Source organism: Pseudomonas sp. B111 (assembly GCF_026428275.1).
Lineage (GTDB): Bacteria > Pseudomonadota > Gammaproteobacteria > Pseudomonadales > Pseudomonadaceae > Pseudomonas > Pseudomonas aeruginosa.
The window spans coordinates 4050793-4108463 of the sequence record NZ_CP097857.1; the positions used below are offsets into that span (position 1 = coordinate 4050793).

At 63.8% G+C, this 57671-nt stretch carries 51 protein-coding genes and 1 pseudogene (2 of these 52 only partly in view); 26 read left to right on the plus strand and 26 right to left on the minus strand.

Annotated elements, in window-relative coordinates:
- Both M6E97_RS18870 and pbpG read left to right on the plus strand, forming a co-directional pair.
- Positions 1-1176, plus strand: the 3' portion of a protein-coding gene (locus tag M6E97_RS18870) for an amino acid aminotransferase (RefSeq protein WP_003117127.1). The gene continues 24 nt to the left of window position 1, outside the view; the window shows 1176 of its 1200 coding nt (coding positions 25-1200); its start codon lies beyond the left edge, outside the window; the stop codon is at positions 1174-1176.
- Positions 1177-1489: 313 nt separating this feature from the next.
- A complete protein-coding gene (gene pbpG / locus M6E97_RS18875; protein WP_003105974.1) occupies positions 1490-2422 on the plus strand; it encodes a D-alanyl-D-alanine endopeptidase in 933 nt (310 codons plus the stop codon).
- Between the two features lie 22 nt (positions 2423-2444).
- Here the strand turns inward: pbpG and arfB are convergent, their stop codons facing one another.
- From arfB to hppD, 4 genes are all read right to left on the minus strand, one after another.
- Positions 2445-2858 carry an alternative ribosome rescue aminoacyl-tRNA hydrolase ArfB gene (gene arfB / locus M6E97_RS18880; RefSeq protein WP_003105972.1) on the minus strand — a complete coding sequence of 138 codons (414 nt, stop codon included), beginning with the start codon at positions 2856-2858 and terminating at the stop codon, positions 2445-2447.
- A gap of 120 nt (positions 2859-2978) precedes the next feature.
- The gene (locus tag M6E97_RS18885; RefSeq protein ID WP_003085889.1) at positions 2979-3362 is read right to left on the minus strand and encodes a lysozyme inhibitor; all 384 of its coding nucleotides are present in this window, start codon (positions 3360-3362) and stop codon (positions 2979-2981) included.
- 152 nt (positions 3363-3514) lie between these two features.
- Positions 3515-4933 (minus strand): amino acid permease, encoded by a 1419-nt coding sequence (locus M6E97_RS18890; RefSeq protein WP_003085884.1) that lies wholly within the window; start codon positions 4931-4933, stop codon positions 3515-3517.
- 297 nt (positions 4934-5230) lie between these two features.
- Entirely contained in the window at positions 5231-6304 is a 1074-nt protein-coding gene (gene hppD / locus M6E97_RS18895; protein ID WP_003085882.1) for a 4-hydroxyphenylpyruvate dioxygenase, read from the minus strand.
- A 321-nt stretch (positions 6305-6625) separates the two neighbouring features.
- Here hppD and M6E97_RS18900 point away from each other — a divergent pair, with 321 nt between their 5' ends.
- From M6E97_RS18900 to M6E97_RS18910, 3 genes are all read left to right on the plus strand, one after another.
- The gene (locus M6E97_RS18900; protein WP_023107175.1) at positions 6626-7414 is read left to right on the plus strand and encodes an AraC family transcriptional regulator; all 789 of its coding nucleotides are present in this window, start codon (positions 6626-6628) and stop codon (positions 7412-7414) included.
- A gap of 83 nt (positions 7415-7497) precedes the next feature.
- On the plus strand, positions 7498-7671 hold the full coding sequence (locus M6E97_RS18905; RefSeq protein ID WP_003109411.1) for a DUF1427 family protein: 174 nt from the start codon (positions 7498-7500) through the stop codon (positions 7669-7671).
- Between the two features lie 25 nt (positions 7672-7696).
- Positions 7697-8656 carry a quinone oxidoreductase family protein gene (locus tag M6E97_RS18910; RefSeq protein WP_003140841.1) on the plus strand — a complete coding sequence of 320 codons (960 nt, stop codon included), beginning with the start codon at positions 7697-7699 and terminating at the stop codon, positions 8654-8656.
- Positions 8657-8706: 50 nt separating this feature from the next.
- Here M6E97_RS18910 and M6E97_RS18915 read toward each other — a convergent pair whose 3' ends face one another.
- From M6E97_RS18915 to M6E97_RS18945, 7 genes and pseudogenes are all read right to left on the minus strand, one after another.
- Positions 8707-9489 (minus strand): TenA family transcriptional regulator, encoded by a 783-nt coding sequence (locus M6E97_RS18915; protein ID WP_003085869.1) that lies wholly within the window; start codon positions 9487-9489, stop codon positions 8707-8709.
- A gap of 74 nt (positions 9490-9563) precedes the next feature.
- A pseudogene (locus M6E97_RS18920) lies at positions 9564-12019 on the minus strand (EAL domain-containing protein).
- Between the two features lie 294 nt (positions 12020-12313).
- Entirely contained in the window at positions 12314-14104 is a 1791-nt protein-coding gene (locus tag M6E97_RS18925; protein ID WP_003106581.1) for an ABC transporter ATP-binding protein, read from the minus strand.
- The gene (locus M6E97_RS18930; RefSeq protein ID WP_003140842.1) at positions 14097-14699 is read right to left on the minus strand and encodes a DsbA family protein; all 603 of its coding nucleotides are present in this window, start codon (positions 14697-14699) and stop codon (positions 14097-14099) included. The genes M6E97_RS18925 and M6E97_RS18930 overlap by 8 nt, the downstream gene beginning before the upstream one ends.
- Before the next feature lie 39 nt (positions 14700-14738).
- Positions 14739-15677, minus strand: a complete 939-nt coding sequence (locus M6E97_RS18935; protein WP_003109414.1) for a rhodanese-related sulfurtransferase — start codon at positions 15675-15677, stop codon at positions 14739-14741.
- Positions 15678-15841: 164 nt separating this feature from the next.
- The gene (locus M6E97_RS18940) at positions 15842-16147 is read right to left on the minus strand and encodes a BolA family protein (RefSeq protein ID WP_003109415.1); all 306 of its coding nucleotides are present in this window, start codon (positions 16145-16147) and stop codon (positions 15842-15844) included.
- 13 nt (positions 16148-16160) lie between these two features.
- Positions 16161-16709 (minus strand): DUF2059 domain-containing protein, encoded by a 549-nt coding sequence (locus tag M6E97_RS18945; protein ID WP_003120754.1) that lies wholly within the window; start codon positions 16707-16709, stop codon positions 16161-16163.
- A gap of 167 nt (positions 16710-16876) precedes the next feature.
- Between M6E97_RS18945 and M6E97_RS18950 the strand changes: the two genes are divergently transcribed.
- The 5 genes from M6E97_RS18950 to M6E97_RS18970 all read left to right on the plus strand — a co-directional run bounded on the left by M6E97_RS18950 (position 16877) and on the right by M6E97_RS18970 (position 22623).
- A complete protein-coding gene (locus tag M6E97_RS18950; protein ID WP_003109416.1) occupies positions 16877-17896 on the plus strand; it encodes a DUF2804 domain-containing protein in 1020 nt (339 codons plus the stop codon).
- A gap of 128 nt (positions 17897-18024) precedes the next feature.
- A complete protein-coding gene (locus tag M6E97_RS18955; protein WP_003085854.1) occupies positions 18025-19419 on the plus strand; it encodes a class II fumarate hydratase in 1395 nt (464 codons plus the stop codon).
- Positions 19412-20035, plus strand: a complete 624-nt coding sequence (locus M6E97_RS18960; RefSeq protein WP_003134308.1) for an NAD(P)H-dependent oxidoreductase — start codon at positions 19412-19414, stop codon at positions 20033-20035. Before M6E97_RS18955 ends, M6E97_RS18960 begins: the two co-directional genes overlap by 8 nt.
- Before the next feature lie 279 nt (positions 20036-20314).
- Positions 20315-21484, plus strand: coding sequence for a chitin-binding protein CbpD (cbpD, locus tag M6E97_RS18965; RefSeq protein WP_003109418.1), 1170 nt, complete (start codon positions 20315-20317; stop codon positions 21482-21484).
- 176 nt (positions 21485-21660) lie between these two features.
- A complete protein-coding gene (locus M6E97_RS18970) occupies positions 21661-22623 on the plus strand; it encodes a threonine dehydratase (protein ID WP_003134311.1) in 963 nt (320 codons plus the stop codon).
- 10 nt (positions 22624-22633) lie between these two features.
- On the opposite strand, the gene M6E97_RS18975 is transcribed toward M6E97_RS18970, so the two are convergent.
- The 3 genes from M6E97_RS18975 to M6E97_RS18985 all read right to left on the minus strand — a co-directional run bounded on the left by M6E97_RS18975 (position 22634) and on the right by M6E97_RS18985 (position 24990).
- The gene (locus M6E97_RS18975) at positions 22634-23053 is read right to left on the minus strand and encodes an MAPEG family protein (protein WP_003085846.1); all 420 of its coding nucleotides are present in this window, start codon (positions 23051-23053) and stop codon (positions 22634-22636) included.
- Positions 23054-23306: 253 nt separating this feature from the next.
- On the minus strand, positions 23307-24257 hold the full coding sequence (gene trxB / locus M6E97_RS18980) for a thioredoxin-disulfide reductase (RefSeq protein WP_003134313.1): 951 nt from the start codon (positions 24255-24257) through the stop codon (positions 23307-23309).
- A 133-nt stretch (positions 24258-24390) separates the two neighbouring features.
- Positions 24391-24990 (minus strand): peroxiredoxin, encoded by a 600-nt coding sequence (locus tag M6E97_RS18985; protein ID WP_003085842.1) that lies wholly within the window; start codon positions 24988-24990, stop codon positions 24391-24393.
- 185 nt (positions 24991-25175) lie between these two features.
- Here M6E97_RS18985 and M6E97_RS18990 point away from each other — a divergent pair, with 185 nt between their 5' ends.
- The 6 genes from M6E97_RS18990 (at position 25176) to M6E97_RS19015 (ending at position 34830) form a co-directional block, all read left to right on the plus strand.
- A complete protein-coding gene (locus tag M6E97_RS18990; RefSeq protein ID WP_023980572.1) occupies positions 25176-27131 on the plus strand; it encodes a diguanylate cyclase domain-containing protein in 1956 nt (651 codons plus the stop codon).
- Positions 27132-27215: 84 nt separating this feature from the next.
- Positions 27216-27956 (plus strand): sulfate transporter CysZ, encoded by a 741-nt coding sequence (cysZ, locus tag M6E97_RS18995; protein WP_003085838.1) that lies wholly within the window; start codon positions 27216-27218, stop codon positions 27954-27956.
- Between the two features lie 378 nt (positions 27957-28334).
- Positions 28335-30347, plus strand: coding sequence for a ceramidase CerN (gene cerN, locus M6E97_RS19000; protein WP_009315291.1), 2013 nt, complete (start codon positions 28335-28337; stop codon positions 30345-30347).
- 341 nt (positions 30348-30688) lie between these two features.
- Complete coding sequence (locus tag M6E97_RS19005) at positions 30689-32881, plus strand: phosphocholine-specific phospholipase C (protein ID WP_033939117.1); 2193 nt, start codon at positions 30689-30691, stop codon at positions 32879-32881.
- A gap of 17 nt (positions 32882-32898) precedes the next feature.
- Positions 32899-33522, plus strand: coding sequence for a phospholipase C accessory protein PlcR (plcR, locus tag M6E97_RS19010; RefSeq protein WP_034005566.1), 624 nt, complete (start codon positions 32899-32901; stop codon positions 33520-33522).
- A gap of 87 nt (positions 33523-33609) precedes the next feature.
- Positions 33610-34830 (plus strand): glycosyltransferase family 4 protein, encoded by a 1221-nt coding sequence (locus M6E97_RS19015; protein WP_003085828.1) that lies wholly within the window; start codon positions 33610-33612, stop codon positions 34828-34830.
- A gap of 3 nt (positions 34831-34833) precedes the next feature.
- On the opposite strand, the gene M6E97_RS19020 is transcribed toward M6E97_RS19015, so the two are convergent.
- The 5 genes from M6E97_RS19020 to M6E97_RS19040 form a co-directional block, all read right to left on the minus strand.
- Entirely contained in the window at positions 34834-35793 is a 960-nt protein-coding gene (locus M6E97_RS19020) for a DegV family protein (protein ID WP_033939115.1), read from the minus strand.
- Positions 35794-35983: 190 nt separating this feature from the next.
- Positions 35984-37096, minus strand: coding sequence for an NADH:flavin oxidoreductase (locus tag M6E97_RS19025; protein WP_003085824.1), 1113 nt, complete (start codon positions 37094-37096; stop codon positions 35984-35986).
- 40 nt (positions 37097-37136) lie between these two features.
- On the minus strand, positions 37137-37727 hold the full coding sequence (locus M6E97_RS19030) for a TetR/AcrR family transcriptional regulator (protein ID WP_003085819.1): 591 nt from the start codon (positions 37725-37727) through the stop codon (positions 37137-37139).
- A gap of 152 nt (positions 37728-37879) precedes the next feature.
- Positions 37880-38362 (minus strand): glutathione peroxidase, encoded by a 483-nt coding sequence (locus M6E97_RS19035; protein WP_003109429.1) that lies wholly within the window; start codon positions 38360-38362, stop codon positions 37880-37882.
- 205 nt (positions 38363-38567) lie between these two features.
- Positions 38568-39053, minus strand: a complete 486-nt coding sequence (locus tag M6E97_RS19040) for an FKBP-type peptidyl-prolyl cis-trans isomerase (RefSeq protein WP_003085816.1) — start codon at positions 39051-39053, stop codon at positions 38568-38570.
- On the opposite strand from M6E97_RS19040, the gene M6E97_RS19045 reads away from it, so the two are divergent.
- The 4 genes from M6E97_RS19045 (at position 39022) to M6E97_RS19060 (ending at position 43762) form a co-directional block, all read left to right on the plus strand.
- Complete coding sequence (locus M6E97_RS19045; protein WP_003109430.1) at positions 39022-39360, plus strand: DUF3565 domain-containing protein; 339 nt, start codon at positions 39022-39024, stop codon at positions 39358-39360. The genes M6E97_RS19040 and M6E97_RS19045 overlap by 32 nt on opposite strands.
- Positions 39360-40544, plus strand: a complete 1185-nt coding sequence (locus tag M6E97_RS19050; RefSeq protein ID WP_003085814.1) for an acetate kinase — start codon at positions 39360-39362, stop codon at positions 40542-40544. Before M6E97_RS19045 ends, M6E97_RS19050 begins: the two co-directional genes overlap by 1 nt.
- A 62-nt stretch (positions 40545-40606) precedes the next feature.
- Complete coding sequence (pta, locus tag M6E97_RS19055; protein ID WP_003085813.1) at positions 40607-42721, plus strand: phosphate acetyltransferase; 2115 nt, start codon at positions 40607-40609, stop codon at positions 42719-42721.
- A gap of 126 nt (positions 42722-42847) precedes the next feature.
- Positions 42848-43762 (plus strand): acyltransferase, encoded by a 915-nt coding sequence (locus M6E97_RS19060; protein WP_003085811.1) that lies wholly within the window; start codon positions 42848-42850, stop codon positions 43760-43762.
- Positions 43763-43831: 69 nt separating this feature from the next.
- Here the strand turns inward: M6E97_RS19060 and M6E97_RS19065 are convergent, their stop codons facing one another.
- Positions 43832-44545 carry an OmpA family protein gene (locus M6E97_RS19065; RefSeq protein WP_003085808.1) on the minus strand — a complete coding sequence of 238 codons (714 nt, stop codon included), beginning with the start codon at positions 44543-44545 and terminating at the stop codon, positions 43832-43834.
- 105 nt (positions 44546-44650) lie between these two features.
- Positions 44651-45295 carry an MBL fold metallo-hydrolase gene (locus M6E97_RS19070; RefSeq protein WP_174217649.1) on the minus strand — a complete coding sequence of 215 codons (645 nt, stop codon included), beginning with the start codon at positions 45293-45295 and terminating at the stop codon, positions 44651-44653.
- A 167-nt stretch (positions 45296-45462) separates the two neighbouring features.
- Between M6E97_RS19070 and M6E97_RS19075 the strand changes: the two genes are divergently transcribed.
- The 6 genes from M6E97_RS19075 (at position 45463) to M6E97_RS19100 (ending at position 51702) form a co-directional block, all read left to right on the plus strand.
- Complete coding sequence (locus M6E97_RS19075) at positions 45463-46458, plus strand: tyrosine-type recombinase/integrase (protein WP_254611638.1); 996 nt, start codon at positions 45463-45465, stop codon at positions 46456-46458.
- Between the two features lie 96 nt (positions 46459-46554).
- Complete coding sequence (locus tag M6E97_RS19080) at positions 46555-48255, plus strand: ATP-dependent nuclease (RefSeq protein WP_174217651.1); 1701 nt, start codon at positions 46555-46557, stop codon at positions 48253-48255.
- Positions 48252-49163: a DNA adenine methylase gene (locus M6E97_RS19085; protein ID WP_254611639.1), complete on the plus strand. Its 912-nt coding sequence runs from the start codon at positions 48252-48254 to the stop codon at positions 49161-49163. The genes M6E97_RS19080 and M6E97_RS19085 overlap by 4 nt, the downstream gene beginning before the upstream one ends.
- Positions 49164-49793 (plus strand): hypothetical protein, encoded by a 630-nt coding sequence (locus tag M6E97_RS19090; protein ID WP_174217652.1) that lies wholly within the window; start codon positions 49164-49166, stop codon positions 49791-49793. It begins immediately after the preceding gene.
- 45 nt (positions 49794-49838) lie between these two features.
- Positions 49839-50861 carry a hypothetical protein gene (locus M6E97_RS19095; RefSeq protein WP_217434988.1) on the plus strand — a complete coding sequence of 341 codons (1023 nt, stop codon included), beginning with the start codon at positions 49839-49841 and terminating at the stop codon, positions 50859-50861.
- Positions 50862-51111: 250 nt separating this feature from the next.
- A complete protein-coding gene (locus M6E97_RS19100; RefSeq protein WP_174217653.1) occupies positions 51112-51702 on the plus strand; it encodes a hypothetical protein in 591 nt (196 codons plus the stop codon).
- A 70-nt stretch (positions 51703-51772) separates the two neighbouring features.
- Here the strand turns inward: M6E97_RS19100 and M6E97_RS19105 are convergent, their stop codons facing one another.
- From M6E97_RS19105 to mobF, 5 genes are all read right to left on the minus strand, one after another.
- Positions 51773-52231 carry a 3'-5' exoribonuclease gene (locus M6E97_RS19105; RefSeq protein WP_174217654.1) on the minus strand — a complete coding sequence of 153 codons (459 nt, stop codon included), beginning with the start codon at positions 52229-52231 and terminating at the stop codon, positions 51773-51775.
- A 97-nt stretch (positions 52232-52328) separates the two neighbouring features.
- A complete protein-coding gene (locus tag M6E97_RS19110; RefSeq protein ID WP_174217655.1) occupies positions 52329-54095 on the minus strand; it encodes a hypothetical protein in 1767 nt (588 codons plus the stop codon).
- Between the two features lie 271 nt (positions 54096-54366).
- Positions 54367-54633 carry a hypothetical protein gene (locus tag M6E97_RS19115; protein ID WP_174217656.1) on the minus strand — a complete coding sequence of 89 codons (267 nt, stop codon included), beginning with the start codon at positions 54631-54633 and terminating at the stop codon, positions 54367-54369.
- Positions 54630-55043: a hypothetical protein gene (locus M6E97_RS19120; protein ID WP_174217657.1), complete on the minus strand. Its 414-nt coding sequence runs from the start codon at positions 55041-55043 to the stop codon at positions 54630-54632. The genes M6E97_RS19115 and M6E97_RS19120 overlap by 4 nt, the downstream gene beginning before the upstream one ends.
- Before the next feature lie 429 nt (positions 55044-55472).
- Positions 55473-57671, minus strand: partial view of a MobF family relaxase gene (gene mobF / locus M6E97_RS19125; RefSeq protein ID WP_174217658.1) — the 3' portion only. It continues 1929 nt past the right edge of the window; 2199 of the gene's 4128 nt are visible here — the last part of the coding sequence; the start codon falls outside the window, past its right edge; the stop codon is at positions 55473-55475.

The following is a 57671-nucleotide window of genomic DNA, read 5'->3' on the forward strand; positions in this document are numbered from 1 at the left end:
CGCGTACCGGGCGACCCGATCCTGGGCCTGCTCGACGCCTACCGCAACGATCCGCGCGCGGACAAGCTGGACCTCGGCGTCGGTGTCTACAAGGATGCCCAGGGCCTGACCCCGATCCTGCGCTCGGTGAAACTCGCCGAGCAGCGCCTGGTCGAGCAGGAAACCACCAAGAGCTACGTCGGCGGCCACGGCGATGCGCTGTTCGCCGCGCGCCTGGCGGAACTGGCGCTCGGCGCCGCCTCGCCGCTGTTGCTGGAGCAACGCGCCGACGCCACCCAGACGCCCGGCGGCACCGGCGCCTTGCGCCTGGCCGGCGACTTCATCGCCCATTGCCTGCCCGGCCGCGGCATCTGGCTGAGCGACCCGACCTGGCCGATCCACGAGACGCTGTTCGCCGCCGCCGGCCTGAAGGTTTCCCACTACCCCTACGTCAGCGCCGACAACCGCCTGGATGTCGAGGCGATGCTTGCTGGCCTGGAGCGCATTCCCCAGGGAGACGTGGTGCTGCTGCATGCCTGCTGCCACAACCCGACCGGTTTCGACCTGAGCCACGACGACTGGCGCAGGGTGCTCGACGTGGTACGTCGCCGCGAGCTGCTGCCGCTGATCGACTTCGCCTACCAGGGCTTCGGCGACGGTCTCGAGGAAGACGCCTGGGCGGTACGCCTGTTCGCCGGCGAACTGCCGGAGGTGCTGGTCACCAGTTCCTGCTCGAAGAACTTCGGCCTGTACCGCGACCGCGTCGGCGCGCTGATCGTCTGCGCGCAGAACGCCGAGAAGCTCACCGACGTGCGTAGCCAACTGGCCTTCCTCGCCCGCAACCTCTGGTCGACCCCGCCGGCGCATGGCGCCGAGGTGGTCGCGGCGATCCTCGGCGACAGCGAGTTGAAGGGACTCTGGCAGGAAGAGGTCGAAGGCATGCGCTCGCGCATCGCCAGCCTGCGCATCGGCCTGGTCGAAGCCCTGGCGCCGCACGGCCTGGCCGAGCGCTTCGCCCATGTCGGCGCGCAACGCGGGATGTTTTCCTATACCGGACTGAGCCCGCAGCAGGTCGCTCGGCTGCGCGACGAGCACGCCGTTTACCTGGTCTCCAGCGGCCGGGCCAACGTCGCCGGTCTCGACGCGCGCCGCCTCGACCGCCTGGCGCAAGCCATCGCCCAGGTCTGCGCGGACTGAACCCTCACGGTTACCCTGAGCCGGCTGTGATGGCCGGCTTTTTTTCGCCCCAGCGAATGCCGCGCACTCCCGCCGAGGCGGCGGATAACCGCGTTGCGGTTATTCGCCCTACCGCACCACGACCTTGTGGGCGTAGGGCGAATACCGCCACAGGCGTTATCCGCCGAACCTCTCCGAACCGGGCCAACCATAAGTCAGCACTTTCAAAGCCCTACGTGCTTTTCCTACAAAAGAGCATAAAATGCTCAATTATGGGCACCAGTTCACACTGCGCCCCACGGCCCCCACTTTCTCGTCTTAGTGAGCAACGCACGTGAGAAACCGTCTCCTGTCACTGGTCACCCTGTTCCTGTCCCTCAGCGTTGCCACCGCGGTATCCGCTTCCCCGCCGCCCAAGGCCGGGCTGCCGCTGCAACAGGAGCTGGCGTCGGGCAGCGCGCTGGTTACCGACCAGAACACCGGCAAGGTGCTCTACTCGCGCAACCCCGACCTGGTGGTGCCGATCGCCTCGATCACCAAGCTGATGACCGCCATGGTCGTGCTCGACTCGAAACTGCCGCTGGACGAGGTACTGCCGATCGCCATCAGCGAGACCAGCGAAATGCGCGGGGTGTTTTCCCGGGTGCGGGTCGGTAGCCAAATCAGCCGCCGGGACATGCTCCTGCTCGCCCTGATGTCCTCGGAGAACCGCGCCGCCGCCAGCCTCGCGCAGAACTATCCGGGCGGCAAGAACGCCTTCGTCAAGGCGATGAACGCCAAGGCCCACGCCCTCGGAATGAAGAACACCCGCTACGTCGAGCCGACCGGGCTGTCGCTGCACAACGTCTCCACCGCTCGCGACCTCACCCGCCTGCTGGTGGCCAGCCGGCAATACCCGCTGCTCAGCCAGTGGAGCACCACTCCGGAGAAGACCGTGGCCTTCCGCCACCCCAACTACACCCTGGGCTTCCGCAACACCAATCACCTGATCAACAACAAGACCTGGAACATCCAGTTGACCAAGACCGGCTTCACCAACGAAGCAGGTCACTGCCTGGTGATGCGCACCACGATCAACCGCAATCCGGTCAACCTGGTGGTGCTGGACGCCTTCGGCAAGTACACCCACTTCGCCGACGCCACCCGCCTGCGACGCTGGCTGGAAACCGGCCAGGTCACTGCGATCCCGGCCGCGGCCAAGGCCTATCGCCTGCAACGCGACCGCGAGCGCGGCCTGGGCCAGCCGGTGGCCCAGGCCGTACGCTGATCCGTCGCGAAGACCGGCCGGATCAGAAATCCACCTTGCCGCGCCCGGCCTTCACCGCGCCGCGCTTGGCCTTGCCGTCCAGCCGGCGCTTCTGCGAGCCGCGCGTAGGCTTGGTCGGGCGGCGCGCCTTCTGCACCTTGGCCACGCTGCGGATCAACTCCGCCAGGCGCTCCAGGGCATCCTCGCGGTTCTGCTCCTGGGTCCGGTACTGCTGGGCCTTGATCACCACCACGCCGTCGCCGCTGATGCGCTGGTCGTTCAGTGCCAGCAGACGCTCCTTGTAGAACGGCGGCAACGACGAGGCCTGGATGTCGAAGCGCAGGTGCACCGCGCTGGAGACCTTGTTGACGTTCTGCCCGCCGGCGCCCTGGGCGCGAATGGCATTCAGCTCGATCTCATGGTCGGGCAGGTGGACGGCATTGGAGATGATCAGCATGGGGCGGCACGGTGGACCAACGGGCTGCCAGCATACCCCCTTTGCCGAGCGGAAAAGCAGGCCAAAAGAAACCCGGCCGCGGCCGGGTTCCTTCATTTCGGCTAAGGCGCCAGGTCGAACTCAACGCTCCTTGCAGGCGACCCCGTCGGTGGGCTCGCCGCCCTTCCAGTCGCCGTAGAGGGTGGCTTCCTCGCCCTTGGTCCACCAGATGTACTGGCCGGCGGCGTACTTGGCGCCAGAGGCGGAAATCACATTGCTGAAGACCAGCGTCGAGTTGTCGCTGACCGGCACCACGGCGAGGCTGTTGTCGCCCTTGTTCAGGTACTGCACGGTGAACTTGCGACCGTTCTCGCACTTGTAGTCGACGCTGCGGGTATCCAGCTTGGCATCCCCCGGCAGGGCCAGGTAATCGACCTGGGCGGTCTGCTTGTCGTCGTCGCTGCCGCCGCAGGCGACCAGGACCACGGGAACGGCAGCCAGAAGCAGCCAGAGCGCTTTTTTCATGGAAATCCCTCTAACGAGAAAAAATGGCGCTGCCACTGTAGGAATTCGGCACCTGCCGCGTCAACGACAGGCGCCCCTAGAAAAAGTCTTGTGGGCCGCCGGGACGCGCAAAGGAGCGCTCCCCTCTCCTCTGCGCGCCGGCGCCCCATCGATCACTCGGTGACCGGCTTCACCCGCAGGCCCGGCATCGGCCGCGGGGCTCCCTTGAGTCGGTAGCAGGCCCACATCACCAGCAGCCAGACCGGGATGGCATAGACCGAGACCTGGATGCCGGGGATCAGCAACATGACGCCGAGGATGAACACCACGAAGGCCATGCACAGGTAGTTGCCGTACGGATACCAGAACGCGCGGAAGTGCGTGCGGGTGCCCTGGCGGTCCATCTGCGCGCGGAACTTCAGGTGCGCCATGCTGATCATCGCCCAGTTGATCACCAGCGCCGCCACCACCAGCGACATCAGCAGCTCCAGCGCCTGGTGCGGGATCACATAGTTCACCACCACCGCGAGGAAGGTCACCAGCGCCGATACCACCAGGGCGCGTACCGGTACGCCGCGCTTGTCGACCCTGGCCAGCGCGCGCGGGGCATCGCCCTGCTCGGCCAGGCCGAGAAGCATGCGGCCGTTGCAATAGGTGCCGCTGTTGTACACCGACAGTGCGGCGGTGAGCACCACGAAGTTCAGCAGGTGCGCGGCAGTGCCGCTGCCGATCATCGAGAAGATCTGCACGAACGGGCTGCCGCTGTAGGCATCGCCGGAAGCGTTGAGGGTCTGCAGCAGGCTGTCCCAGGGCGTCAGCGAGAGCAGCACGACCAGGGCGCCGATGTAGAAGATCAGGATGCGATAGATCACCTGGTTGATCGCCTTCGGGATCACCGTCCTCGGCTTGTCCGCCTCGGCCGCGGTGAAGCCGAGCATTTCCAGGCCACCGAAGGAGAACATGATGATCGCCATGGCCATCACCAGGCCGCTCACTCCGTTGGGGAAGAAACCGCCGTGTGCCCAGAGGTTGCTCACCGAAGCCTGCGGACCGCCGCTGCCGCTGAACAGCAGGTAGCAGCCGAGCAGGATCATGCCGATGATCGCCACCACCTTGATGATCGCGAACCAGAACTCGGCTTCGCCGAAGGCCTTGACGTTGGCCAGGTTGATCGCGTTGACGACGACGAAGAACAACGCCGCCGTGGCCCAGGTCGGCACCTCCGGCCACCAGTAGTGGATGTACTTGCCGACCGCGGTCAGTTCCGACATCCCGACCAGGATGTACAGCACCCAACAGTTCCAGCCGGAGAGGAAGCCGGCGAAGCCGCCCCAGTACTTGTGCGCGAAGTGGCTGAAGGAGCCGGCAACCGGCTCCTCGACGATCATCTCGCCGAGCTGGCGCATGATCATGAAAGCGATGAAACCGGCGATGGCGTAGCCGAGGATCATCGACGGGCCCGCCGACTTGAGCACCCCGGCCGAGCCGAGGAACAGGCCGGTGCCGATGGCGCCGCCGAGGGCGATCAACTGGATGTGACGATTCTTCAGGCCGCGCTTGAGCTCGCCCGAATGCGGATGTTGGCCGTCCATTGAGTTATCTCACGCAAGTGGAAATTTATTGTTGTCGGAGGCGAAACGGGGCCGTGCGGCTCAGGCGGCAGGAGCACGGCGGGCGCCATGCGGGGCGCGTGGCGGCGGGCGGTCGGCTGGGCGAAGGAAGGACTCACGGATCATGCGTCACCTGTTTGTTGTTGTACGTGACGTGAATGGGCCGCCAGGCTCGTGGCTCGGCGGTGCGGGCAAGGCTGGCGCGATCGGCGCCGCTGGAACGGAAACGCGGAGCGCAAGGAAAACCGCCAGCCCCGGAAGAGGCTGGCGGCAGCGGGATCAGATCACGCCGCGGCGAATCTGATCTTCCTCGATGGACTCGAACAGGGCCTTGAAATTGCCCTCGCCGAAACCCTGGTTGCCCTTGCGTTGGATGATCTCGAAGAAGATCGGGCCGATCACCGTGTCGGTGAAGATCTGCAGCAGGATGCCGTCGTCGCCCGGGGCGCCGTCGATCAGCAGGTTCAGTTCGCGCAGTTGCTCGAGCGGCTCGCCATGCCCGGCGACGCGGGTGTCGACCTTCTCGTAGTAGGTGTCCGGGGTCGACATGAACTTCACGCCGTTGGCGCGCAGCTTGCGCACCGTGGCATAGATGTCGTCGGTGGTCAGGGCGATGTGCTGGATGCCTTCGCCATGGTATTCGCGGATGAATTCCTCGATCTGCGAGGTATCGTCGGCCGACTCGTTGATCGGGATGCGGATCTTCCCGCAAGGCGCGGTCATGGCGCGGGAGAACAGGCCGGTGAGCTTGCCTTCGATATCGAAGTAGCGAATCTCGCGGAAGTTGGCGATGCGCTCGTAGAAACCGGACCAGACGTCCATCTGGCCGCGCTTGACGTTGTGGGTCAGGTGGTCGATGTAGGTCAGGCCGACCGAGTTGTCGTTGGCGCTGCGGCCTTCGATGAACTCGAAGTCGACGTCATAGATGCTGCGGTCGCCGTAGCGGTCGACGAGATACAGCAGCGAACCGCCGATGCCTTCCAGGCAGGGGATGTTCAGCTCGCCGAAGTTGGCGTGGCTGCCCACCAGCTTGGCACCCTGGGATTCGGCGTAGGCGGCGGCCTGGGAAGCGTTCTTCACCCGGAAGGCCATGGCGCAGGCGCTCGGGCCGTGCTTGAGGGCGAATTCGTGGACATGCCCGGTCGGGCTGCCGTTGAGCACGATGTTGATATCGTTCTGCTGGAACAGGAAGACTTCCTTGGAACGATGCTTGGCGGTTTCGGTGAAGCCCATCATGTTGAACAGCTGGCGCAGCTGCTCGATGCCCTTGGCGTCGGGGGCGGTGAACTCGACGAATTCGAATCCGTCGGTACCGATGGGATTGTGCTGTTCGATCTTGGCCACGGCGTTCATCCGGCCTCCTCGTTGTTCTTGTTGAATGGACCGCCGCCGGTCCAGGCGGCCGGCGACATGGGAGATGCCTTCATCTCACCCCGTGGCGGCGCGGCGGACAAGCCGTCGGCAGGGCCCGGCGCAGGGCCTGGCGCAGGGTTTCTGGCAACTATTCCTTACGCGCCGGCGGCATGCATGGCGAACGCCCGGTCTTCGTAAAATTATCTTTACAGGGCGGAGCGAAAAGCTGCCAGCAGCGCTGTCACGGCTGCGCTGAAAGCCGGCGCTGCATGATCGGCGTCAAGCGGTTAACCTGCGTCTTTACTCCGCGACGGCATTCCCATGGCACGACCCGCCCCACCCGACCTGAGCGACAGCCGCCGGCCCCTGCGCGGCGTCGCCCGCAGCTATCCTGCCGGGCACCGCGTCGATGCCCACGAGCACGCCTGGGGCCAGGTGCTCTATGCGGTGTCCGGGATGATGTGGCTGGAGACGCCCGACGAGGCCCTGCCGGTCCCGCCGCAACGGGCGGTCTGGTTGCCGCCGGGCCTGCGCCATGCGGTGCGGGTCGCCTCCGAGTTGCAGATGCGCAACATCTACCTGAGCCCGGAACTCTCCCGCGGCCTGGAGGACCGCACCCTGGTGCTGGTGGTCGGCCCGCTGCTGCGCGAGCTGATCGTCAGCCTGGTGGAGCAGGAACGACAGAGCGACCCCTACTACTATCGGGCGCTGGCCGATCTCGCCGTGCTCGAACTCGGCCGCGCGCGCCGTTCCAGCCTCCGCGTACCGCTGCCGGACGCCTCCGACAGGCGCCTGCTCGCGCTGTGCCAGGCAGTGATGGCCAATCCCTCCCTGGACATCGGCCTGGAGCGCCTGGCCGAAGACGCCGGGGCCAGCGTGCGGACCCTCTCGCGCCTGTTCCAGCGCAGCCTGGGCATGGGCTTCGCCGACTGGCGGCGGCAGGTGCAGCTGGCGACCGCCGCCGCCGCGCTCATCGATGGCCGTCCGGTGGCAGGCATCGCCCATGCCCTGGGATATACGCCGAGCGCCTTCAGCGACATGTTCCGCCGCGAGCTGGGCGTCTCTCCCACCGAGTACAGGGCCGAGCATCACCAGCCGTTCCAGCCTTGACCGGTATTCGATAGCGATTGGCCGATAGATGTTTTTTCGGCCAACTAGACTGGCACCATCGTTCACCGTCCCTGTCAGCCGCCATGAACTACCTGATCTCCCTCGGCATCGGCCTGCTGGTCGGCCTGCTCTACGCCGTACTCGACTTCCGCTCGCCGGCGCCACCCGCCATCGCCCTGGTCGGCCTGCTTGGCATGCAGCTCGGCGAACAGCTTTTCCCCCTTGGCCGCGACCTGCTGCAGCAGTGGCTGCACTGATCGCCGCGACGACACGGAGCCCCCGATGAAAGCACTGCAATTCGACCGTACCGGCGACCTCGCCGCCCTCAAGCTGGTGGACATGCCCGACCCGCTTCCCGCCGCCGATGAGGTGCGGGTGGAAATCCGCGCCGCCGGGCTGAATCCGAGCGACGTGAAGAACGTCCTCGGCCGCTTCCCCTATACCACCCTGCCCCGGGTACCGGGCCGCGACTTCGCCGGGGTGGTGGTGGAGGGACCGAAGGCCCTGCTCGGCCAGGCGGTCTGGGGCACCGGGCGGGAGCCAGGATTCTTCCGCGACGGCAGCCACGCGCAGTTCCTGACCCTGCCGGCCGCCGGCGTCGCGCTCAAGCCGGAAAGCCTGAGCTTCGCCCAGGCCGCCAGTTGCGGGGTGCCCTACAGCACCGCCTGGGACGCCCTGCAACGCAGCCAGGTCAAGGCCGGCACCCGGCTCCTGGTAATCGGCGCCAACGGCGCGGTCGGCAAGGCCGCGCTGGCGCTGGCCAAGGCCCTGGGGGCCGAAGCGATCGGCGCGGTGCGGCGCGAGGAGCAACGCCAGGCGCTGGAAGCGCAGGGCATCGCCGCGCTGCTGCTGGGCGAGCCGGCCGAACTGGCGGCACAGGTGGAAGGGATCTTCCCCGGCGGTGCCGAGGTGATCTTCGATACGACCGGTTTCTGGCTCGAGGCGGCGGTCCCGGCGCTGGCCGCCTTCGGTCGCCTGGCGATCATCGCCGCACCAGCCGACGGCCATGTGCGCCTGCCGGCGTTGAACCTGTACCGTCGCGGTGGCTCGGTGGTGGGGATCAACTCGCTGCTCTATGGCGTGGAAGCCTGCGCAGGCTTCCTCGACGCCTTCGGCAAACTGTTCGACCAGGGCCGCCTGCCGCTGCCGGACGGGCTGCGGGAAGTCCCGCTGGAGCAGGGCGTTGAGCAGTACCGGGCAGTGAACGAAGGCACCTGCGAGAAGATCATCCTGGTGCCTTGAGGACCAGCGGAATCCCGGCAGAACACGCCGGGATTCCGCTGCGCGCAAGACTACTCCGCGCCGACCGCGAGCTTGCGGGCGCTGCGCGCCTCCTCCAGCTGCATGCAGCGCTCGAGGAACAGGTACATGTAGTCGTAGCTCTTGCAGATCGCGTCGCGCAGTTGCCGGCGCAGCTCGGCGCTGGGATTGGTGCCGGCCAGGGTGCAGATGATCTCCAGCGCCTCCCAGGGGTGGGCATCGTCGTACTGGGCGTGGAGCTTGAGCCACTTCATGGCGCGCTTGCGGCCTTCCTTGGGGAAGGCGTTTTCGTAGACGCCGTTCGAACAGACCAGCGCCGACCACTCGCCAGTGACGCCTTCGATGGCGTAGTTGGTGGCGGCCATGGCCACCGGCAGTGAGTCGCTGGCGCAGGTGTGCCAGCACCAGTGGCTGAGCGCGTGCAGTTCGGCCGGCACGTCTTGCGCCTGGATCTCGGCCAGGCTCACGCCGTGGGCCTCGGCCCAGTGCAGCCAGTAGTCGGCGTGGTTGAGTTCGACCCGAATATTGCGCATCAGCCAGCGGCGCGCCATGTCTTCGCCGGGATGGCGGGCGAAACGGGTCTTCAGCAGGTTCTGCGACATGTACAAGGGGAACTGCTCGACCACCGGCCAGCCGCCGATCAGGTACAGGCGCATCAGCGCCGGGCTCAGCTCGGCGTCGCGCATGCGCCGGTACAGCTCGTGGCCGGAAACCCGGTCCTTGCTCGCCTGGCAGTCGACGATCAGTTGCTGCGCCCACTGCGGATAGCTTCCCGCCTCCTGCAAGGGGCCCGTACGGTCAAAGAACTCGCTCACACCCGTCTCCCTTCTCTTCTTCTCGGCAACGGCCTCATAGCAGCGAAACTACTCTTTCTTCGCTCCGCGGTCACCTACCGGAGGTTCTGTCCGAGGCTCGGCCACAGGCCCTGGGCATCCAGCCCTGCGCCCGGAGGCTGGCGACTGAACGGCAGGGGCGCGCCGATGGCCAGGCCCTGGGCATAGTCGATGCCGATCTCGCGCAGCGCCTCCATCACTTCGACGGTCTCGACGAACTCGGCGATGGTACGTTTGCCCATCACGTGGCCGATATGGTTGATCACCTGGACCATGGCGCGATCGATGGGATCCTCGAGCATGTCCTTGACGAAGCTGCCATCGATCTTCAGGTAATCCACCGGCAGGTGCTTGAGGTAGATGAAGGACGACATGCCGGCGCAGAAATCGTCCAGGGAGAAACGACAACCGGTGTCCTTGAGCTCGTTGATGAAGCGGATGGCGCTGGCCAGGTTGGCAACCGCCACGGTTTCGGTGACCTCGAAGCAGATCGTCTGCGGCGGAATGCGGTAACGGGCGAACAGCTCGGTGAGGAACTGCAGGAACGACTCGTCGCCGATGGTCGCGCCGGAGAGGTTGATGGCGCAGGTGCCGATCGGCTCGGCGCGAGGGTCCTGGGCGCGCTCGACGAGGGTGCGGAAGGCATTCTCCACCACCCAGCGGTCGATCAGCGTCATCAGGCCATAGCGCTCGGCGGCGGGTATGAAGCTCAGCGGCGGCACCAGGCGCCCGCCCTCGTCGCGCAGGCGCAGCAGCAGTTCGACGTGCAAGCCCTCCTCCGCGCCTTCGCCCAGCGGCACGATGGGCTGGGCATAGAGGCTGAAGCGGTCTTCCTCCAGCGCCAGGTGGATGCGCTGGACCCAGGTCATCTCGCCGAAGCGCATCGACAGTTCGACGTCGTCCTGATGGAACACCTGGACCCGATTGCGCCCCTTTTCCTTGGCCATGTAGCAGGCCATGTCGGCGGAGCGCAGTGCCTCCTCGAGGGTCGAGATACCCGGCAGCAGGTGCACCAGGCCGACGCTGACGGTGCAGTTGAACGGCTGCCCGCTCCAGGTGAAGTGCAGGTCCTGGACCGTCTTGCGCAGATGGTCGGCGATCTCCACGGCTTTTTCCGCCGGGCAGTTCTCCAGCAGGATGCCGAACTCGTCGCCGCCCAGCCGCGCCAGCGTGTCGCCCTCGCGCAAGCCTTGTTGCAGCAGGGTGCAGACCTGGCGCAGCAGTTCGTCGCCGGCGGCGTGGCCGCAGGTGTCGTTGACCAGCTTGAACTGGTCCAGGTCGAGGAACATCAGGGCGTGCCGCCCGCTGTTGCGCTCCAGGCGTTCCAGCGCTATCTGCAGGCGATACTCGAACTCGCGGCGGTTGGTCAGCCCGGTCAACGCATCGTGGGTCGCCTGCCAGGACAGGCGCGCCATATACTGGCGCTCGCGGGTCATGTCGTGAAGCACCAGGACCACCCCGGTGATCTCGCCGCCGCGATGGATCGGCGCGCCCACCAGGGTCACCGGCACGCTGCTGCCGTCGTGGCGCAGGACCAGCTTGGAATGCTCGCGGCCGCCGTCGATCTCGCCGCTGAGGATCTGCTCGATCAGCAGCATGCCCTCCTCCCGCGAGCTTTCGTCGACGATCCGGAACAGCGACGCCAGGGGCAGGCCGCGGGCCTTGTCCAGCGTCCAGTTGGTCATCTGCTCGGCGGCCGGGTTGAGGTAGGAAATGCCCCCCTGGGTGTCGGCGGTGATCACTCCGTCGCCGATCGAGGCCAGGGTGATCTGGGCCCGTTCGCGCTCGGCATCGAGGGCGTTCTCCACTTCCTGGCGCTGCATCAGTTGTTGCCGGGTACGCAGGAACGCCAGGAGGATGAGCACGCTGGCGGTGGTCAGGTTGGCCACCAGCAGCAGCCTGAGCAAGGCCCGCGAGCCCTCGCCGAGGGCGTCGCTGAAGGCCTTGGCCGCCGGCGTGACCTTCTCGTTGATCGCGTGGATCTCGGTCTTCCACTGTTGCACCTGCTCGGCACTGGCCTGCCCGGTGCCGATGCCCGCGCGCATCTTGCCGGCGACGTCGATCAGTTCCATGACGTACTTGTCGCCCACCAGCCACAGCTCGATGGCGCGCTCGAAGTAACTGAAGTCGTGGAAGTTGCGGTACAGCCAGATGATCGCGGTAACGTCGTCGGCATGGTTGCCGCCCTTGAGGATGCCCTGGCGGGCCGCCTCGATGTCCGGGTCGGGCTGGTCCAGGGCAAGGCGCATCTCGCGGTCGCCGAGGGGGATCGCGATGGCCTCCTCGTAGCGGCGGAAGTCTTCGTCGGCGCGTGAGTCGGCATAGAGGGTGGATAGTAGATGGCATCCTTCTGGCCCTTCGACCAGAGGCTTTCGCCGCCGACATAGCTGCGCACCGCGGAGAGGACGTAGAGACTGCCGCCCGCCAGCATGGCCTGCAACAGCACCACGACGATGAAGGGCCATACCAGGCCGAGCAGGCGGGGCTTGTCGAGAGTCCGGTTCTGCCTCATTCCATCTACCATTCAAACTGGCGCTAAGCGATCGGGTGCCGTCTCCGTCACCCCTGACTGCATCACCTGTCGGCCGCTCAAGATCCCGTCGCAGAACTCCCGAGGCCTTGCCTGCCGGCAGCCACGACGCTGGAGGAGGCGGACACCCGGCAAACAGTAGGAGTCTAGTGGCTGTTTGCCGAACCTGCCCTGCACCTGGCGGAACAGACAGCGTTTTTTATTGCCGCAGCCAATAAAAACCGGATGTCTTATATGGAATATACGAGAAAAACCGCCAGGCGACAGCCTGGCGCCTCACATCTGTTGCAGATGTCCGTAGAGCCGGGCGTAGAGGCCGCCTTCGGCGATCAGTTGCTGGTGGTCGCCGTCTTCGGCGATATGCCCGCCATCGAAGACCAGGACCCGGTCGGCCTGCTTCACCGCCGACAGCCGATGAGCCACGATCAATGTGGTGCGGCCTTCGAGGAAGTCGCCGAGCGCCTGGTGCAGGGCGTACTCGGTAGCGGCGTCGAGGGCCGAGGTGGCCTCGTCGAGGATCACCACCTTGGGCTCGGCGAGGATCATCCGGGCGATCGCCAGGCGCTGCCGCTGACCGCCCGACAGGCGCACCCCGGAACGCCCGACCACGGTGTCCAGCCCCTGCGGCAGGCGCCGCACGCCGTCGGCCAACTGGGCGATCTCCAAAGCCCGCCAGCAGGCCTGGTCGCTGCGTTCGCGGCCCATGGTCAGGTTGGCCCGCACGCTGTCGTTGAACAGCGCCGGATGCTGGAGGACCACCGCGACATGTTCGCGCACGCAGTCCAGGCCGATTTCCTCCAGGGGCACCCCGCCGTAGCGGATGCTGCCGCGCTGCGCACTGTAGAGGCCGAGTAGCAGTTGCACCAGCGTGCTCTTGCCGCCGCCGCTGGCGCCGACCAGGGCAACCTTCTCGCCGGCGCCGATGTTCAGGTCCAACTGCTCCAGGACCTTGTCCTCGCCGTAGGCGAAATCCAGCCCGCGCACCTCGATGCCAACGGTCGTGCGGCCGGCGAACGGATCGCGCAGCGGCGGGTAGCGCGGCTCGTCGGCCCGCGCCAGCAACTCGTTGATCCGCTGCAACGCGCCGCCAGCGGCGTAGTAGGCGTATTGCAGGCCGAGCAGCTGTTCGACTGGCCCGATCATGAACCAGAGGTAGCTGAACACCGCGAGCATCTGGCCGATCGACAGGTCCGAGAGCAGCACGGTGAGCATCGCCGCGGCGCGGAACACATCGATGCCGAACTGGAACAGCAGGCCGCTGGCGCGCCCGGCGGCGTCGCTTTTCCATTGCGAGGCCACGGCGTAGTCGCGGACTTCCTGGGCGCGATGGCCGAGACGGCCGAGGAAATAGCCCTGGCGATTGCCAGCGCGGACTTCCTGGATCGCCTCGAGGGTCTCGGTGAGCGCCTGGGTGAAGCGCGCGGTGCTGTCGTTCTCGAGCTTCTTGAGGTGCTTGACGCGCTTGCCCAGTTGTACCGTGGACCAGATCACCAGCGGGTTGAACAGCAGGATCAGCAAGGCCAGCTGCCAGTGCATCCAGACCAGGATCGCGGCGGTGCCGAGCAGCGTCAGCAAGGCGACCAGGAAGCGGCTGAGGGTTTCCCCGACGAACTTGTCCAGGGTGTCCAGGTCGGTCACCAAGTGGGCGCTGATCGAACCGCCGCCGAGGGTTTCGTATTCGCCCAGGGCGATATGCCGGAGGCGCTCGATCAGACGCAGGCGGATGCGGTAGACGATGTCCTTGGACAGCCGCGCGAACAGCTTCGCCTGGAGCACGTTGAACACCAGCGCCGCCCCCCGCAACAGGAGGGTCGCCGCCAGCATCAGGCCGATGTAGCCGAACGCCACCTGCCAGTCGGCGGGCAACAGGCGGTCCATGAAACGCAGCGCGCCGTCGCCCTTGCCGAGCAGCACTTCGTCCACCAGCAACGGCAGCAGCAAGGGGATCGGCACGGTGCAGAGGGTGGCCAGCACCGCCACCAGGTTGGCGAGCAACAGGGCTTTCTTGTGGCGCAGTGCGAGTCGACGAATCTCCGCCCAGCTCAGGCGGTCTCCGCGCTCACTCATGCCGGCCCCGTTCCAGCCAGCGGCCGAGCAAGGGTGAAAGTTCGGCAAGCGGCTGGTAGCCGTTGGTGAGCAACGCCAGTTGGCCGTTGCGCTCGGCCAGCAGGGTCGGGAACCCGGCGATGCCAAGATCCTGGACCCAGGCGAAATCGGCGGCGGTGGCGTCACGCGCCTCGCCGCTGTCGAAGGCCGCGGCGAACTCGATGCGTGGAATTCCCACCGCTTCCGCCAGGTCGGCGAGCACCGCCGCCTGGGTGACATCGCGACCCTCGGCGTAGAACGCCCGCTGGATCGCCCTCACCAGCGGCCAGGCGCTTTCCTCGTCGAGGCTGCGCGCCGCCACCAGGGCCCGGCAGGCCGGCTCGGTGTCATAGACGAAGCCTTCGGGCAACGCGTCGTCGAAGCGGAACGGCTGGCCGGTGGTCTGCTGCACGGTCTGCCAGTGGCCGAGGATGTAGCCGCGGGTATTCGGGTCGAGCGCCGCGCCGTGGCCGGCGCGCAGGCCACCGGCTACCAGGTGGAAAGCGACGCCGTCGGCGGCCGCCTGCCGGGACAGCGCCTCGGCGACCGGGGCGAAGCCCCAGCACCAGGAACACATGGGGTCCATCACGTACAGCAGGCGGGCCTTGGCCAAGGTTCAGTTCTCCAGCGTGGACTGGCGCGGATCGCGACCGAGCGGGTGCGGCTGGTTGCGCTGCCGCGCCAGTTCGATCTGTTTCTGCCGCTCGCGAGCGCCGGCGCGGGTCTTCTCGCTCAGCGAGTCCCAGCAGTGCGGACAGCTGATGCCGGGCACGTAGTGCTCGGACTGGCGGTCTTCCAGCGAAACCGGGTTGCGGCAGGCGTGGCACTGATCGTACTCGCCCTCGCTAAGATCGTGGCGCACGGTCACGCGGTTGTCGAATACGAAGCAGTCGCCGCGCCACAGGCTCTGTTCCTGCGGCACCTCTTCGAGGTACTTGAGGATGCCGCCCCTGAGGTGGAAGACCTCCTCGAAACCGGCGCCGAGCATGTAGCTGGAAGCCTTCTCGCAGCGGATGCCGCCGGTGCAGAACATCGCCACCTTCTTGTGCCGCGCCGGGTCGTAGTGGGCCTTGATGTACTCGGGGAACTCGCGGAACGACCTGGTCTTCGGATCGACCGCGCCCTCGAAGGTGCCGATCGCCACCTCGTAGTCGTTGCGGGTATCGATCAGCAGGACTTCCGGATCGCTGATCAGGGCATTCCAGTCCTTCGCCTCGACATACTGGCCGACCTGCTTGTTCGGATCGACGCCAGGCACGCCGAGGGTGACGATTTCCTTCTTCAGCTTGACCTTGGTGCGGTAGAACGGCTGTTCGTCGCAGTAGGATTCCTTGTGCTCGATATCGGCCAGCCGGGGATCGCTGCGCAGCCAGGCGAACAGCGCATCGATGCCTTCGCGGCTACCGGAGACGGTGCCGTTGATGCCTTCCTCGGCCAGCAGCAAGGTGCCTTTCACACCGTTGTCGAGCAGGGTTTGCAGCAGGGGTTCACGCAGCGCCACGTAATCGTCGAGAGTCACGAACTTGTACAGCGCCGCCACGACGATGGATGTCATGGGGATATAGCCTCCAGGTGGTCGCCCGCGTAAAGGGCGGACCGGAACGAAAAGCGCCAGCCGCTGGCGCCATGGAAACGACAACGCCGGCGGAAGGCCGGCGCTGGGTGCGTAGTCTAGCGCAGCAGGGGCAGGCTCTGCACCCCGCCGCGACGGACGCCGTCTCAGGGTATGTCGTGCTTGCTCCCGCCGCGGCAGGTCGGCGAGGACGGCACCGCAGCCTGGCTCCACTCCTCAGGGGTGAAGGTATGCAGCGCCAGGGCGTGGAACTCGCCCATCAACCCACCGAGGGTGGCATATACCTTCTGGTGCCGCTTCACCGCGTTCAACCCGGCGAACTGCGGGCTGACCAGCACCACCTTGAAGTGGGTCTCCAGCCCGCGGCTGTGCATGTGGCTCTCGTCGAGCACCTCGACGTGTTGCGGATCGAGGGGCTGCAGGGCGGTCTGGATACGGTCACGCATGCTCATCGCGAATCACGACTCACTTTTTCTTCTGGGCCGGCGCGGCGACGCCGAGTTCCTTGTCCATGTCGGCCATCAGCTTGTTCACCGGCTCGACGGCGCCTTGCAGCTTGGCCTGGGTCAGTTGGGCGGATTCGGCGGTCAGGCGCGGCATCTTCTCCAGCACCTTCTTGCCCAGCGGCGACTGGTAGAAGGCATTCAGGTCCTTCAGCTCGGACTCGGTGAAGTTGGTGGTGTAGAGCTTGATCAGCTCGGGCTTGATCTTGTCCCAGCCGATGGCGCGGTCCAGTTCGGCATTGGCCTTGGCCTGGTAACGCTCGAGAACCGCCTTCTTGCTCTCCGGCGCCTTGGCCTGGGCGAAGCGCTGGGCCAGCATCTGCTGCACCTGGGCATAGACCGGGACCGTCAGCTTGTCGGCATGGACCAGCTTGAGGAATTGCTCGGCCTGGCTGGCGGAATCGGCCATGGCCATGGAGCTGAGGCTGAGCAGCACGGCGCTGCCGATGAGGCGAAGACGGGTCATGGAAAATCCTTGAGGTTGGGTAGATGTGTCCGTGGGACCCGACATTCTGCGCCTAAGTTCGAAATCCGCTCAAGCGCGGCGCCGAATATCGGGAGAATCCTATCCGGCGCCCGCCCGCTCCATGCCGTCTACTATCAGTTCTGTAGTGGGTACTTGCCGCCTTCCTTCCGCAGCCGGCATGCTTGCGTCAGCCTGTCACATGGATGTGTTAGATGAACGGAACCGCCGCCGATACCCTCGCCGTATCGCCCCCGCCCCTGCGCAACCTCTGCGACAGCCATGGCCGGCTCGATCCCCGGGCGGTCGGCTGGTCCGCCCGGCCGCGGGTGCTCTGCCACATCCCCGGCCACTTCGGCCGGCGCAAGCGCTGGAACCACTGGTGCATCGTCAGCCCCGGCTGGATGCTCTCGCTGACCATCGCCGACCTCGACTACCTGACCTACGGCGCCGCCTATTTCCTCGACCTGGACAGCGGCCAGGCGGTAGCGCACACGCAGATCCGCTTCTTCGGCCTCGGCTGCCAGTTGCCCGACGAGCCGCAGGCCAGCCATGCCTTCGAGCATCCCCGCCTGCAATTGCGCTTCGACGAACAGCCCGGGCGCCTGCGCGTCACCGGCCAGGCCCCGGACCTCGGCGGCCTGCCGCTGGAGCTGGCGCTGGAAGTGCGACGACCGTCGCACCTGGAGTCGGTGAACCTGGTGGTGCCGATGGGCGAACACACCTTCCATGCCTGTAGCCGCCAGCTCGGCCTGCCGATCAGCGGCTGCCTGCAACTCGGCCGCCGGCGCTACGACTGCCAGGCGGGCCAGAGCTTCGCCGCGCTGGACTTCGGCCGCGGCGTCTGGCCGCTGCATACCTACTGGACCCGCGCCGCCTTCGCCGCCCCCGGCGGCATCGCCGGCAACTTCGGCACCGGCTGGACCGAAGCCAGCGACCTGCGCGAGAACGCCCTGTGGTTCGGCGGCAAGCTCAGCCGCGTGCTCGACGACGTGCACATCCGCGAGCCTCGCGACCCGCTGGCCGAATGGCGCCTGGACAGCGCCTGCGGTCGCGTCGAGCTGCTCTTCCGTCCCGAACAGCTGCACCAGGCGCGGCCCAGCGTCGGCCTGTTCTATGCCAATACCCGCCAGTGGTTCGGCCGTTTCAACGGCACCCTGCGCCACGACGACGGCGACTGCGTGCCGGTGGACGGCGCCCTCGGCTGGATCGGTTCGACCCGCGCGCGCTGGTGACGCCGGCGGCGGGCAATCTATTTCCGACCCGCAGCGCGGCGAAAAATGCCCACGAGGAAGCGACGGCAGCGGAACCCAAGGCGGGAGCGAAGGCCTAAACTGCCGGATACGCACCCTGGAGAACACTCATGAGCCGGACCGAAACCGATAGCCTGGGCACCATCGAGGTGCCCGACGACGCCTACTGGGGCGCCCAGACCCAGCGCTCGCTGGAGAACTTCGCCATCGGCGGCCAGCGCATGCCGCTCGCCGTGATCCACGCCCTGGCGCTGATCAAGAAAGCCGCCGCGCGGGTCAACGACCACCTCGGCGAACTGCCGCCGGAAGTCGCCCGGTTGATCGAACAGGCCGCCGACGAGGTCCTCGCAGGCCGCCACGACGAACACTTCCCGCTGGTGGTCTGGCAGACCGGCAGCGGCACCCAGACCAACATGAACGTCAACGAGGTGATCGCCGGCCGCGCCAACGAACTGGCCGGCAATCCGCGCGGCGGCAAGTCGCCGGTGCATCCCAACGACCACGTCAACCGCGCGCAGAGTTCCAACGACAGCTTCCCCACCGCCATGCACATCGCCGCCGCCAAGGCCGTGCACGAACAATTGCTGCCGGCCATCGCCGAGCTTTCCGGCGGTCTCGCCGAACAGTCGGCGCGGCACGCCAGCCTGGTCAAGACCGGGCGCACCCACCTGATGGACGCCACGCCGATCACCTTCGGCCAGGAACTCTCGGCCTTCGTCGCCCAGCTCGACTACGCCGAGCGCGCCATCCGCGCGGCGCTGCCGGCGGTCTACCAGTTGGCCCAGGGCGGCACCGCGGTGGGCACCGGGCTCAACGCGCCGAAGGGCTTCGCCGACGCCATCGCCGCGGAAATCGCCGCCGAATCGGGCCTGCCCTTCGTCGCCGCGCCGAACAAGTTCGCCGCCCTGGCCGGCCACGAGCCGCTGGTCATCCTCTCCGGCGCCCTGAAGAGCCTGGCGGTGGCCCTGATGAAGATCGCCAACGACCTGCGCCTGCTCGGCTCAGGCCCACGCGCCGGCTTCGCCGAGGTGAAGCTGCCGGCCAACGAGCCGGGCAGCTCGATCATGCCCGGCAAGGTCAACCCGACCCAGTGCGAGGCGCTGTCGATGCTGGCCTGCCAGGTCATGGGCAACGACAGCACGATTTCCTTCGCCGCCAGCCAGGGCCATCTGCAACTCAACGTGTTCAAGCCGGTGATCGTCTACAACCTGCTGGAGTCCATCCGCCTGCTCGCCGACGGCTGCCGCAACTTCAACAAGCATTGCGTCGCCGGCCTGGAGCCGGACGCCCAGCGCATGGCCGACCTGCTGGAGCGCGGCCTGATGCTGGTCACCGCACTGAACCCGCACATCGGCTACGACAAGGCCGCCGAAATCGCCAAGAAGGCCTACGCCGAAGGCACCACCCTGCGCGCCGCGGCGCTGCAGCTGGGCTACCTGGACGAAGCGCAGTTCGACGAATGGGTACGGCCGGAGCAGATGCTGGAGGCCGGCCACCATGGTTGAAACCGCCAAGACCGGCGCCACCCCGCTGGAAGGCGACGGCAAGCGCATCCTGCTGCTCGTCGGCTCGCCCAAGCGCAAGAGCTTCTGCCACCTGCTCGCCGAATGCTACGCCCAGGGCGCGCGCAGCAAGGATCACGTGGTGCGCGAACTGAAGCTGGGCGAACTGGCCTTCGACCCGATCCTCCACGAAGGCTACGAACAGAGCCAGGTGCTCGAACCCGACCTGCTGGAAGCGCAGCGGCAGATCCACTGGGCCGAGCACCTGGTGTTCGTCTACCCGGTCTGGTGGGGCGGCCTGCCGGCGCTGCTGCAGGGCTTCTTCGACCGCGCCCTGCAGCCGGGCTTCGCCTTCCGCTACCGCGGCACCCAGGACAAGGACTGGGAGCAACTGCTGGGCGGGCGCAGCGCCGACCTGCTGGTCTGCCACGACCAGCCGCTGTCGCGGCTGCGCTTCCTCAAGGGCCCGCCGGCGCACCGGCAGATGGTGCGCAGCGTGCTCGGCGCCTGTGGCATCGCCACCCGCCGCCTGGAAGAGTTCGCGCCGATGCGCAGTTCCAGCGAGGAACAGCGCCAGGGCTGGCTGCGTCGCGCCGAACAGCTCGGCAGCCAGGTCTAGTTCCCTTCCCGCCCGGCTGCGGCCGGGCGCGGACACTGATCGTTCTGACAGGTCCGCCACCTTCCCGCCGGCTTCCCTTCCCCGCCCCCATGGCGGCCCTTTGCCTGCCTCTACCGGCTCACAGTGCGGGTGCCGACCGCTTTGCATTCCGCGACATCCATCAGGAATGGGTAGCGAATCTGACCGGCCCGTCACATTTGGTAGGGACCTCAAACCGGCACCGAGGGCTAGGATCAGCCCGCTTCGAAATGAATCCGGTTCTGGAAAAAAGGACTTGTCATGAAACACTACTCAGCCACCCTGGCACTCCTGCCACTCACCCTCGCCCTGTTCCTGCCCCAGGCAGCCCATGCCCACGGCTCGATGGAAACGCCGCCCAGTCGGGTCTACGGCTGCTTCCTCGAAGGTCCGGAGAATCCCAAGTCGGCCGCCTGCAAGGCCGCCGTCGCCGCCGGCGGCACCCAGGCGCTGTACGACTGGAATGGCGTCAACCAGGGCAACGCCAACGGCAACCACCAGGCGGTGGTCCCCGACGGCCAGCTCTGCGGCGCCGGCAAGGCACTGTTCAAGGGCCTGAACCTGGCTCGCAGCGACTGGCCCAGCACTGCCATTGCGCCGGACGCCAGCGGCAACTTCCAGTTCGTCTACAAGGCCAGCGCGCCGCACGCGACCCGCTACTTCGACTTCTACATCACCAAGGACGGCTACAACCCCGAGAAGCCGCTGGCCTGGAGCGACCTGGAACCCGCGCCGTTCTGCTCGATCACCAGCGTCAAGCTGGAGAACGGCACCTACCGGATGAACTGCCCGCTGCCCCAGGGCAAGACCGGCAAGCATGTGATCTATAACGTCTGGCAGCGCTCGGACAGCCCGGAAGCCTTCTACGCCTGCATCGACGTGAGCTTCAGCGGCGCCGTCGCCAACCCCTGGCAAGCGCTGGGCAACCTGCGCGCGCAGCAGGACCTGCCGGCCGGTGCTACCGTCACCCTGCGTCTGTTCGATGCCCAGGGCCGCGACGCCCAGCGTCACAGCCTGACCCTGGCCCAGGGCAACAACGGTGCCAAGCAATGGCCGCTGGCGCTGGCGCAGAAGGTCAACCAGGACTCCACCCTGGTCAACGTCGGCGTGCTGGATGCCTACGGGGCGGTCAGCCCGGTGGCCAGCTCGCAGGACAACCAGGTCTACGTGCGCCAGGCCGGCTACCGCTTCCAGGTCGACATCGAACTGCCGGTCGAGGGCGGCGGCGAGCAGCCGGGCGGCGACGGCAAGGTCGACTTCGACTATCCGCAAGGCCTGCAGCAATACGACGCCGGGACCGTAGTGCGCGGTGCCGATGGCAAGCGCTACCAGTGCAAGCCCTACCCGAACTCCGGCTGGTGCAAGGGCTGGGACCTCTACTACGCCCCGGGCAAGGGCATGGCCTGGCAGGACGCCTGGACCCTGCTGTAACGCCCTCGACTGCCGCCCGCTCCGGGCGGCAGTCGTTTTCGCCGCCAGGCACCCGCCGCGAGACGGCGAATCCGCGCAACGGTACAGTCCCCCGGCGAAACCCTGGCTACGTGTGCCTGTTCAATCTGCCGTGCGCTCCCTAGGCTGGTCCGACCACCAGCACGGGGAAACCACGCATGCCTTTTTCTCTCGCCTCCCTCCAACAAGCCGCCGCCATCGTCCACCAGAGCCTGCCGCCGACGCCGCAGATACGCTGGCCACTGCTATGCGAGGCACTGGGTTGCGAAGTGTGGATGAAGCACGAGAACCACCTGCCGGTGGGGGCCTTCAAGCTGCGCGGCGGCCTGGTGTATTTCCACCACCTGGCGCACCAGGATGAGCGGCCGGCCGGCGTGATCAGCGCCACCCGCGGCAACCACGGCCAGTCGGTGGCCTTCTCGGCGAGCCGCTACGGCATCCAGCCGATCATCGTCGTGCCGCACGGCAACAGCCGCGAGAAGAACGCGGCGATGCGCAGCCTCGGCGCGGAGCTGATCGAGCATGGCGAGGACTTCCAGGCCTCCCGCGAATACGCCGCCGAGCGCGCCCGGCACGAAGGCCTGCACCTGATTCCGGCGTTCCATCCCTGGCTGGTGGCCGGGGTCGCCAGCTACAGCCTGGAGTTGTTCGCCGCGCTGGCCGACCTTGACGAAGTCTACGTGCCGATCGGTATGGGTTCGGGCATCTGCGGCCTGATCGCCGCGCGCGACGCGCTGGGCCTGAAGACCCGCATCGTCGGCGTGGTGTCCGCCCATGCGCCGGCCTACGCCCTGTCGTTCGAGGCCGGCACGGCGATCAGCCACCCGGTCGACACCCGCCTGGCCGACGGCATGGCGTGCAGTACGCCGGACCCGAGCGCGCTGGAAATGATCCTGGCCGGCGCCGATCGCCTGGTGCGGGTCAGCGACAGGGAGATCGGCGCGGCCATGCGCCTGTGCTTCACCAGCACCCACAACGTCGCCGAGGGCGCCGGGGTGGCGGCGCTGGCCGCCGCCTGGCAGGAGCGCGAGCGCCTGAAGGGGCTGAAGGTAGGCCTGATCCTCAGCGGAGCGAACGTCGACCGCGAGGTATTCGCCGAGCAACTGGCCGCCGGCGACTGAGCCGGCGCCGCTAGGCCAGCCCCGCGAGGAGCAGCAGCCACCAGGCGAGCACCAGCAACTGCACGAAGAAGCCGGCGAAACGCAGCCAGACGAACAGCGCGGAGGTGCTGACCAGGTGCATCAGCGACTGGAACAGCCGGGCGCCGAGCACCAGTGGCGCCAACGGGTCGGTCAGGCTGCTCTGCCCGCTGGCGATCGCGTAGAGCAGCGCGCCGGCCAGCAGCGGCAGGTTCTCCACGCAGTTGGCATGGACTCGCACCAGCCGCTGGCCGAAACCGCCAGGCGTGTTGCTGCCATCGGCGGCGAAGGCGTTCACCGCCATCCGCCCGCCGAGTACCAGCAGGCCGCGCTGGCTGACCAGCAGGAAGACCAGCAACAGGGTCCAGGCGATCAGGCCGAGCAGGCAGATCGCGCTAGGGCTGAGAAACATGGATGACGCTCCTTCTATTGTCTTGTCGTGGGAAGGATGAAGCGTCTGGATTCTAGGCCGGCTAGAGCAATTGCTCTATTCGCAGTCCGCCGGCCTTAAGTCGTGTTCTGCCGGTACGCCGCTCGGCCCCGATGTCCGCCGTCGGCGGATGCGTAACCGGACGACCCACTGCCCGCGGCTTTCCGAACGGACAAAGAAAAGCCCCGCCGAAGCGGGGCCTTCCTTGCACGCAGCACTCAGGGCTGTCTTCTCATCAGAGCGAATCGAGATAGCGCTCCACATCCAGCGCGGCCATGCAGCCGGCGCCGGCCGAGGTGATCGCCTGGCGGTAGACGTGGTCGGCCACGTCGCCGGCGGCGAACACACCCGGTACGTTGGTCGCGGTGGCGTTGCCTTCGCGCCCGCCGTTGACCACCAGGTAGCCGTCCTTCAGGGCCAGTTGCCCTTCGAACAGCGAGGTATTGGGAGTATGGCCGATGGCGACGAACATGCCATCCACGGCGATCTCCTCGCTGCCACCATCGCGGTTCTTCAGGCGCACTCCGGTGACGCCCATCGTGTCGCCAAGCACCTCATCGACCTCGGCGTTGAGCTTGAGCACTATCTTGCCTTCGGCGACCCGCGCCTGCAGCTTGTCCTGGAGGATCTTCTCGGCGCGGAAGGTCTCGCGACGATGCACCAGGGTCACCCGGCTGGCGATGTTGGCCAGGTACAGGGCCTCTTCGACAGCGGTATTGCCGCCGCCGATCACCGCCACTTCGCGGTTGCGGTAGAAGAAACCGTCGCAGGTGGCGCAGGCCGACACGCCCTTGCCCATGAACGCCTGCTCCGACGGCAACCCCAGGTAGCGCGCGCTGGCACCGGTGGCGACGATCAGTGCGTCGCAGGTGTAGGTGCCATTGTCGCCGCGCAGGGTGAACGGCTTGCCGGCCAGGTCCACGGCATGGATGTGGTCGAAGACAATCTCGGTCTCGAAGCGCTCGGCGTGCTCCTGCATCCGCTGCATCAGTGCCGGGCCGGTCAGGCCGTGGGGATCGCCCGGCCAGTTGTCGACCTCGGTGGTGGTGGTCAACTGGCCGCCGGCCTGCATGCCGGTGATCAGCAGCGGTTTGAGGTTGGCGCGCGCGGCGTAGACAGCCGCGCTGTAACCGGCGGGACCGGAACCGAGGATAATCACTCGGGCGTGGCGGAGGGTATCGGGCATCTCGTCGGACTCCTGCCGACATCAGCGTCGGCGCGAATAAAAACGGGGCCACCAAAGCACATGGGGAAGGCTTGGAAGGAGCGGTCGCCCCGGAAAAAGGTCGGTCGGGCACACTTCGCGCCCGCCATCGGGATTACAGAGCCTCGGCGTTCTCGGCCAGGTACGAGGCCACGCCCTCGGCGCTCGCCTTCATGCCTTTCTGGCCCTTGCGCCAGCCGGCCGGGCAGACCTCGCCGTGTTCCTCGGTGAACTGCAGGGCCTCGACCAGACGCACCATCTCGTCCACCTCGCGCCCCAGCGGCAGGTTGTTCACCACCTGGTGCTGGACCACCCCGGCGCGGTCGATCAGGAACGAAGCACGCAAGGCCACGCCGTCCTCGTGCTCGATGCCGTAGGCGCGGGTGATCTCGTGCTTGACGTCGGCGACCATGGTGAACTCGACCGCGCCGATGCCGCCCTTCTCCACCGGCGTGCTGCGCCAGGCGTGATGGGTGAACTGCGAGTCGATGGAGACACCGACCACCTCGACGCCCAGCTCGCGGAACTTATCCATGCGGTTGTTGTGGGCAATGATTTCCGAGGGGCAGACGAAAGTGAAGTCGAGCGGCCAGAAGAACAGTACGACGTACTTGCCGCGCAGGCTGGAAAGCTGGAAGGCATCGACGATGGAACCGTCGCCGAGGACCGCGGCGGCAGTGAAGTCGGGGGCTTGCTTGTTGACCAGTACGCTCATCGTCGAGGCTCCTAGAAGGTTGGGTTCCGCCCGGCGACGCCAGGCTCCCGGAAGAATATGCAGCGCAGGTTACCCAGCCACGACGATGCATTGAAATGTCGAATTTCAATTCGCACGATAGAGTCAGCCTATGCTCTCAACCTGCGGCTAGACTCATGCTGTCGCCCATTACCCGTCCTCACCGCATGCCCCTACGCACACGCCTGCTCTGGCTGTTCCTGCCGTTGCTGGCCGCCAGTCTCGGCGGTATCTGGCTCTTGTCGGAAAGCATCCTGCTGAGCCGTTTCGACCGAGAGGACCAGCAACGCCTGCAAGAGGGCGCCACCGTCCTGCACAACCGGCTGGACTTCGAGTTGAAGCGCCACCTGGACATCGTTCGCACCTACGCCTGGTGGGATGCCAGCTACGACTTCATCCAGCGCCCCAACGAGACCTTCGAACAGGAAAACCTCGACCACGAGATGCTCGACGACCTGGGGTTCGACTTCGTCCTGTTCCTCGACGACCGGGGTCACCTGCAACTGAAGCAGTGGTCCCCGCCCGCGCCCGACCAGCGCGTGCTCTTCGGCGCCCCCTCGGCGAGCGACCAGGCCCTGCTCGAGGCACTGCAGCAACGCGCCATCCGCCTCGGCGCGCTGGACTTTCGCGGACGCACCGACCACAGCCTGAGCGAGCTGCTGCTGGTCGACAACCTGCCGACCCTGCTGGTCAGCGTGCCTATCAGCAACAACCAGGGTAGCGCGCCGGCGAAGGGCGCGATCCTCGCCGGCTACTTCCTTGACCGGGAACGCCTGGCCAACCTCCGCGAACAGATGCAGGCCGACCTGCAACCGATGCCCAACATCGCCACCGACGCCACCTGGAAGCCGCTGCGCAGCCGCAGCGGCAGTACCCACAACCAGGCCCTGCTCAGCCCACGGCGGTTCATCGGCGAACATGTCCAGCAGGTCTCGGTGCAGTACCTGAGTTCCAGCGGCGAGCCGCAGCTGCGCTTCGACATCACCAAGAAACGCCTGCTCTACATCCAGGGCGAGAAGGCCATCAACTTCTTCCTCGGCGCCTCCCTGCTGGTCGCGCTGGGCGCTTTCCTGGTCGGCTACCTGGCCCTGGAGCTGTGGGTCCTGCGCCGGGTCCAACGGCTCAACCGGGAGGTCGCCGAAGTCGGACGCAACGCCCACTCGATACGCCTGAGCGACTTCGGCAACGACGAGCTGGGACAACTGGCGGGCGAGATGAACCAGATGCTCGAGCGCCTGGAACACAGCGAGGCGCGCGACCGGGCGATCCTCCAGTCGATGCGCGACGGCTACTTCGAAATGGACGTCGACGGCGTGATCCTCACCGTCAACCCCGCGCTCTGCCAACTGCTCGGCCAGACGCGCGAAACGCTGATCGGCCATCCCTACTACGAACTGCTCGGCGAAGACGACCTGGCGCGTGCCCGCCAACCCTTCCAGCGCGCCATGCAGAGCGGCGCAGGCAAGACCTTCGCCATCCCCCTGCAGCGCGCCGACGGCAGCCTCGGCTACTTCGAGGCCACGGTTTCGCTGATCCACGACCTGCAGGGCGAACTACGGGGCTACCGCGGCATCGTCCGCGACGTCAGCGACCAGATCGCCTACCAGCAGCAATTGCTGGAAATGGCCTACCGCGACCCGCTGACCGGCCTGGGCAACCGCAAGGCCTTCGACGAACAGCTCGGCCAGGCGTTGCTTCGCGCCGGCTCCGGCGGAAGCGAACTGGCGCTGCTGTACCTGGACCTGGACCGCTTCAAGGAGGTCAACGACCGCTTCGGCCACGACATCGGCGATGCCCTCCTCAGGACCGTCGCCGAACGGGTACGCAGCACCCTGCGGCAGCCGGACAAGGCCTACCGCCTGGGCGGCGACGAATTCGCCGTGCTCCTCGAGGACAGCCAGGAAAACAATCCGCAGCGCCTCGCAGAACGCCTGCTGGCGGCGCTGGTCCAACCGATCGCGCTGAATGGCGAACGCATCGACTTCGTCACCCCGAGCATCGGCATCGCTCTCTACCCGCGGCATGCCGGCGATGCCGAAGGACTGGTCCGTGCCGCCGACAGCGCCATGTACCAGGCCAAGCGCCAGCGCAACCACTATTGCCTGTACCAGGCGCCAGCCTGAAATGCGCGGTCAAACAGGCTCTGTCGCGGGCTTTCGCCAGTCTGCTAAGGTTTCAGCCCGCATCCCATCGGAGAACCATTCCCTATGCCAGCCCTGAGCGGCCCGCAATACCTCGGCGAAGGCCTGAAGCTGATCATGCGTCCCGGCCTGCGCCTGTTCGTGCTGATCCCCCTGACCCTCAACCTGCTGGTGTTCGCCCTGCTGATCGGCTTCGCGATGCAGCAGTTCAGCCACTGGGTCGACCTGCTGATGCCCAGCCTGCCCGACTGGCTGAGCTTCCTGCAGTACATCGTCTGGCCGCTGTTCGTCCTGCTGGTGCTGGTGATCGTGTTCTTCACCTTCACCATGGTCGCCAATATCATCTCCGCGCCGTTCAACGGCTTCCTCTCGGAAAAGGTCGAGGTGGTGGTTCGCGGCCGCGACGACTTCCCGCCGTTCAGCTGGGCCGAACTGCTGGCGATGATCCCGCGCACCATGGGTCGCGAGATGCGCAAGCTCGCCTACTTCCTGCCGCGCGCGCTGGTGCTGCTGGTGCTGAGCTTCGTGCCCGGGGTCAACCTGATCGCCACGCCGCTGTGGATCCTCTTCGGCATCTGGATGATGGCGGTGCAGTACATCGACTATCCGGCGGACAACCACAAGCTCGGCTGGAACGAGATGCTCGCCTGGCTGCGCAGCAAGCGCTGGGCGTGCATGGGTTTCGGCGGGATGACCTACCTGGCGCTGCTGATCCCGCTGGTCAACCTGGTCATGATGCCCGCCGCCGTCGCCGGCGCCACCCTGTTCTGGGTCCGCGAGGAAGGCGAGAAGGCGCTGGTGAAATAAGCATGCGCCCGGTGTCCGCTGTCGGCATTGTCAGGCGGGCGTCAGCGCCCTGACAGCCGGCGTCGGGCACACTACGAATGCCCTCGGGAGCGTCGGCGCAGGCCGCAGCCGAGACCTGCGCCAGCCCTTGCAGACCGGCTCGACGCTGCCGAACCGACTGGCCGCCGGTGCTTCCCCACGCAGGCGGCCTTTTTTTACCCCCCTGCCTTGCCGTCCATGCAGGATGGCCGGCGCTCACCCCCTTCCTGTCCGCTACGCCCCCCCTCGACGCCGCCACCCTGGCACTACAGTGGCAACCAGGCGAGGCAGGCTCCGGCCCGCTTTCGATGACCACCGTCCCCAGCCCGCCCAGCGGCGGAAAACAAGAAGAGGGTCGCCATGTCACGTTCCGCATTCACCGCGCTCTTGCTGTCCTGCGTCCTGCTGGCGCTCTCCATGCCTGCCACGGCCGACGACCTGCCCTACCGCTTCGGCCTGGGCAAGGCGGACATCACCGGCGAAGCCGCCGAAGTCGGCATGATGGGTTACTCCTCCCTCGAACAGAAGACCGCCGGCATCCACATGCGCCAGTGGGCGCGTGCCTTCGTGATCGAGGAAGCGGCCAGCGGCCGTCGCCTGGTCTACGTCAACACCGACCTGGGGATGATCTTCCAGGCCGTGCACCTGAAGGTCCTGGCCCGGCTCAAGGCGAAGTACCCCGGTGTCTACGACGAGAACAACGTGATGCTCGCCGCCACCCACACCCACTCCGGTCCGGGCGGCTTCTCCCACTACGCGATGTACAACCTGTCGGTGCTCGGCTTCCAGGAAAAGACCTTCAACGCCATCGTCGACGGCATCGTCCGCTCCATCGAGCGGGCCCAGGCCAGGTTGCAGCCCGGCCGCCTGTTCTACGGCAGCGGCGAGCTGCGCAACGCCAGCCGCAACCGTTCGCTGCTGTCGCACCTGAAGAACCCGGACATCGCCGGCTACGAGGATGGCATCGACCCGCAGATGAGCGTGCTCAGCTTCGTCGACGCCAACGGCGAGCTGGCCGGCGCGATCAGTTGGTTCCCGGTGCACAGCACCTCGATGACCAACGCCAATCACCTGATCTCCCCGGACAACAAGGGCTACGCCTCCTATCACTGGGAGCACGACGTCAGCCGCAAGAGCGGTTTCGTCGCCGCCTTCGCCCAGACCAATGCCGGCAACCTGTCGCCCAACCTGAACCTGAAGCCCGGCTCCGGTCCCTTCGACAACGAGTTCGACAACACCCGCGAGATCGGTCTGCGCCAATTCGCCAAGGCCTACGAGATCGCCGGCCAGGCCCAGGAGGAAGTGCTCGGCGAACTGGATTCGCGCTTCCGTTTCGTCGACTTCACCCGCCTGCCGATCCGCCCGGAGTTCACCGACGGCCAGCCGCGCCAGTTGTGCACCGCGGCCATCGGCACCAGCCTGGCCGCCGGTAGCACCGAAGACGGTCCAGGCCCGCTGGGGCTGGATGAAGGCAACAATCCGTTCCTCTCGGCCCTTGGCGGGTTGCTCACCGGCGTGCCGCCGCAGGAACTGGTGCAATGCCAGGCGGAAAAGACCATCCTCGCCGACACCGGCAACAAGAAACCCTACCCCTGGACGCCGACGGTGCTGCCGATCCAGATGTTCCGCATCGGCCAGTTGGAACTGCTCGGCGCCCCCGCCGAGTTCACCGTGATGGCCGGGGTGCGGATCCGCCGCGCGGTGCAGGCGGCCAGCGAAGCGGCCGGTATCCGCCATGTGATCTTCAATGGCTACGCGAATGCCTATGCCAGCTACGTCACCACCCGCGAGGAATACGCCGCCCAGGAATACGAAGGCGGCTCGACCCTCTACGGCCCCTGGACCCAGGCCGCCTACCAGCAGTTGTTCGTCGACATGGCGGTGGCGCTGCGCGAACGCCTGCCGGTGGAAACCTCGGCGATAGCGCCGGACCTGTCCTGCTGCCAGATGAACTTCCAGACCGGAGTAGTGGCCGATGATCCCTATATCGGCAAGTCCTTCGGCGACGTGTTGCAACAACCCAGGGAAAGTTATCGCATCGGCGACAAGGTGACCGTCGCTTTCGTGACCGGACATCCGAAGAATGACTTGCGCACCGAGAAGACTTTCCTGGAAGTGGTGAATATCGGCAAGGATGGCAAACAGACGCCCGTGACCGTTGCCACCGATAATGACTGGGATACCCAATACCGCTGGGAGAGAGTGGGTATATCTGCCTCGAAAGCGACTATCAGCTGGTCCATTCCACCAGGGACCGAGCCCGGCCATTACTACATCAGGCACTATGGCAACGCGAAGAACTTCTGGACCCAGAAGATCAGCGAAATCGGCGGCTCGACCCGCTCCTTCGAGGTGCTCGGCACCACTCCCTAGCGGGCTCCAGCCAAGGTTTCGAGATTCGCCAGCCAACTTTATGACGCATGAAAGTCGTCAAATAAAATGTGATTTAAAACACATGAACAAGTGACCTTTCATTCAGCCGACAAGGGCATGGAACTCCATTTCCGTGCCCTTTGTTTTTATCCCGAAAAACTTCTCAAGTTGTCGCTCAAGGTCATATCGAAGTCGCTTTCGGGATCAACCGATAAATTATCGCCATGAAACCATCGGCTCGCTGTATTCCCTGCCGGAAAAACAGCGAAGACGATTAATCATCTCGAAACAAGAAGTACGCAGATTGATGGAAATCAAAAAACCACCCGGGAAATAAAACGATGACCGAAAACTGGAAATTCCGCCGTCGAACCTTTCTCAAGCACGGCGCCCAGGCCGCTACCCTGGCCGGCCTTTCCGGGCTGTTCCCGGAGACGCTCCGGCGCGCCCTGGCCGTCGAGCCGGACATCCGCACCGGAACCATCCAGGACGTCCAGCACGTGGTCATCCTGATGCAGGAGAACCGCAGCTTCGATCACTACTTCGGCCACCTCAACGGCGTCCGCGGCTTCAACGACCCTCGCGCGCTCAAGCGCCAGGACGGCAAGCCGGTCTGGTACCAGAACTACAAGTACGAGTTCTCCCCCTATCACTGGGATACCAAGGTCACCAGCGCCCAGTGGGTGAGTTCGCAGAACCATGAATGGTCGGCCTTCCACGCGATCTGGAACCAGGGCCGCAACGACAAGTGGATGGCGGTGCAGTACCCCGAAGCCATGGGCTACTTCAAGCGCGGCGACATTCCCTACTACTACGCCCTGGCCGACGCCTTCACCCTGTGCGAGGCCTACCACCAGTCGATGATGGGCCCGACCAATCCGAACCGCCTCTACCACATGAGCGGACGCGCCGCCCCCAGCGGCGACGGCAAGGACGTACACATCGGCAACGACATGGGCGACGGCACCATCGGCGCCAGCGGCACGGTGGACTGGACCACCTATCCCGAGCGGCTAAGCGCCGCTGGCGTGGACTGGCGGGTCTACCAGGAAGGCGGCTACCGCTCCTCGTCACTCTGGTACCTGTACGTCGACGCCTACTGGAAATACCGGCTCCAGGAGCAGAACAACTACGACTGCAACGCCCTCGCCTGGTTCAGGAACTTCAAGAACGCTCCGCGCGATTCGGACCTCTGGCAGCGCGCCATGCTCGCCCGCGGCGTCGACCAGTTGCGCAAGGATGTGCAAGAAAACACGCTGCCGCAGGTGTCCTGGATCGTCGCGCCCTACTGCTACTGCGAGCATCCCTGGTGGGGCCCCTCGTTCGGCGAGTACTACGTGACCCGGGTGCTCGACGCGCTGACCAGCAACCCCGAGGTCTGGGCCAGGACCGTGTTCATCCTCAACTACGACGAGGGCGACGGCTTCTATGACCACGCCAGCGCCCCGGTGCCGCCGTGGAAGGATGGCGTCGGCCTTTCCACGGTCAGCACCGCCGGCGAGATCGAGGCATCCAGCGGGCTGCCCATCGGGCTCGGCCACCGCGTCCCGCTGATCGCCATCTCGCCCTGGTCGAAGGGCGGCAAGGTCAGCGCCGAAGTGTTCGACCATACCTCGGTGCTGCGCTTCCTCGAACGCCGCTTCGGCGTCGTCGAGGAAAACATCTCGCCCTGGCGGCGTGCCGTCTGCGGCGACCTGACTTCGCTGTTCGACTTCCAGGGCGCAGGCGATACCCAGGTCGCCCCCGACCTGACCAACGTCCCGCAGAGCGACGCGCGCAAGGAGGACGCCTACTGGCAGCAGTTCTACCGGCCCAGTCCCAAATACTGGTCCTACGAGCCCAAGAGCCTGCCCGGCCAGGAAAAGGGCCAGCGCCCTACCCTCGCGGTGCCCTACCAGTTGCACGCCACGCTGGCCCTCGACATCGCCACCGGCAAGCTGCGCCTGACCCTGGGCAACGACGGCATGAGCCTGCCGGGCAATCCGCAGGGACACTCCGCTGCGGTATTCCAGGTGCAGCCGCGGGAAGTCGGCAATCCGCGCTTCTATACCGTGACCAGCTATCCGGTGGTCCAGGAAAGCGGAGAGGAACTGGGCCGGACCCTCAACGACGAACTCGACGACCTGATCGACGCCAACGGCCGCTACGCCTTCGAGGTGCACGGCCCCAACGGCTTCTTCCGCGAGTTCCACGGCAACCTGCATCTCGCCGCGCAGATGGCGCGGCCCGAGGTATCGGTCACCTATCAACGCAACGGCAACCTGCAGTTGAACATCCGCAATCTCGGCCGCCTGCCGTGCAGCGTGACGGTGACGCCGAACCCGGCCTATACCCAGGAGGGCAGCCGTCGCTATGAACTCGAACCGAACCAGGCGATCAGTGAAGTGTGGCTGTTACGCAGCAGCCAAGGCTGGTACGACCTCAGCGTGACCGCCAGCAATACGGAAGCCAACTATCTCCGCCGCCTGGCCGGACACGTCGAGACCGGCAAGCCGAGCAGGAGCGATCCATTGCTCGACATCGCAGCGACCTGAAGCGAGGAGTCCATCGCATGAGACCTACCCTGACCTGGACCTTGCTGGCCCTGCTGCTCTGCGGCACGGCCATCGGCGCCGTCCTGTTGTTTTACCCATCGGAGCCGGCGCCCGTCGCGCCCTTCGCGTCTCCCCCGCAGGCCACACCGGCGGCAAAACCTTCCATTCCTTCCCGAGCCCCCGAGATGAATACAGCCACCGCTCCCGACAACCTGGAACAGCAACTCGGCGAGTTCGGCCGCAACGCCGGGCAGATGTCCGAGATCGAACGCAAGCAGGCCGCCGAAGGCCTGATCGAACAGCTCAAGCGCGAGGTGGCGGTCGGCGCCGATCCGCGCCAGACCTTCGAGGAGATCCAGCGTCTGACGCCCTATGTGAAGGCCGATGCCAGGCGCCGCGAGGCGCTCGACTTCGAGATCTGGATGGCGCTCAAGGACAACGCCTCCGTCCAGCAGCAAGCGCCGACGCCTGGCGAGGAAGAGCAACTGCGCGAATACGCGCAAGAGTCGGACAAGGTGATCGCCGAGGTGCTCGCCAGCGTCGACGACGAGGAGCAGCGTCACGCCGCCATCGACGAACGCCTCAAGGCCCTGCGCAAGCAGATCTTCGGCGAGGAGAACCCACGCCTGCTGCAACGCTGAAATCCACGGCGCCCCGACCGGGGCGCCGTCACGCAAGCGTCACCAAAACTTCACATCCGCTACACGGCGTCGGTCGACACTGACGTCATGAGCAGACCTCTAAGCATCGCCCTGATCAGCGAAACCTACCCCCCGGAAGTCAACGGCGTCGCCAATACCCTGGGTCGCCTGCATGCCGGTCTCCAGCAGCTTGGCCATCGGGTCCAGGTGGTGCGCCCGCGCCAGCCCGGCGACGACGGCCGGCGCAGCGACGCCGAGCTGGTGCTGACCCGCGGCTGGCCGTTGCCCGGCTACCCCGGCCTGCAATGGGGCATGTCGAGCCTGCACAAGCTGCTGCGCTGCTGGAAGCGCCAGCGCCCGGACGTGCTCTACATCGCCACCGAAGGCCCGCTCGGCTTCTCTGCCCTGCGCGCCGCGCGGCGCCTGGGCATCCCGGCGGTCAGCGGCTTCCACACCAACTTCCAGCAGTACAGCGAGCACTACGGCTTCGGTCCGCTGACCCGGCTGGTCACCGGCTACCTGCGCTGGTTCCACAACCGCACGCAGATGACCCTGGTGCCCAGCGGCAGCCAGCGCATGGAATTGCAACGGCGCGGTTTCGAACGCCTCAACCTGCTCTCCCGCGGGGTCGACAGCCAACTCTTCCATCCCTCCCGGCGCGATCCCGAACTACGCCGGCGCTGGGGCCTGGGCGAACAGGACATCGCCGTGCTGCACGTCGGCCGGCTGGCGGCGGAGAAGAACCTCGGCCTGCTCGGCGGCACCTTCCGCGCGCTCTGCGCCGCCCATCCGCAGCTGAAGCTGCGCCTGGTACTGGTGGGCGACGGGCCGGAGCGCAAGCACCTCGAACGGGACCTGCCCGAAGCGCTGTTCTGCGGCGTCCAGCGCGGCGAAACCCTGGCCGCCCACTACGCCTCGGGCGACCTGTTCCTCTTCCCAAGCCTGTCGGAGACCTTCGGCAACGTGGTCCTCGAAGCCCAGGCCGCCGGCCTCGCGGTGGTCGCCTTCGACCAGGCCGCCGCCGGCCAGCACATCCGCCATGGGCACAACGGCGTGCTCGCCGCGCCGGGCGACAAGAGCGGCTTCGTCGAAGTCGCCAGTTGGCTGCTGGACGACCAGGAACGCCTGCGCCGGGTCCGTCTCAACGCCCGCCAGCACGCCAGCCGGCAAGGTTGGGACAGCATCGTCGAGCACTTCCAGAACTACCTGGAGGACGCCTGCGCCAGTCCGCTGGTCCAGCCCGCTCGGTCGAAGCCCGAGCGGCCGCCGGCGGAGGATGGCGGGGCCTTGCCACGCAGCCGCGAGTAGGTCTCAGGCAAAGGCTTTCGGCGCGGCGATGAAGCCCAGGCTCATGGCCCCGGCGCCCAGGTTGATGCCGCCGGTGGGACTGAGCATGCCCAGGTGCAAGTGGATGTCGCGCTCGCGGCAGGCGTTCTCCAGCGCGGCGAAGCCCGGCAGGTCGCGCAGCGCGGTCGGATCGCCGGCATAGCTGAGACCCAGTTGCGGTGCCAGCAGCTCACCCGCCTGTACCCGCGCCAGGGCATAGCCGAACAGCTTCTCCGCCGACTTCTCGAAGCTCGGCGAGAGCGCCACCGGTTTGTCCTCGCCATCGGCCAGGCTGAACACCGGCTTGACGTCGAGCAGCGAGCCCAACCCCAGCGCCGCGCCCTTGACCCGGTCGACGAAACCGCTGCGATCACCCTTCTGGAAGCCGCGCCGGCGCAAGTGGCCCAGATCGTCGGCGACCAGGTAGGTGCAGGTCTGCTGGCTGAGCTGTTCGAGGCGCGTACGCAGCGCGTTGGGGTGGCTGCCCTGCGCCAGCAGGCGCGTGCCCTCGGCCGCCAGGCAGGCGATGCCGGCGAACACCGAGTGGCTGTCGAGTACGCGCAGGGTGAAGGGACCGGCGATACCGGCCGCGTGGCGGCGCTCGTGGTAGTGCTGGAGCAGGCCGAAGGAGGCCTGCGTGGCGTGCTCGAAGATCGGGCTGCGCAGGCTGTCGACGGTGAGGCAGACCACGTAGTCGAAGTCGGTCACCAGTTCGTCGAGGAACCATTGCTGCAACTCGGCGGCGGAGAGCGGCTGGCTGCCGTCCTTGCTACCGACCTTGGGCAGGTGGTCGCGGTAGAAGCTCAGGGTGGTGTCGGGGTCGCGTCGATCGATGAGCCGCTGCTCGCCCAGGCGGATCCCGATCGGCATCACGCGGATGCCGTGGGCGGCGAGGAATTCGGACGGCAGGTCGCAGGTCGCGTCGACCACCAGGCCGATACGCATGGATTCGCTCCTCTGGCCGTTTCTCGGCCTATTGTTGTGTTGGCGGTCATACAATGCCGGTTTCGGACTTTGAAGTCAGCCGGTCGCAGGGCGGGTTTTCGGAAAAAATCACGGCCATGAAAAATCCCACCCCGAGGGGTGGGATCTGCTTGCTGGCGCGGCGCCGGGCCGGTGCGTCGCGGACGCGCCTTCAGACCAGGCTGGCCAGGGCCTCGCGGCTGAACGGCTTGATGTCGCCGATACGCCCCTCGCGGACCTTCACCGCCCACTCCGGATCCACCAGCAGCGCGCGGCCCACCGCGACCAGGTCGAACTCGCCCTTGTCCAGGCGCTCCACCAGGCCGTCGATGCTCGCCGGCTGCGCCACCTCGTCGGTTTTGCCGAAGAATTGCAGGAACTCGCTGCCGTCCAGGCCGACGTTACCCACGGTAATGGTCGGCTTGCCGGTCAGCTCGCGGGTCCAGCCGGCCAGGTTGAGTTCCGAGCCTTCGAACTCGGGAATCCAGAAGCGGCGGGTCGAGCAGTGGAAGATATCGACGCCGGCCTCCACCAGCGGCGCGAGGAACTCGCGCAGGCCCTCCGGGGTTTCCACCAGGCGCGCGGAATAGTCCTGCTGCTTCCATTGGGAGAAGCGGAAGATGATCGGGAAATCCGCGCCGACCGCCGCGCGCACCGCCCGCACCAGCTCGACGGCGAAGCGCGAGCGATTGGCCAGGCTGCCGCCGTACTCGTCGTCCCGCTGGTTGCTGCCTTCCCAGAAGAACTGGTCGATCAGGTAGCCGTGGGCGCCGTGGATCTCCACCCCATCCATGCCGATCGCCTGGGCGTCGCGGGCGGCCTGGGCGAAGGCGGCGATGACCTCCTGGATGTCGGCCTTGCTCATGCCGTGGACCAGCACCTTGCCGTCCTTGGCCTTCTCCATCGGGCCGTAGCCGGGCACGCTGGCGTCCGGCTCCACGCCCAGGCGCCGAACGCTGCCGACGTGCCAGAGCTGCGGAACGATGCGCCCGCCCTCGGCATGCACTGCGTCGACCACCTGCTTCCAGCCGGCCAGGGCGTCCTCGCCATAGAAGCGCGGCACGTTCGGATAACCGTTGGCGGCCTTGTGGCCGACCGTGGTGCCTTCGCTGACGATCAGGCCGACGCCGGCGGCGGCGCGCCGGCGGTAGTACTCGACGACCTTGGCGTTGGGTACGCCGCCCGGGGAAAAGTTGCGGGTCATCGGCGCCATCACCACACGGGTGGGCAGCTCCAGGGCGCCGAGACGGAACGGTTGGAACAGGGCTTCTACGGGGGCACTCATGGACGGACTCCTGAGGGGGAATGGGAGGTTCGGGCAGGTATCAGGCGCGGAGCAGCAGCTCCAGGCGCGACATGAAAGCATTCAACGGAGCGAGGCCGGCGCCGACCTTGAAGCGCGCCAGGGCGCCCTGCCAGGCGAAGCCGATGAAGCCGGCCAGGCTCGCGCAGTCCTCGTCGGCGGCCAGTTCGCCGGCCTCGCGCGCCTGCTCCAGGCAGTCCTGGAGGATTTGCGCGGAAGCCTGCAGGATCGACTCGACCTTGGCCGCGATCGGCGGCGACAGCTCGGCCATCTCGAAGCTCAGGCTGCCGATGAAGCAGTGGTATTCGGGCTTTTCCTGGCGGGCGAAGTGCTCCAGCAGCTCGCCGTAGTAGCGCAGCACCCGCTCGCGCGGGCTGAAGCGGCTGTCGCCGAGGGCCTGGGCGTAGCGCGCCAGGCGCGGCGCGTAGACGTGCTCCAGGGCCTGCTGGGCGAAGGCTTCCTTGCTGTCGAAGTAGTGATAGAAGGAGCCCTTGGGGATGCGCGCGGCCTGGACGATCTCCAGCACCCCGGTGCCGTGGTAGCCACGCCGGGTCATGACCTCGGAGCCCTTGGCCAGGATCAGTTCGCGCTTGTCGAGTCGGTTGCTAGTCATGGAACGAGAGAATATGACCGGTCGTCTCGTCCGCCCAGCATTATCAACGGCGGTGATCAGGCGTTACAGGCAGGGACTTATCGCGTTGCGTCATGAACCGGCGCAAGACAGGAAAGGAAGCGGCGGGACGCGAACGCGTCCCGCGGGGGAGATCAACCCAGGGCCTTCTCGATGGCTTGCACCAGGGCCGGGTCGTCCGGCGCCGTGCGCGGGCTGAAACGCGCCAGCACGCGACCGTCGGGACCGAGGAGGAATTTCTCGAAGTTCCAGGTGATGTCGCCGGGAAACTCCGCGCCCTCGCCCGCCAGCAGGCGATAGAGCGGATGCCGCGCGCTGCCGTTGACCTCGACCTTGGCGCTCATCGGGAAGCTGACGCCATAGTTCAGGCTACAGAAGGACTGGATATCCGCCTCGCTGCCCGGCTCCTGGCCGGCGAACTGGTTGCAGGGCACGCCGAGCACCGCGAAACCGCGCTCGCGGTAGGTCTGGTAGAGATTCTCCAGGCCGGCGTACTGGGGTGTCAGGCCGCATTTGGAGGCGACATTGACCACCAGCAGCACCTTGCCCTTGAACGGGGAAAGCGGCAGGTCCTGTCCATCCAACCCCTGCAGGGTGAGATCGTGAAAGGCACTCATGACGTACTCCTTGCGCATTCAGCGACACAACGTGCCAAGCCCCGCACCGGGCAAGAACCCTGGCTGCGGCGCATCCCCAGGGACGGGGTAAAGAGCCCAGGCATGGCGCATGACGCGAAAGGCGCCCAAAGGCGCCTTTCGCTATACCAGCTTAGCAGTTCCGCCGGCGGACGGCCCAGGCCATCAATCGGCGAATGAACGCCGATCAGTGGTGGTGACCGCCTTCGCCATGGATGTGACCATGGGCGATTTCCTCGGCGTTGGCCTCGCGCACGTCGACTACCTTGACCTTGAAGTTCAGGCGCTGGCCGGCCAGCGGATGGTTGCCGTCGACGGTCACGTCGTCGCCGTCGATGTCGCGGATGGTGACGATCTGCATGCCGCCGTCCGGAGCCGAGGCGTGGAACTGCATGCCGACTTCCAGTTCGTCGACGCCTTCGAACATCTCGCGGGTCAGGGTCGCGACCAGTTCGGCGCTGTATTCGCCATAGGCGTCTTCCGGCTCGATGGCGACGCTCAGTTCGTCACCGACGTTCTTGCCTTCCAGGGCCTTCTCCAGGCCGACGATGATGTTGCCGGCACCGTGCAGGTAGACCAGCGGCGCGCCACCAGCGGAACTGTCGATGACATCCCCGGCGTCGTTGGTCAGGGTATAGTCGATGGAAACCGCCTTGTTGGCCGCGATCTGCATGGTTCGAAACCTTTTCGATAAAGAAGATGAATGCGTAAGTGTACGCATCAATAGCCCCGAAAGCGACCGCGCCCCTGATGAACGGGGCGCGCGAGCGCCGTCGCGGGTGATTGATTTTCATCAGGACGAGGAAGGCCATTGGGTGGCAGTCTTGTCCTGTGGCCATACTCAACACCTGCGCCACCAACCGCCCTGGCAATCGCGCGCCTGGGTCCTTGACGAAAACGAGCGGCACAGACAGCTCGGCCGCGAATTTCGCTGCGGCTGGTGTGCCCGGGAAGAAGAAGAGCAGACCAAGGAGCAGTGATGCCCTCACGCAACATACTGGTGATCAACTGCGGCAGTTCGTCGATCAAGTTCGCCCTGGTCAACGAGGCCCACTCCCTGTTTCCCCTGCACGGCCTCGCCGAGCGCCTGGGCAGCCGCGATGCGGTGCTGCGCTGGAAGCGCGGCGGCGACAGCGACAGCCTGATGATTCCCAACGCCGACCACCGCGCCGCCCTCGCCCAGTTGCTGCCGATGGTGCAGAACGCCGCGGGCGGCAAGCTCCACGGCATCGGCCACCGGGTGGTGCATGGCGGCGAGCTGTTCACCCATGCCACGCGCATCGACGACCGGGTGGTCGAGGCGATCCGGGCCACCGCGCCGCTGGCGCCGCTGCACAACCCGGCCAACCTGCAAGGCATCGAGGCAGCAATGACGCTGTTTCCCAAGCTGCCCCACGTCGCCGTGTTCGACACCGCCTTCCACCAGAGCCTGCCGGAGCACGCCTACCGCTACGCCCTACCGGAGGCCCTCTACCGTGAGCATGGCGTGCGCCGCTACGGCTTCCACGGCACCAGCCACCGCTACGTCAGCCACCGCGCCGCGGAAATGGCCGGGTTGGCGGTCGGCGACAGCAGTTGGCTCAGCGCCCACCTTGGCAATGGCAGCTCGACCTGCGCCATCGTCAACGGCCAGAGCCTCGACACCAGCATGGGCCTGACCCCGCTGGAAGGCCTGGTAATGGGCACCCGCAGCGGCGACGTCGACCCCAACCTGCACAGCCACCTGGCGCGGACCCTGGGCTGGAGCCTGGAGCGCATCGACTCGATGCTGAACAACGAAAGCGGCCTGCTCGGCCTCTCCGACCTGTCCAACGACATGCGCACCCTGGAACAGGAGCGCGAGCAGGGCCACCCCGGCGCGGCCCTGGCGATCGAGGTGTTCTGCTACCGCCTGGCCAAGTCCCTGGCGGCGATGAGCTGCGCCCTGCCACAGCTGGACGGGGTGATCTTCACCGGTGGCATCGGCGAGAACTCGCCGCTGGTGCGCGCCAAGACCGCCGCCCACCTGCGGCTGTTCGACCTGCGCCTCGACCAGGAGGCCAACGCCCGCTGCGTGCGCGGCGTCGCCGGGCCGATCCAGGCCGCGGGGCATCCGCGGGTACTGGTGATCCCGACCAACGAAGAGCGGCAGATCGCCCTCGACACGCTGGCCCTGCTCGACTGAACTGGATCGACGCCCCCGCCCAACCAGGCGGCGTGGCCAAACGCACGGCTTAAGGAGCCCAGATGCATACCTTCTTCATCGCCCCGACCGGTTTCGGCGTCGGCCTCACCTCGATCAGCCTCGGCCTGCTTCGCGCCCTGGAACGCGCCGGGCTGAAGGTCGGCTTCTTCAAACCCATCGCCCAGCTGCATCCCGGCGACCTCGGCCCGGAGCGCTCCAGCGAACTGGTGGCGCGCACCCACGGCCTGGATACGCCGAAGCCGCTGCCGCTGGCCCAGGTCGAGCGGATGCTCGGCGACGGCCAACTGGACGAACTGCTCGAAGAGATCATCAGCCTCTACCAGCGCGCCGCCGCCGACAAGGACGTGGTGATCGTCGAAGGCATGGTACCGACCCGTCACGCCAGCTACGCCGCGCGGGTCAACTTCCACCTGGCGAAGAGTCTCGACGCCGAGGTGATCCTGGTCTCCGCGCCGGAAAACGAGACGCTCACCGAACTGACCGACCGTATCGAGATCCAGGCCCAGCTGTTCGGCGGCCCGCGCGATCCGAAGGTGCTCGGGGTGATCCTCAACAAGGTCCGCGGCGAGGCCGACGCGGCCAACGCCGAGGACGGCGTGGCGGACTTCGCCCGGCGCCTCACCGAACACTCGCCGCTGCTGCGCGACGACTTCCGCCTGATCGGCTGCATTCCCTGGCAGGACGAACTCAACGCCGCGCGCACCCGCGACATCGCCGACCTGCTCAGCGCACGGGTGATCAACGCCGGCGACTACGAGCAGCGCCGGGTGCAGAAGATCGTGCTATGCGCCCGCGCCGTGCCCAACACCGTGCAACTGCTCAAGCCCGGCGTGCTGGTGGTGACCCCCGGCGACCGCGACGACATCATCCTCGCCGCCAGCCTGGCCGCGATGAACGGCGTACCCTTGGCCGGCCTGCTGCTGTGCAGCGACTTCCCGCCCGACCCGCGGATCATGGAACTCTGCCGCGGCGCCCTGCAGGGCGGCCTGCCGGTGCTGTCGGTGGCCACCGGCTCCTACGACACCGCGACCAACCTGAACCGGATGAACAAGGAAATCCCGGTGGACGACCGCGAGCGCGCCGAGCGGGTCACCGAGTTCGTCGCCGGGCACATCGATTTCGAATGGCTCAAGCAGCGCTGCGGCACGCCGCGCGAGCTGCGCCTGTCGCCGCCGGCGTTCCGCTACCAGGTGGTGCAACGCGCGCAGAAGGCCGGCAAGCGCATCGTCCTGCCCGAGGGCAGCGAGCCGCGCACCGTGCAGGCGGCGGCGATCTGCCAGGCGCGCGGCATCGCCCGCTGCGTGCTGCTGGCCAAGCCGGACGAGGTCCAGGCGGTGGCCCAGGCCCAGGGCATCGTGCTACCGGAAGGCCTGGAGATCATCGACCCGGACCTGGTTCGGCAGCGCTACGTCGAACCGATGGTCGAGCTGCGCAAGGGCAAGGGGCTGAACGCGCCGATGGCGGAGCAGCAACTGGAGGACAGCGTGGTCCTGGCGACCATGATGCTTGCCCTGGACGAGGTCGACGGCCTGGTCTCCGGCGCCATCCACACCACCGCCAGCACCATCCGCCCGGCGCTGCAACTGATCAAGACCGCGCCCGGCTACAACCTGGTGTCGTCAGTGTTTTTCATGTTGTTACCGGACCAGGTGCTGGTCTACGGCGATTGCGCGGTGAATCCCGATCCTTCGGCCAGTGACCTGGCCGAGATCGCCGTGCAGAGTGCCGCGTCGGCGCAGGCTTTCGGCATCCCGGCACGGGTCGCGATGATCAGCTACTCCACCGGCGACTCCGGTTCCGGGGTCGATGTCGACAAGGTTCGCGAGGCCACCCGCCTGGCGCGCGAGCAGCGCCCCGACCTGTTGATCGACGGACCCTTGCAGTATGATGCCGCCGCCATCGCCAGCGTCGGCCGCCAGAAGGCGCCGAACAGCCCGGTGGCCGGGCAGGCCACGGTGTTCATCTTCCCCGACCTGAACACCGGCAACACCACCTACAAGGCGGTGCAGCGCAGCGCCGATTGCGTCAGCGTCGGGCCGATGCTGCAAGGCCTGCGCAAACCGGTGAACGACCTGTCGCGCGGCGCGCTGGTGGAAGACATCGTCTACACCATCGCCCTCACCGCCATCCAGGCGGACGCCCAGGCCCCGGCCTGAAGGAACGCCGCCCAGTGGGCGGCACTGGCTTCGGCCAGGCACGAGGATGTGCCATGTGAACGGCGGGACCACGCCCCGCTCCACGCGCCCGGCCCTGGCCGGGCGCCTACGTACAAGGACTCCTTGATGCTGTCGTTTCTCCCCCATTTCCTGCGCGGCTCCCTGGCCGGCCTGCTGCTGGTGTCCAGCACCCTGTGCTGGGCCTGCCTGCTGTTCGGCATGACCCTGGTCAAGCTGCTCCTGCCGTTCGCCGCCGCCCAGCGCCTGTGCAGCAAGATCATGAGCCTGATCGCCGAAGGCTGGATCGCCTGCAACAAGGGCTGGATGAACCTGGTCCAGCGCACCCGCTGGAACGTCCAGGGCCTGGAGGGCCTGGAGTACCAACACTCCTACCTGGTCACCAGCAACCACCAGAGCTGGGTCGACATCCTCGTCCTGCAATACCAGTTGAACCGGCGCATCCCGCTGCTGCGCTTCTTCCTCAAGCAGGAACTGATCTGGGTCCCGATCATCGGCCTGTGCTGGTGGGCCCTCGATTTCCCCTTCATGAAGCGCTACAGCAAGGCCTACCTGGCCAGGCACCCGGAGAAGAAAGGCCAGGACCTGGCGACCACGCGCAAGGCCTGCGCCAAGTTCAGCCGCATCCCGGTAGCGGTGTTCAACTTCCTCGAAGGCACCCGTTTCACCCGCGCCAAGCACGACGAGCAGCAGTCGCCGTTCCGCCACCTGCTCAAGCCCAAGGCCGGCGGCATCGCCTTCGTCCTCGACGCCATGGGCGAGCAATTGAAGACCCTGGTCAACGTGACTATCCACTACCCGGACGGCAGCCCGACCTTCTGGTGCCTGCTTTCCGGACGCCTGAAGGACGTCGTGGTGCGCTTCGAAGAACTGGAGATTCCGCGCCAGTTCGTCGGCAAGAGCTACGACCAGGACGCCGGCTACCGCGCGGAATTCCAGCAATGGGTCAACCAGCTGTGGGAGCGCAAGGACCAGTTGCTCGACAGCCTGCACCGCGAGTTTCCCGGTAACGCCAAGGCGTAGGACGAAGAGCGCCGACCAGCGCCCATGAAAAAGCCCGCCGAATGGCGGGCTTTTTCTTCCAGGCCGCGATCAGTACTGCGGCTGGGTCTGCGCCGGGCCCTGGGCGCCCGGAACCGGTCGCAGGTTGACCTCGACGCGCCGGTTCTGCGCGCGACCGTCGGCGGTGGAGTTGCTCGCGATCGGCTGGTCCGGGCCCATGCCGCGGGTACTCAGGCGGGTGCCGTCGACGCCCTGGGCGGTCAGGTAGCCGGCCACGCTCTGCGCACGACGCTGGGACAGGTCCATGTTGTGCTGGCGGCTGCCGGTGCTGTCGGTGTAGCCGACGATCTCGATGGTGTTCTGGTTGTACTGCTTGAACGAGTTCGCCAGGTTGTTCAGCGGCGCGTAGAAGCTCGGAGCGATGTTCGCCGAATCGGTGGCGAAGGTGATGTTGCCCGGCATGATCAGCTTGATGTCGTCGCCCTGGCGCTGCACTTCCACGCCGGTGCCTTCCATCTGCCGACGCAGCTCGGCTTCCTGCTTGTCGGCGTAGTAGCCATAACCCGCGGCGGCCGCGCCGGCAACGGCAGCGCCGATCAACGCGCCCTTGCCACGGTTGTTGTGGTCGATCGCGGCGCCGGCGACGGCGCCGGCCAGCGCACCCAGTCCGCCGTACTTGGCCGTCTTGCTCATGCCACCCTGGCTTTGGCTTTGCGTGTCGTAGGGGTTGTTGTTGGCACAACCGGCGAGCAGCGCCAGTGCGGTGACGGCTGCGGCCAGAGGCAGGCAACGGGAGGTGAACATGGGAAAACTACTCCTCGAGGTACTGAAACGCCCCTGCGTGAGGGGCGGCCGACATCTTAGAGCATAGCCAGGTGGCAAAATTCCCGATGCTCGGAAAAATCCTTTTCAGCCCCTGACGAAGGGATTCTCGCGCATCTCCTCGCCCAGCGTGGTGTCCGGGCCGTGGCCGGCGACCACCGTGGCGTCCTCGTCGAGGCTGTACAGGCGCAGCCTGATCGAACGCTGGATCGCCGCCGAGTCGCCGCCCCACAGGTCGGTGCGGCCGATGCCACGGCGGAACAGGGTGTCGCCGGCGATCAGCAGCTTCGCCCGGGGGAACCAGAAACTCATCGAGCCCGGCGTATGCCCCGGCGTGTGCAGTGCCACTCCGCAACCGCAGGCCAGTTCCTCGTCGTCGGCCAGCCAGCGGTCCGGGGCCGGCACCGGCGTGTAGGGCACGCCGAACAGTTGGCACTGCATCTCCAGGTTGTCCCAGAGGAACTGGTCGTCCTTGTGCAGGTGCAGGCTGGCGCCGGTGCGCTTCTTCATCTCGCCGGAGGCGAGGAAGTGATCCAGGTGCGCGTGGGTATGGATGATGCTGACCACCTGCAGGCCGAGGCGGTCGAGGCGCTGCAGGATCAGTTCGTGGTCGCCGCCCGGATCGACGACGATGGCCTTCCTGGTCAGCGGATCGCCAATGATGGTGCAGTTGCACTGCAAAGGCCCGACAGGGAAGGTTTCGCGGATCAGCAAGGTCTTTGCGGCTTCCATAGGTATTCCTTTATGATATTTGGCACAATTTTGTCACACTGAGTTTAGAAATGGCGACCCTTCGTAAACGTGGCCCATCCCAGTGGCAAGTGCAGGTCAGACGCAAAGGATGGCCCCTGCAGACCAAGACGTTCAACACCCAGGCAGAAGCGAAAACGTGGGCAACCATGATCGAGCGCGAAATGGATGCCGGCGTGTTCGTCAGCCGTAACGAAGCCGAGTCGACCTCATTCGCCAACGCCCTGGAGATGTACGCCGAACAAGTGACCTCAAAAAAGCGCAGCAGTGACTCCGAGCTGTCACGCATTAAGGTTCTGCTACGCCACCCGCTAGCGCTCAGATCAATCGCAAGCATCCGGGGAGCGGACATGGCTAGTTATCGAGACGAGCGTCTAGCTGGAGGCCTAGCACCAGCCACGGTCCGCCGTGAGTTAGCACTGATTTCCCATGTCTTCACGATCGCCCGCAAAGAGTGGCGCATGGAATCGCTGAGCAACCCCGTCGAGCTAATCCGTCAGCCAAGCGTCGATGACGCAAGAGACAGGCGAATCCTGAGCGCAAATGTGTGGACGCTCCAGAACGGCGAACTGGTTTGTGAGCATCTCGACGAGTTGGAGATGATCTCTCGCCACTCACGCTCGACCGAGCTGCCACAGATCGCTCGATTCGCAGTTGAAACAGGCATGCGTCGCGGCGAGATCTCTGGCCTGCTTCGCGCTAACGTAGACCTAAAAAAGCGAACCGCCCTCCTGCCCATCACAAAGAATGGCTCCTCACGCGGAGTGCCACTATCCAGCCGAGCTGCAGCGATCATTGAAAACCAACCGAAGCCAGAGGACGGCCGAGTCTTCAAGAGCCAGCCGGACACTATTACCAAGGCGTTTCTGGATGCCCTGAATGATGCTCGCAACGCTTATGAGGAAGGGCTTGAGCTGCACCTCAAATCCGAGGGGCTAAAGCCAGAGGAGGTTGCAGATCGAATCGCCATAGATCCATTCCTGCTCGACCTTCGGTTTCACGATCTACGCCATGAGGCTACCTCGCGCCTGGCTGAGATCTTCCCACTGCATGAGCTGACCAAAATCACCGGCCACCAAGACACGAGAATGCTCATGCGCTATTACCACCCAAGGACTGAGGACCTAGCGAAAAAGCTAAGCTAGCCAGCCCCGCTCGCCTAATTGCCCTGCGCTCAGCAGCGTAGTAGCGTTATGCCTCTCGCACTCAGCCATTGCATGACGCTAAAAGGAATTCGGTTAATGGCCACTACTAGACTGAAAAATATCCACATAAAAAAATTTAGAGCACTCGAAGATGTCCAATTCGACCTCGGCACCCAAATCACCGTTGTATGTGGAAAGAATGGAACATCAAAATCTTCAATATTAGGAATTGCAGCACAAGTATTCAGCTTCGAAACAAACCCCGTAGCCGACCAAGCAATAACCAACAGAACGCTGACAGGCGACCCGTTCAAATCCTTCCCAGCCGAACACTTTAGATTCTCCGAAATATACGACATCCCTGGCTCGATGGATGTCAATTTCACCGTACACGATGGCTATACAGAAAAAGATGTATCTCCTGATTTAAGACTAATACAACGAAAGGGGAGCAAAGCTCGCCCCGTAGTCAGAAACAACACATCCATCCCTGGTAAAAATACAAGCCGGAATTTAACCCACCCGGTAATTTATCTAAGCCTTAAGCGCCTAATGCCCATCGCTGTACGCGATAAGTACGAGGTAAAAGACAACGAATACCTCACCCAAAATAGAGCAAAATTTGTACAGCTAAACAATGAACTTCTAAATAAACGCTCAACCAACGCCACTGCCACGATTGGAACCATCAAGTCTGCCGTAGCCCACGGAACAAACTATGACCAAGACTCTGTCTCAGCCGGGGAGGACAACGCAGGTCAAATAGTCCTCGCCCTGATGTCTTTTCGCAGACTCAAAGAAGAATATCCTGACTATAAAGGAGGGCTACTTCTGATTGATGAAGCTGACGCAGGCCTTTTCCCTGCTGCGCAAACGAAGCTACTAGACATACTTGTCAGAGAATGCAACGAGCTAAACATACAAGTACTGATGACCTCGCACTCCCCGACAATTATTGAACACATACACTCGCTTAGCCAAAAGTATCAAAGGCGCTTCAAAACAATTTACCTGAGCGATACATACGGAAAAGTACAATGCCTGCAAGATAAATCATGGATAGATATCTATGCAGACCTTATGACACAAACGATACCAACCCAAGATGAGCTATCGATACCAAAAGTAAATATTTACTTTGAAGACAGAGAAGGATCAGACTTCTTCAACGAACTACTATTTCGGCACAGCATCAAGCAACTAACCAACCCCTTGAGCGACATCTCTCTCGGATGCGGAAATTATCTACATCTAATAAAGCACAAAATCCCGGAATTCACATACAAAAGCATCATAGTACTTGACGGAGATGTTGAGCAGACCCACAACGCCAATAGCATTATTTTGCTTCCTGGAGAACTGCCTCCCGACCAGCTTTTATTTGAATTCCTTTACAACTTACCAGCCGCTGACGTTTTATGGCAAAACAAACCTAAATACACAAAGCCCGTCTTCGACAGCGTAACCCGAGACATAATAAACGCACTTAACATCACAGGCGACACCGTAAACCTCTCCGAAGCGCTATCAGAGTACTACGAAGGGATACACGACAAAACAAGAGAAAAAGAAAGCGAGAAACTAAGAAAGCTTTTCAAAGCCTTCTACAAAAATGAACACACCCAAAAACTCCTAAAACTCAGAACCAAACAGCAAAACCCTTGGAAACGCTGGATAGCAGACAACCAACAAGCATGCCAAAAATTTAAAGATGATTTCATCGCCAAGTTTAGACACACCTTAGACAAAGGCTTTGGAGTAGAGCCTGGGATACTAGGGAAAATTGATGGTCTTTGACTAAAGCAAAAAATAATGAGAAAATAATCAACCTTCATTTTGTAAAAAATGCCATGTCTATAGCGCCATCATTTGTCACGCCGCTGCGCTATCCAGGAGGTAAAGCGCGCCTGGGCCACTGGCTATCCGAGCTTCTGAAGTTCAATAAATTAGAAAACAGCACTTACATCGAACCCTATGCTGGCGGAGCAGGTGCAGCTGTATACCTTCTAACCAACAAGCTAGTTAAAAGCATTGCAATTAACGACATAGATCCTGCCGTTTATTCTTTTTGGTGGGCGCTACTCAATGAGACGGACGCTCTAAAGGAAAAAATTCTTCACACAGAAGTCAGCATTGAGACATGGGAAATTCAAAAGCGCATTATATCCAACCAAGACAATCCATGCAGGGTTGAGCTTGGGTTTGCCGCTTTCTTTTTGAACAGAACAAATCGTTCAGGAATAATTAATGGCGGGGTTATTGGCGGAAAAAGCCAAACGGGCAAATACAAGATCGATGCACGTTACAACAAGATCGGACTTCTAAGCCGCATAGACAAGATCGCCTCGCTCCGAGAACATATTCATTTAACCAATCTAGATGCTTTAGAACTACTCCACAACTGGAGGGACAGGAAAGATACCATTGTCTATTTGGACCCACCTTACTATCAAAAAGGCGGACAACTCTACAGGAATCACTACCAGCCTGAAGACCATGCAATGATTGCCGAAAAAGTTTGCAGCTTACAGGCCCCTTGGCTAGTCACATATGACAACTGCAGTGAAATCCGTGAAATCTATAAAAACTCTAATCATGTGGAGTTTTCATTTCATTACTCGACACACCTTCAACGCCCAATCGGGCAAGAAGTAATGTTCTACAACAACATCCACCTACACTCAACCCCGAAGATGCGAAGATGAATGTTTAATCCAGCCGCAATTACACCAGACGAAATTGGAGAATATTCCTGGATAGCCATGTCTTTTCGTGACTCTCCTTCAGCTCATGACTATCTAGACTTCGCACAACAAGATCTCCGCGACGGAAATACATCTCGTCACCTTATCAACGCTCTCTCTAATGCAAAGAGATCCTTACACATGCGCCTGGAGGATCTATGCCTTGGATTTGGTGCGCGAGATCTGAAAAAGCTAGGCAGATATCCATCACTCATAGACTTCATAAGAAAGTGTGGTTTTGTCGCTCCGCGAATCCTAGACAAAATCAATAAAGCCAGAAACAGCGTTGAGCATGAATTTAAAATCCCCACACTCGAAGAAACCGAGAATTTCGTAGATATTGTAGAGCTATTCCTGAGCGCGACCGATAGATGGAGATTCAGGCAACCTTGTGACGTTGACATTAACCACATAGCAAGCAGTGGATCAATTGCTTTACATGGTATCAGTTTCAACTGGCAAAAAGGCATCTGCACTTTATATATAGGGTCACCAGAGCAAAAGAAAATACACTGCACCACGCAAATGATAAACTCCGAACAACCCATCTTCTTTGAATGGGTAAAACTAACACTAAAAAACGACTACTGAGCTTTAGGCCTACCCTGTGGACTACTTGCTTGTCAGGTATACATAATGCCAAAAGAGCATACAAAACTGGAAATGCCAACGGATGGTGAAAGACTTATTCAGGATGTTCTTGCCGAACTGGGGTGGAGCGCAGACCCTAAAACGGTGGCCGAGGGAGTACGCCGTTTAGACATAGGCCTGCCCTTGGAGGACGAATTCTCGGTAGTCTGCGCTTGGCTAGGGAAATGCCAACTACTGCATAAGCTCGACCAACAACAGATTCCCATCACATCAAGGCAAGAGTTCCAAGTACCTGATTTGCTGGCTAGATTCTCGTCTCAGACCAACACATCCCCAGTGTTAATTGAGGTGAAATCCAAGAGAAACAAGCTCCTATCATTCAAGCCCGATTACTTGAGTCGCCTACAAAACTATGCAGATCTAATGGGCATGCCTTTGCTCATAGCATGGAAATTCCACAGTATTTGGAGTTTGTTCGAGGCACGACACATGAAAAAATCCGCCACAAATTTTAACATTACTCTTGAAACAGCAATGCGAGAAAACCTTCTAGGAGTAATGGCCGGAGATGTTGCATACAAGATTGGCACTGGTGTCGGCGTGCATCTTCGATTTCGTAAGGACAAAATTATCGAGACAAAAGCAACAGAAGATGGTCACGAAGAACAATGGATGATGACTATCGATGATGTGGCCTTTACCGATCGCGAAGGCAAGCGACGCATAGATGTCGATGGCGAGATCCAATCACTAATCACCGCGTGGGATTTAGAACAAAAGGAAGACCACACCGACTCGCATGTGCAACTTAGCTTTGTCGCCGGCGATAATGGTATACAGTTCGCTCACACCGCCTTAGTTCAGCTTTTGAACTGGGAATCGTCACACGACAATAGGCCGCACTGGCGTGGGCTGCTGCGTAAGGAACAGATCACAAAAAACGTGGTGAGCTTCTCAGCTGCATTAGACGCTGCATACAGCCAAAAATTTGTATCCCACATTTTCCACATGCGGCCTCATACAATGCCAGATTTTCTTCCGACGGAGGCTAAGAGAGAGGAATTTTAATCTGAGCAAAAGCGCATCAGTTGTCTGGCCGATCACTCGTATGTGGCCGTCCCATATTTATTAGAACCATAGCAAGTCAAGCCGCTTGATTGAACAGCCGGTACTCTTATACGATAAGCGCAGGCTGAATCGAAGCCTGCTGCCCACCTTGGCAAACCCGAATGGGACGATTCTTACTTAATGCGTTTGGGATTCCCTGTGCGGATCTCGGCAGTGGGCACCGGCACTCCGCGAACAGAGGAGCCTCTACATGCAACGCATTTACTTGATCCCGCAAGAAGCCATCTCTCGCCTTAAGCAACGTGCTCGTCGCATAAAGCGAGAAAGGGATATCCCGCATCACGAAGCCCTTGAGATCACGGCCAAGGCCGCTGATTTTGATAACTGGCATCAAGTCGCAGAAGCTGCGGAGCAATGCAAGCCGATTGAGGATGCATACCGCCGAGGATTTCTGCTGGCTTTCGACCCATCAGAAATGCCTGACACAGAGGATGAGGACTCCCCTCTCAAGTGGGAGCCTTATGCTTTCAAACTTCTGCAAGATCGACTGTTTGAAAACTATGCCAGTCAACCTGACGAAGAAGATCCTGACGAAAGGCCGATTTCGGAGACGCTAGATCCGAGTGACCTCAAGGAGTACTTCAGCGATGACTGGGGCAGCATGTACTTCTTCCGACTGAAGCGCTCCGACCAAGTTGCCACAGCCGAGCAACTCTTGTCCCTAGTGGGCAAGCACTCGTTTTGGCCTCCACGCTTTGTCTTCTTCAAGGGAAAACTGGTGGATACATATGGGCAACCGGCTTTGAACGATGATGGAGAGGTGGTGGGTATTCGTTTCTAAAGCGAACCGCCTTCAATCTAACCATGTACGGTAACTCACAGACTTGTGATGTTCCGTACATGGCTTATCGTCATGCGAGGTTGGATCGCTCCACCAATTGAGCCAGCATCCGGGCATCCTGGAGAGCATGGTGGGGCGCCCCCTCCCCCTCGGCGGCGACCTCGTTGTCGCCGCTGATCCTCCCCGCCTCTACTCCTTCTGGTAACCCGCCCGGGCCTGCCAGCCACACCAGCAACGGCCAATCCCAATCAGGCGCATCACTGATGATCTCCACCGGACCGAGTTCCTGGAGAAAATCCAGCAACTCTATTCGTGCCTGCTCTGTCGTGCGTCCATAGGCCACCAGGTCCAGCTGTGGCAACACAATCTCCTGGACGAAGTCTGAGCAGTCGCCCTTCTTCCAAGCATCGGTCAGCTCGACATAGAACTCGGAGCCGCCTGGTACAACTAGGGCAAGACTGATTAGCTTGTAGGTGTAGCGGTTTAGATTCGTGAATTCGGTGTCTAAGTAGACCCGGTGCCTCGTCATCCGTGGTTGCTCCGTTGAGCTATGCACCGTGCATAGGTCTTCGCCATCATTACGATCCGCCGACCTGCCGCCATTGAATCTTCCGACAGCGAACGGCTCAGCCCTCGCTCTTTTCGTGGCCCCCAAAAAGCAGACTTCCAGTGCACCAAATAGCGTGACCGAAGTTGCTGATCAACTGCTCACCCTGCCGCAGATACGACGCGGTGCTGTCGATACCAGCGAGCTTGAAGGCTTCGCCGATCTTCGAGCTCGTCGGGTGCGCGTCGCCAAGGCGCATGTCGTATGCGCCAGCGATAGCAGCGAATACCTCGCGCGCACGCGCCTCTCCGGCCTTCTGGGCCAAGATACTCTGCAGCAGCTTGTTAGAGCCCAGTTTCTCCTTGTCAGGGTGGTTGGATAGCTTTCGAAGAGAGCGAACGTCGAGTCGATCCGAGAAGATGCGAACGAGCTCCTTAGCCAGCCGCAGGAGTGAAGTCTGATCTTTGCTCGAAAAACGAGAGACGTGCTGCATCGACGCATCATCGTCTATCTCGTGCGAGAACAGCGACACTCCGAATGCCTTGCGGAACTCGGCTTCCAGCAACCGCATGCACCCGAATAGCAACTCTTCCACGGCATGGGTGTCTGCCGGCTGCGCTTTGACCTGAGAGGCCAGGAGTTCGGCGCTGACCTTACCCTCCGGCGCGACGTTACTCGCGGCCCAGACGAACTGCTCCCAGGCGGGCAGCCTGGCGATGTCGTAGGCGTAGACGGTGATGAGCTCCGAGGCGTTGATCCCGAAATGAATCGAGTACCCCGAGGTGGAGTTGATCGCGCCGGTTTCAGCCGTGCACCACTTCAGGGAGAAGCCTCGATGCGTCAGGAGCTCGGTGACCACGGACGGGCGGAACCAGAGCCACCGTCCGATGTCTTCATCATTGAGCTCGGCCGAGAATTTGCGTGAACCATCGGTGTCGACGATAAAGTGCGGCAAGTTCTGATCTTGATCCCCGCGCACTCGGGTGCTCTTGCCCTGGTGCTCGATCCACTCGTCTCTCCAGAACTCGCCTTCAACACGCACTCCAGGATAGCCGCTTCGATGCCCCTCAGAGCTCTCCGAGGCGGTGTTGTCGTCCGTCTCGGGTCCCATGATGGGCGCGTCTTCCTCCTCGTCGACGTCAGTACGCCACATTCGGAAGAACGCCCAACTACCACCGAACACGGCATCCAGCTCCTTGATGCGCAATTCGTATCTTCCGCCTTCACGCTGCTCTTGGATCTCATTCAGGCCTGCATAGGAACTGTCCTTGAGGCTGGCGACGTTCTCGACGCGCTGACGGTAATAGGACAGACGGAGAGACAGGCCGCGAGCGGCCAGGTAATCCATCAGGAATTCCCGCTTGATCTCGATCAGGCGATGGCTGCCATCGCTGTCCACCGTCTCCCTTGCGACCACGACAAAGTCTTCTTCCGGCCTAACCCAGTTCGGCCCCTCCTTAATCAGGCCAAGCGCGACCACCAAGTCCGGATTCAGAATCCACTGCCGGCCTCCGACCACGGGCTGCCGATGCTCGAAAACGAGGTTGACCCCGATGGGCTCCTTGTCGTTGTACTGATACTCATCGATCGGCGAGTAATGGCCGTCCGAATAGGCATACGGCGCCACGGTATGCCCGATGCCGATGTCGCTCCAACTCAAGCGCTCGGCGAGCTCTTGATGCTGCTTGGGAAAGGCGACGGAGCCACAGGCGAACACGTCCCCGACATACCCCACTTCCTTCACGTTGCCCTGCTCGTCATTTAGCGATGCACGAAGGGGGATCCAGGTCGCCCGCGAAAACGGACGCCGAATTTCAGAGGTTTGAAGAATCCAGGCTTCGGTCATAGATCGGCTCTCAAAGAGATCTCGGCAGCCGCTACTTTAATCCAGCAATGGCTGATCAGGGCGAGTTCAAATAGGAGTGCTCCAGGGACCTATGCACCGTGCATAGGTGGGCCACATACCGCTTCGCAGGCGTCCGCCTACTCCGAGTTGACGCCTGTCCGCGAGCCCAATACCCTAACCGACAAGAATAACCCCCACGCCTCGGGCCGGCCTGCCGGTACTGCGCACCAGGGGGTTAGTTTTTTTCGCAGGACATGCTTTGAGAGCTGCATCAGTTTTCGCCGTATCTGTCATGTCGCCCGCCCCACCTCTCCTCCGAAGAGACAATCTGTTTGTCGATGGCATTAGCCATTACATGAGCAAGCGCCTTGGCAACGCCCCCGGCCATTTCGGCGAGCACGTCGACAATTCGGATCTGCTCGCGGGGATCTCTCGGAGCGATCGCTTTTGCGACTGCGGCAGGATTGGATAGCACTGCCTGCAGCGCGTCGAGATCGTTTTCGTTCAGGTCGAGATTCAAGGTGATTCGGCGCGTCATGGCTTTTCCTTGTTCAGGGGAGCATTCATTGGCCAGATGAGAAGGCCGGTGACCATCGCCTCAGCGAGCTCCTGAGCGTTCTCCGACCAGCAGAATATTTCGATAGTGATCTCGAAGCTATCGCTGTCCTCCTGGGCTGCGACGATCAAATTGACATGCTGACCAACTGGCAACGGGCGCTCGCTGAATGCCACGAGGCTCCAGCCTGGTTCACGGCCGATGCCGATTGGCGCCGGAGTGAGGTAGGCCTCGACGATTTCTGCCGCGCCGGTGATTGCGTCCAAGGCTCGCATAAATGGCGCAGCCAGGGGATCGCCGGCACTCGCCTTCAGCTGGGCCAGCTCGATTTCGTAGCGGTGGATCTGTAGATCGCGCATCTGCTGCGCGAGCAGACTTCCTTGATTAGACATTGTCCAGATCCTCCAGAGCAGAGAGCAGCCTCGCCTGTTCCTCGCTCCACAGTCTCAGAAAGTTTTCCCAGTCGTAGGCGTAAGCTCCGCTCAGGCTGCGAGTTGAGCCAATCGAGGCGATTCCGAATCGTGTCAGCCACGGCTCGGGGATATCAGCGTCGCGGACATGAGGTGTGTGTCCGTCGCGGACGATGACGGACACCAGCGCGCGGATTTCATCAGCCGACAAATGCGCTGCTGCTCCGAGTGGGAATTTCTTGTCGTGCTCAACGACGAGTGCGAGATCCTCCAGCGCAGCCCTTCGTTCGTCAGCCCGGCTCCAGGAAGAAAATGCAATTCACAGTGCGTGTCGGCGGATCTGCTCACGTTCGGCGAGATCAAAGACGGAGCGCTCCGCAGAACTTCTGGAATGCGTTTCGTTCTGGTCCATCACATTGACCTCCCCTGTTCTCTAAATTCCTCGACGCCCTCCAGGGCGGCAGGCTGTTGAGCGGCCACCGGCTGTTGGGTTTTCGCCTGTTGATCCCACTCCGATGCAGCCTGCGCCGGCTTGTTCTGCTGACGCTGCAACAAGTCGTTGGGATCCTCGCCCTCAGCCATTTTGTAGTCGTCCCGGCGATCAGCGACCTGCAGGTCGGGGGCTTGCTCGGCAAGCAGCTGCTTCAGTGCTTCGGTATGCCGGGTGCCTGCATCGTCCCGGTCATAAACGAGATCGACCTGCCGGGCACCAGTACGGTTGGCCAGGCCGCGCAGTGCACGGGCGGTGTCATCGGCCGGGTTTCCGCCTGAGCTGACGTAGAGCGTGCGAGCGCGCTGTTCTGGTGTATCGAGCTGGTAGAGACTCAGGGCATCTAGGCCGCCCTCTGCAACTTTGATTCGCTTCGGATTCTCGCAGCTTGGGTTGGCGATGTAGACGCCTCGCTCGCTCTTAGAGAAAAGCGCAGGGCCATCCTGCTTCCGTTCGAAACCAGTGAATTTCCCGTCTTCGCGCACATGCGGGAAAACAGCGTTACCGTGCCGGTCTGTCCGTGATTTCGTCTCGGCGAGGGTCTGCTCGATGATCCCGCGGGCCAGCAAGAACCGGTTCGGCTCTGCGGTGGTCTCTTGGTACTTCTCGTAGGCCTTCCTGCGGCGAAGCTCCTTCTTGAGTGCCTCCGCCTCTATCCTGGCCTGGACTTTCGCATCGCGCTCTGCGGTGCTCATGCCCTGATAGCGAGCGCCGGCCTCGAAATCTTTGTTGAAAGCGACCTTCCGCAACTCGTCGCGGGTTTCCAAAAAGCTCTGTCCGGTCGATCGTTGGTGGAGGTGGAAAACGTCGCCGCCGAGGCCAGATCCTGCCCCGGCCTTCGTCGCTACCCAGCTCGGTTCGCCTTTGGCATTGGGCTTGAGGGTGATCTCACGCATGGGGTCAGCCTTATCCAACGCTTTTTTCTCCATCCGCACACGGGCTCCAGATCCGCTTACCTGGACGTAACCGAGCCGCTCAGCGTGATCGCGCAGATCCACGCGATCACGGATAGCCTGCGTTTCGCGCTGTTGCTCGGCCTTCGTCCAGACGCGACGAGGCTTAGCCATATCGGAACCTACTTGGCCTTGGTCGGCGGCAACAGATCGTTCAGCTCGCTCATTTTCGTCTTCCTGCTTTGGGGTTGGGAGTAGAGGGACTGGCTCGGCCAACAGCGCAACGCGCTTGGCGTCGGCCGGCAGCTCATAGGGTTTGCCCGGCTTCTGGCGGGTGTCGTTTGGCAGATCGATCAGCCCGGTCACCGCGAAACCCCGGGCGACGGAAAGGTCATGGTCGGCCTGCGTGGCTGGCATGACCTGGATCTCTGGCGACTTTTTGGGCTCAGCCTTCGGCTCGGTCGGGTACTCGAAACGCTCGCCGGCTTTCTCCAGTAGATCCTTGGTGCTCGGCTGCTGGGCCTTGATCGGCCGATCTTCGTAAAGTCCGGCTTCAGCGTTGGCGCGGATCAGGGCGCGGAACTCTTTATCGGCGTCCAGGGCGCAGCGTTTGCTCTTAAAGCCTTCGGTGTTGCGCGCGAGGGTGTCGAGCGAATCCTGGTCATTCGCGGTGTAGAACGCGCAGGCATAGCGCGATCGCGTAAATGCCACGTAAGCGAGGCGGCGATCCGTGGACTCGGAGGTCAGGTAGAACGCCCGGTCGACTGTGAGACCCTGGCTCTTGTGCACGGTCATCGCGTAGGCGTGATCGATCGAGGCGTAGTCGGACAGGCTCCAGCTCACCTCCTCCTTGGTGCGATCAAGGCGCGCAGTGAGCTTGGTGTCGTAGATCGGCTCGCCGTTATCGCCTGTGCCGGTCTGCACGCGCTCGATCCTGGTGAGTGTCGCGCGGTCGCCGTTGTAGACCGGCTCGCCATCGACCTTCTGGTTTTTCCGCAGCATGATCCGGTCGCCTGGAGCCAGATCGAGGTCGGCGTAATCACCTCGGCCGGTCTCCACCGGAATGCGGACCTGCTGGGCCTTGTCCAGTTCGCCAATCTCGAATCGGTGCTCCCGCACCTTGTTGTTCAGCGAGCGGACGGATTGATTGCGGTCAGCCAGCAGCAGGATTTCCTGCCAGTCGGTGCCCTCTGCGTGCGCCTGCAGGGCGTCGTGCATAACCAAATC

Bases quoted from the DNA above. Each gene is read 5' to 3' on its own strand.
- arfB (WP_003105972.1), bottom strand. From the start codon at position 2,858: ATGCTGATCATCTCCAATGCCGTCCACCTGCCCGACCATGAGATCGAG.
- M6E97_RS18885 (WP_003085889.1), bottom strand. From the start codon at position 3,362: ATGAAAAAAGCGCTCTGGCTGCTTCTGGCTGCCGTTCCCGTGGTCCTG.
- M6E97_RS18890 (WP_003085884.1), bottom strand. From the start codon at position 4,933: ATGGACGGCCAACATCCGCATTCGGGCGAGCTCAAGCGCGGCCTGAAG.
- hppD (WP_003085882.1), bottom strand. From the start codon at position 6,304: ATGAACGCCGTGGCCAAGATCGAACAGCACAATCCCATCGGTACCGAC.
- M6E97_RS18900 (WP_023107175.1), top strand. From the start codon at position 6,626: ATGGCACGACCCGCCCCACCCGACCTGAGCGACAGCCGCCGGCCCCTG.
- M6E97_RS18905 (WP_003109411.1), top strand. From the start codon at position 7,498: ATGAACTACCTGATCTCCCTCGGCATCGGCCTGCTGGTCGGCCTGCTC.
- M6E97_RS18910 (WP_003140841.1), top strand. From the start codon at position 7,697: ATGAAAGCACTGCAATTCGACCGTACCGGCGACCTCGCCGCCCTCAAG.
- M6E97_RS18925 (WP_003106581.1), bottom strand. From the start codon at position 14,104: ATGAGTGAGCGCGGAGACCGCCTGAGCTGGGCGGAGATTCGTCGACTC.
- M6E97_RS18930 (WP_003140842.1), bottom strand. From the start codon at position 14,699: ATGTGTTCCTGGTGCTGGGGCTTCGCCCCGGTCGCCGAGGCGCTGTCC.
- M6E97_RS18935 (WP_003109414.1), bottom strand. From the start codon at position 15,677: ATGACATCCATCGTCGTGGCGGCGCTGTACAAGTTCGTGACTCTCGAC.
- M6E97_RS18940 (WP_003109415.1), bottom strand. From the start codon at position 16,147: ATGAGCATGCGTGACCGTATCCAGACCGCCCTGCAGCCCCTCGATCCG.
- M6E97_RS18945 (WP_003120754.1), bottom strand. From the start codon at position 16,709: ATGTCGGGTCCCACGGACACATCTACCCAACCTCAAGGATTTTCCATG.
- M6E97_RS18950 (WP_003109416.1), top strand. From the start codon at position 16,877: ATGAACGGAACCGCCGCCGATACCCTCGCCGTATCGCCCCCGCCCCTG.
- M6E97_RS18955 (WP_003085854.1), top strand. From the start codon at position 18,025: ATGAGCCGGACCGAAACCGATAGCCTGGGCACCATCGAGGTGCCCGAC.
- M6E97_RS18960 (WP_003134308.1), top strand. From the start codon at position 19,412: ATGGTTGAAACCGCCAAGACCGGCGCCACCCCGCTGGAAGGCGACGGC.
- cbpD (WP_003109418.1), top strand. From the start codon at position 20,315: ATGAAACACTACTCAGCCACCCTGGCACTCCTGCCACTCACCCTCGCC.
- M6E97_RS18970 (WP_003134311.1), top strand. From the start codon at position 21,661: ATGCCTTTTTCTCTCGCCTCCCTCCAACAAGCCGCCGCCATCGTCCAC.
- M6E97_RS18975 (WP_003085846.1), bottom strand. From the start codon at position 23,053: ATGTTTCTCAGCCCTAGCGCGATCTGCCTGCTCGGCCTGATCGCCTGG.
- trxB (WP_003134313.1), bottom strand. From the start codon at position 24,257: ATGCCCGATACCCTCCGCCACGCCCGAGTGATTATCCTCGGTTCCGGT.
- M6E97_RS18985 (WP_003085842.1), bottom strand. From the start codon at position 24,990: ATGAGCGTACTGGTCAACAAGCAAGCCCCCGACTTCACTGCCGCCGCG.
- M6E97_RS18990 (WP_023980572.1), top strand. From the start codon at position 25,176: ATGCCCCTACGCACACGCCTGCTCTGGCTGTTCCTGCCGTTGCTGGCC.
- cysZ (WP_003085838.1), top strand. From the start codon at position 27,216: ATGCCAGCCCTGAGCGGCCCGCAATACCTCGGCGAAGGCCTGAAGCTG.
- cerN (WP_009315291.1), top strand. From the start codon at position 28,335: ATGTCACGTTCCGCATTCACCGCGCTCTTGCTGTCCTGCGTCCTGCTG.
- M6E97_RS19005 (WP_033939117.1), top strand. From the start codon at position 30,689: ATGACCGAAAACTGGAAATTCCGCCGTCGAACCTTTCTCAAGCACGGC.
- plcR (WP_034005566.1), top strand. From the start codon at position 32,899: ATGAGACCTACCCTGACCTGGACCTTGCTGGCCCTGCTGCTCTGCGGC.
- M6E97_RS19015 (WP_003085828.1), top strand. From the start codon at position 33,610: ATGAGCAGACCTCTAAGCATCGCCCTGATCAGCGAAACCTACCCCCCG.
- M6E97_RS19020 (WP_033939115.1), bottom strand. From the start codon at position 35,793: ATGCGTATCGGCCTGGTGGTCGACGCGACCTGCGACCTGCCGTCCGAA.
- M6E97_RS19025 (WP_003085824.1), bottom strand. From the start codon at position 37,096: ATGAGTGCCCCCGTAGAAGCCCTGTTCCAACCGTTCCGTCTCGGCGCC.
- M6E97_RS19030 (WP_003085819.1), bottom strand. From the start codon at position 37,727: ATGACTAGCAACCGACTCGACAAGCGCGAACTGATCCTGGCCAAGGGC.
- M6E97_RS19035 (WP_003109429.1), bottom strand. From the start codon at position 38,362: ATGAGTGCCTTTCACGATCTCACCCTGCAGGGGTTGGATGGACAGGAC.
- M6E97_RS19045 (WP_003109430.1), top strand. From the start codon at position 39,022: ATGGAAACCGCCTTGTTGGCCGCGATCTGCATGGTTCGAAACCTTTTC.
- M6E97_RS19040 (WP_003085816.1), bottom strand. From the start codon at position 39,053: ATGCAGATCGCGGCCAACAAGGCGGTTTCCATCGACTATACCCTGACC.
- M6E97_RS19050 (WP_003085814.1), top strand. From the start codon at position 39,360: ATGCCCTCACGCAACATACTGGTGATCAACTGCGGCAGTTCGTCGATC.
- pta (WP_003085813.1), top strand. From the start codon at position 40,607: ATGCATACCTTCTTCATCGCCCCGACCGGTTTCGGCGTCGGCCTCACC.
- M6E97_RS19060 (WP_003085811.1), top strand. From the start codon at position 42,848: ATGCTGTCGTTTCTCCCCCATTTCCTGCGCGGCTCCCTGGCCGGCCTG.
- M6E97_RS19065 (WP_003085808.1), bottom strand. From the start codon at position 44,545: ATGTTCACCTCCCGTTGCCTGCCTCTGGCCGCAGCCGTCACCGCACTG.
- M6E97_RS19070 (WP_174217649.1), bottom strand. From the start codon at position 45,295: ATGGAAGCCGCAAAGACCTTGCTGATCCGCGAAACCTTCCCTGTCGGG.
- M6E97_RS19075 (WP_254611638.1), top strand. From the start codon at position 45,463: ATGATCGAGCGCGAAATGGATGCCGGCGTGTTCGTCAGCCGTAACGAA.
- M6E97_RS19080 (WP_174217651.1), top strand. From the start codon at position 46,555: ATGGCCACTACTAGACTGAAAAATATCCACATAAAAAAATTTAGAGCA.
- M6E97_RS19090 (WP_174217652.1), top strand. From the start codon at position 49,164: ATGTTTAATCCAGCCGCAATTACACCAGACGAAATTGGAGAATATTCC.
- M6E97_RS19095 (WP_217434988.1), top strand. From the start codon at position 49,839: ATGCCAAAAGAGCATACAAAACTGGAAATGCCAACGGATGGTGAAAGA.
- M6E97_RS19100 (WP_174217653.1), top strand. From the start codon at position 51,112: ATGCAACGCATTTACTTGATCCCGCAAGAAGCCATCTCTCGCCTTAAG.
- M6E97_RS19105 (WP_174217654.1), bottom strand. From the start codon at position 52,231: ATGACGAGGCACCGGGTCTACTTAGACACCGAATTCACGAATCTAAAC.
- M6E97_RS19110 (WP_174217655.1), bottom strand. From the start codon at position 54,095: ATGACCGAAGCCTGGATTCTTCAAACCTCTGAAATTCGGCGTCCGTTT.
- M6E97_RS19115 (WP_174217656.1), bottom strand. From the start codon at position 54,633: ATGACGCGCCGAATCACCTTGAATCTCGACCTGAACGAAAACGATCTC.
- M6E97_RS19120 (WP_174217657.1), bottom strand. From the start codon at position 55,043: ATGTCTAATCAAGGAAGTCTGCTCGCGCAGCAGATGCGCGATCTACAG.